The sequence below is a fragment of the Pseudonocardia sp. Ae331_Ps2 genome (assembly GCF_001932405.1).
In the GTDB taxonomy this organism is placed as follows: Bacteria; Actinomycetota; Actinomycetes; order Mycobacteriales; family Pseudonocardiaceae; genus Pseudonocardia.
This window is the reverse complement of sequence record NZ_MCIM01000001.1, coordinates 3,502,935-3,554,473: the sequence shown is the minus strand read 5'-3', so window position 1 is coordinate 3,554,473 and position 51,539 is coordinate 3,502,935. Positions and strand designations below refer to the sequence as shown.

The following is a 51,539-nucleotide window of genomic DNA, read 5'->3' as shown; positions in this document are numbered from 1 at the left end:
GCGCCGTTAGCTCAATTGGCAGAGCAGCTGGCTCTTAACCAGCGGGTTCGGGGTTCAAGTCCCTGACGGCGCACCACCGATTCTGTGGGGGTAGGACGTCATCGTCCTACCCCCACAGCTCGTCCTGTCCCCTGCAGCTCATGGTGCCGACGGTTCCCGGCCGTGCTCATCCCGGCAGCCCCAGCAGCCGTTCGGCGTTGAGGTGGGCGATCTTCTCCATCGCGAGCGGGGGCAGGTCCGCCTCGCGGAGGAACGCCCGGGCGCCGTCGTTGCCCAGCATCGGGTAGTCGACGCTGAACATGATCCGGTCCACCCCGACCGTCTCGACGCAGAACCGGAGCTGGGCCTGGTTGAACATCCCGCTCGGGGTGATGTGGACGTTCTCCCGGAAGTAGTCCCCGACCGGACGGTCCAGGTGGGTGATCCGCTGCGGGAGGGCCTCCTCGATCCGTTCGAGGTAGAAGGGGACCATCTCGCCCCAGTGGCCGAGGACGAGCTGCAGGTCCGGGTACCGGTCGAACACCCCGGCGAGGACCAGATGGAGGAAGTGAGGTGTTCTCAGTAGCGGGGTGGCAGGTCGTGGCGACACGCCGAGGGTGGTGAGATGAGCGGGAACGGGGCAGGACCCCGGTAGATCGGTTCGGTCCAGCACAGATCGACACCGTCACCGAGGTCCTGCATGTCTGATCCTGTCACCTACACCGCTGTCCTCCCGATCGGGGAGCGCACCGTGGCCTATCTGGCGCGGCTCCTGGTCCTTCAACGCCGTCGACGTGGCACCCGGCGGCGGGCGTTGACCCCGTTCGCCCAGGCAGTGCTGGTGATCCGCTGGTTCTGTGATGCTACCCGGGTCCGATGTTTGGCCGGTGACAACGCGATCAGCACTGCAACGGCCTACCGTTACCTGCACGAAGGCATCGACGTCCTCGCCGCGGCCGCACCCGGCCTGCACGGAGCCCTGCTCGCCGCCCGCACAGCCGGGCACACCCACGTGAATCTCGACGGCACCCTGATCGCCACCGACCGGTGCCGCGCGCTCGGCCTCACCCCCGGGGTCGACCTGTGGTGGTCGGGCAAGCACCGCCGCCACGGCGGGAACATCCAGGTCCTCACCGCACCTGATGGATGGCCGCTATGGACCAGCGACGTGCGGCCGGGCCGCGAGCACGACACCCGCTGCGCCCGTACCCACCCCGGGCTGCTCGAGGGCCTGGCCGCGTTCACCGACGACACCCACGCCGCGCTGGGCGACCTCGGCTACGAAGGCGAAGCCGACCGGCTCACCGTGCCCATCAAACTCGCCCCCGGCCGCGGGCAGACGGTCAACCAGCGCACCGTCAACACCCTGCACTCAGCCCTTCGTGCTCTGGCCGAACGCGGAAACGCCCTGCTCAAGACCACCTTCGCCGCGTTGCGGCGAGTCACGCTATGTCCCTGGCGCACCGGCGCGATCACCGCAGCTGCGCTCGTACTACTCCACACCGAGTACGACCGCACGACATGATCAACCCGCTACTGAGAACACCTCAGTGGGTCCCCGTCTCGACGTGCCAGCCCCAGGCGCTCGTCTGCAGCCGGGCCGTGACGATCGGGTCGAGCCCGCCCTCGTAGTTCGACCGGGAGGTCTCGACCGGCGGGACGCCCGGGTGCAGATAGATGGGCACCCTCAGCTCCGCCGACCGCCGCAGGACGGGGTCGAACCGGGGCTCGTCGAGGAACCCGCCCCCGGTCCGGCCGTTGATCATGGATCCGACGAACCCGAGCTCACCGACGGCGCGGGCGAGCTCGTCGGCGGCGGCCTCCGGCACGGCCGTCGGCAGCGCGGCGAAGGCGGCGAAGCGGTCCGGGTGCGCCGCGACGGCCGCCGCCGTGCGGTCGTTGACCTTCCGGACGAGCTCCACGGCGACGTCGGCGGGCAGCTGCTGGGTGGAGAGGGTGGACAGGACCTGCACGGAGATGCCGTGAGCGTCCATGTCGGCGATCCGCCCCTCGCCCAGATCGAGGAGAACCTCGGGCGCCGGGGTGTAGGGGTACCCCGTCCCGGGGGCGTACGCCGCGGTGGAGCCGGGGCTGAGCCGCTCGGCCTCGGGCCTGCTCGCCCGCGCGACGTCGAGATCCAGGAAGTGCTCCTCGAGCGCGATGATCCGCATCGCGGCCTCCGTCCCGGACGGGTCGATCGTGCCTGGCACGTCGAGGCTAGCGGGCCACGGGGCTGCCGGCCCACGACGAGAGATCCTGCGAGGTCCCGGCCCGGCGGTCTACCCCACCGGCCCGAGCAGGGCGAGCAGGATCCGCGCCAGCTCGGCCCGGTCCTGCGGCGGGATCCGCGCGAGCCTGCGGTCGAACTCCCGCGCCAGCGCGGCGAGGGCCCGGTCGCGGGCGGCCTCCCCCTCGGCGGTCAGGACGAGCCGGTGGCGGCGCAGGTCGGCGTCGTCGATCTCCCGGCGCAGGTAACCGAGGCCGACCAGGGTGCGCACGTACGCCGTCACGCTCGCCTTCGGGATGACCAGCGTCGCGGCGAGCTGGGCCGGGTAGGGGGACGTGGCGACCTCGGCGAGGACGAAGAACTCCTTCGTCTCCAGGCCCAGCTCCGCCAGGTCGGCGACGCACTCCTCCAGCACGACGGTCAGCAGCCGATGGTTCAGCGACCACAGCTGCGCGGCGTCGACCGACACGAGCACCTCCCATTCCGTACGATGTCGAACAGAGTCGAAGTCGAACTACCTGCATGTCGAACTTCGACCGCTGTCGACCCTAGACGGAGGGGCTCCCGTGCCACTGCAGCACATCACGATCCCGCGCGGGCCCATCCGGCTCGCCGCCGATCTCCACCTGCCCCCCGGCACCGACGGGTCGACTCCCCGGCCTGCCGTGGTGCTGTCGACCCCGGGCAGCAGCGTCAAGGAGCAGATCGGCGCCGAGTACGCCCGCCGCCTCGCCGACCGCGGCATCGCCGCGCTCGTCCTCGACCCGGCCCACCAGGGGCGCAGTGGTGGCGAGCCGCGCGACCTCGAGGACCCGTACCGGCGGGGCGAGGACATCAGCTACGCGCTCGACGCACTGGACACCACGGCCGGGATCGACCCCCGGCGCATCGGCGTGCTCGGCATCTGCGCCGGTGGCGGGTACGCCGTCCACACCGCCCGCACCGACCACCGCATCAGGGCCGTGGGCGTGGTCGTCCCCGTGGACATCGGCACCGCGTTCCGCCGCGGCGCGTCCGACGGCCCCGTCGCCGCACTCGACGCCATGGCGGACGCCCGTTCGGCCGAGAACCGCGCAGGACACCTCACCCGCGAGAAGTGGCTCCCCGACAACGCCGAGGAGGCCGCCGCGCTCGGAGTGGACGACATCGACACGACACAGGCGATCCGGTACTACCGCACCGGACGGGGCGGGAGCGAGTACTCGACGAACCGTCGCCTCGCGCGGGGGGACTCCCTGCTGCTCGGGTACGACGCGTTCCACCTGGTCGACCCGCTCATGACCCAACCCCTGCAGGTCGTCCTGGCCGGCCGCGTCGGCACCACCGGCTCCTCCGAGGCCGGCATGCGGCTCTGGGAGACGGCCCCGAACCCCGTGGACCTCATGGTGGTCGACGGGGCGGGCCACTACGAGATGTACGACGAGCCCACCTACGTCGACGCCGCGGTCGACCGGCTCGCCGGCTTCTACTCCACCCACCTGTAGGCATCGGGCCCGACCGCCGCACCCGGCACCGCGGGGCAGGCTATCGTCGCTCCCAGTTCGTTAGCTCCGGACAAGGAGATGCCGTGGGGAACGACGTCGTCGTGCCGGCCGGTCCCGCCGGACGCCGGCACCGGCTGCTGATCCTGACCGTGCTCTGCACCAGCATCCTGATCGTCTCGATGGACGTCACGATCGTCAACGTGGCACTGCCCGCGCTCGTCGCGGACCTGCACGCCTCGATCACCGAGCTGCAGTGGACCGTCGACGCCTACACCGTCGTCCTGGCCTGCTTCCTGATGCTGGCCGGCGCGACGGCGGACCGGGTCGGGCGCCGCCGCGTCTTCCGGACCGGGCTCGTCGTGTTCGGCATCGGGTCGCTGCTGTGCAGCCTGGCTCCGACGGTCGGCTGGCTGATCGGGGCGCGGGTGGTGCAGGCGCTCGGCGGCGCGATGCTCAACCCGGTCGCCATGTCGATCATCACCAACGTCTTCACCGACGTCCGGGAGCGGGCCCGCGCGATCGGGGTGTGGGGCGCGATGGTCGGCATCTCGCTGGGCCTCGGCCCGGTGCTCGGCGGGCTCCTCGTGGACACCGTCGGCTGGCGGGCGATCTTCTGGGTGAACATCCCCGTGGTGCTGGCGGCGTGGGTCCTGACGGCGCGGCTCGTCCCGGAGTCGCGGGCCGCCCGTCCGCGGCGGGCCGACCCGGTGGGGCAGCTCCTGGTGGTGGCGCTGCTCGGGTCGACGGTGGCGGCGGTGATCGAGGGGCCGCGGCTGGGCTGGTCGTCGGCGGGGGTGCTCGGGCTGGCGGCGCTGGCCGTCGGCGCGCTGGTCCTGCTGGTCGTCTGGGAGCGGCGGCACCCCGAGCCCCTGGTGGAGCTGCGGTTCTTCCGGAGCGCCCCGTTCACCTCGGCGACGGTGATCGCGGTCTGCGCGTTCGCGGCGTTCGGCTCGCTGCTGTTCCTGTCCGCGCTCTACCTGCAGGACGTGCGGGGGCTCAGCGCCCTGCAGGCCGGGCTGACGCTGCTGCCGGCCGCCGTCGCGACGACGGTGGTCGCGCCGCTGGCCGGGCGGATGGTCGCCGCGCGCGGGGCCCGGCTGCCGCTCGTCCTCGGCGGGACGGCGATGGTGGCGGTCGCGCTGACCTTCTCCCAGCTCTCCCCCGCCACCCCGCTGTGGCTCGTGCTCGTCGCGCACGGGGTGTTCGGCTGCGGGTTCGCACTGCTCAACCCGCCGATCACGAACACGGCGGTGAACGGGATGCCGCCCGAGCGGGCCGGCGTCGCCGCGGCGGTGGCCTCGACCAGCAGGCAGGCCGGGCAGTCGTTCGGCGTCGCGATCAGCGGGACCGTGGTCGCCACCGCGGCGAGCACCGCCGCCGGGGTGGCGACGGCGTGGGCGGTCGTGGTGCCGCTGACCGTCGTGGTCGTGGTGCTCGGTGTGCTGGGGACCACGGCGCGGGCGCAGGCGTCCGCGGCCCGGGTCGCGGCACTGTTCCCCGCGGCACCGTCGTCCCCCGCCCGCGCGGCCTGAGCGGGGGACGGCGGCGTCATCCGTGCGGAGCGGCGCCCGCGGCGGCGTCGACGGAGTGGTCCAGCACGACCATGTGCCCGGCCGCGTGGGTGAACACGTACTCGGCACCGCAGCCGGGCAGGGCCAGCTGCGGGGTGACCCCGCAGGCCCAGAAGACCGGCACGTCACCCTCCTCGACCACCGGCTCCGGCCCGAAGTCCGGCCGGGCCAGGTCGGCGATCCCGATCGCGGCGGGGTCCCCGACGTGCACCGGCGCGCCGTGCCCGGTCGGGTAGCGCGCCGTCACCTCGACGGCCCGGTCGACGAGCGCGGCGGGCACCGCGCGCATGCTCACCACCAGCGATCCGTGCACCCGGCCCGCCGGCACGGTCGGGCAGGTCGTGACGTACACCGCGGGCGCGGACGAGCGCGGGTTGCGCCGCACCGGGACCCCGGCCCGTTCCAGGGGCTCCTCGAAGGTGTGGCTGCACCCGAGCAGGAACGCCACCGAGTCCGCGCGCCACCGGTCGCGCAGGTCGGTCGGCTCGCCGTCCTCGACGCCGTGGAGCCAGGTCCGGTAGCGCGGGAAGTCGGTGCGGACGTCGACCCAGGTGTCCCCGACGGTGACGACCGGGTCGCCGGTGTCGCCGACACCGAGCAGCGGGCACGGCGTCGGGTTCCGCACGCAGAAGAGCAGGAAGTCGTACGCCGTCGCCTGCGGGACCACCACCAGGTTGGCCTGCTGGTACCCGCCGAACAGGCCCGCGGTGGGCCCGGTCCAGCCCCCGGCGGCGGCCAGTGCCCGCAGCTCGGCCGGGGTGGCGGGCGCCGTCGTCGCGGCGGTCATCGGGCCAGCTCCCGGCGGGCGGTCTCGCGGACGGTGAGCAGGGTCAGCAGTGCGACGACCGTCGCGACCATCAGCAGGTAGCCGGGTGCGAGCGGGTCGCCGGTGACCGAGGTCAGCCAGGTCGCGAGGAACGGGGTGAGACCGCCGCCGATGATCGTCCCGCCGTTGAAGGCCAGGGACAGGCCGGTGTAGCGGACCCGGGTCGGGAACTGCTCGGCGTAGGTCGGGTAGGTGACGGCCTGCACGACCGGCATCGGCAGGGCCAGCAGGAACATGCCGAGGACGGCCAGGGTGAAGTCGCCGGTGCCCATCAACGCCATCGTCGGGAGGATCAGCACGGAGTAGCCGAGGAACCCGGCGACGATGAGCTTCTTGCAGCCGTAGCGGTCCGACAGCGCTCCGGCGAGCGGCATCAGGCACGCCACGAACAGCCCGATCGCGGCCATCAGCCAGAACGTGCTCGACTTCGGGTAGCCCAGCTCCGAGGTCAGGTAGATGTTCATGAAGATCAGGCCGATCCAGTAGCCCGCGTTCGACCCGGTGGCCAGCAGCAGCACGGTCACCAGCGCGCGCCGGTGGTGGGTGAGCACCTCCTGCACCGGGGCCTTGGGCAGCTCGCCCGCCGCGCGGCTGTGCTCGAACTCCTCGGAGTCCTCCAGCCGGTGCCGGGCGATCAGGGTGAGCACCACCAGCGGCAGCGCGAGCAGGAACGGGATCCGCCAGCCGAACGCGCTCAGCTGCTCGGCGGTCAGCAGGGTCGAGGTGACCCCCGCGACCAACGCCGCGGTGCCGCCACCGAGGGCGACCCCGACCGGCGTGAAGGACCCGAAGAAGCCGCGTCGGCCCGCCGGGGAGGACTCGGCGAGGTAGGTGGCCGACCCGGTCACCTCACCGCCGGCTAAGAAGCCCTGGGCGAGCCGGGCCAGGACCAGCAGGGCGGGGGCGAGCAGGCCGGCGGTGGCCGCGGTCGGCAGCAGCCCGACCAGGGCGGTCGCGGTGCCCATCCCGGTGATCGTGAACACCAGGACCGGCTTGCGGCCCAGGCGGTCGCCGAGCCGGCCGAGGACGATGCCGCCGAGCGGGCGCATGAGGAACGCGCTGCCGAACACCGCGAGCGTCGACAGCAGTGAGGCGACCGGGTCGGCGCTGGGGAAGAACAGCGGCCCGATGACGACGGCGAGGTAGCCGTAGACGCCGAACTCGTAGTACTCGACGGCGGTCCCGGACGCGGCGGCGAGCGCCGCGCGGCGGGACCGGGCCGAGCTCGGCGACGGGGTGGAGGGGGTCTCGGCGGCCCGCCCGGTGGGGGCGTCGCTTGATAGGGTCATGGGTGTCTCCCGGTGGGGGTCCCGCTGCTGCGGGCAGGCGTGATCGCGGTGTGGTGGGTGGAGCAGACCCGGCGCGCGCGAGACGGCGACACCGGTGGCACAGCGGGTCATCGGCGGGCGGCATCCCGCCGATGACCCCGGCCGCGGGCCCGTCCGGGGACGGGCCGCGACCGTGTGGGGATCAGACGGCGAACAGCTGCTCGGGGTCGGCGAAGGCCTTGAACTCGAGCGCGTTGCCCGCGGGGTCGAGGAAGAACATCGTCCACTGCTCCCCCGGCTCCCCCTCGAACCGCACGTACGGCTCGATGACGAACCGCGTGCCGGCGGCGGTCAGCCGCTCGGCCAGTGCGCGGAACTCCGGGACGCTCAGCACGAGCCCGAAGTGCGGGACCGGCACGTCGTGGCCGTCGACGGGGTTGGTGCCGGCGACGCCCGCGCGCGGGGTGTCCGACGGCTCGCCGACCTGGTGGGTGACGACCTGGTGGCCGGCGACGTTCCAGTCGGTCCAGCGCTCGGCGGAGCGGCCGCGGGGGAAGCCGAGCAGGGTGCCGTAGAACTCGCGGGCCGCCTCGATGTCGTCCACCGGGATCGCCAGGTGGAACGGCGGGCGCACGGAGGTGACGATCGCGGCGGATTCCGTGGTCGGTGCGGACACAGGGGTACCTCTCATCCTTCGGTGTCGCGCCCGGACGGGATGGCGTCCAGACGCAGGGGGTCCCCGGGCCGGAGCTGGCCGAGGAGGTCGATGTCGGCGTCGGCGACGACGCCGACCACCGGGTAGCCGCCGGTCACGGGGTGATCGGCGAGGAACAGGATGGGCTCGCCCGACGGCGGGACCTGGACGGCGCCGAGCGGCACGCCCTCGCTGGGCAGCGACCGGTCGCCGACGGCGAGGGTGGCGCCGGTGAGCCGGATGCCGACCCGGTCGCAGTGCCCGGAGACGCGCCACGGCGCGCGCCGGAGCAGGGCGCGGTCGGCAGGGCCGAGGACGCCGTCGCGGGGGCCCCAGTGGAACCGGACCCGGGTCGCGGGACCGGGCAGCCGGGGCGCGGCGAGCTCGACCGGCACGGCGGGCGGCTCGCCCGGCACGGGGCCGAGCGGCAGGTCGACGCCCGGGGCGACGGCGGGCGGGCCGAGCCCGGTCAGCGAGTCCCGGGCGCGGGACCCGAGCACGGGGGCGGGTCGGATCCCGCCGCCGACGGCGAGGTAGCTGCGCAGCCCGCGCGGCGGGGTGCCGAGCCGCAGCCGCGCTCCGGCCGGTACCCGCACGCAGCGGGGGTCGGCGACCGGGCGGCCGTCGAGGGTGACCGGGACCGGGGCGCCGGTGACCGCCACCCAGCGCGGCACGTCGAGGACGACCGCGAGACCGCCCAGGGTGACCTCGACGGCGGCCTCTCCGGGCCGGTTGCCGACCAGCCGGTTCGCCGTCGCGAAGGCGGCCCGGTCGACCGGCCCGGACGCGGTGACGCCGAGATGCGCGAGCCCGGGGCGGCCCGGGTCCTGCACGCTGGCGCCCGGCCGGGCGTCGAGCACCCGCAGCCGCGGGCCGGGTCCGGGTCCCGCGGCGGGCGGGACGGTGGCGGCGCGGGCGGGCGGGTCGAGCAGCGCGGTCATGCGGGCACCTCCACGAAGCGGACGCGGTCGCCGAGCCCGAGCCGGTTGGGCGGGGTGGCGTCGACGTCCCAGAGGACCGCCGTGGTCGTGCCGATCTGGTGCCAGCCACCGGGCGTCCCGCCCGGGTAGACCACGGTCTGGTTCCCGGCGATCGCGACGACGCCGGCCTCCACCCGGGGCCGCGGGGTGGACAGCCGCGGCAGCCGCAGCGCGTCGGGGAGCCCGTCGAGGTAGGCGAAACCGGGGGCGAAGCCGAAGAAGCCGACCTGGTGGGTCGCGGCGGCGTGCGCCCGGGCGACCTCGGCCGGGGTGGTCCCGAGCCGGTCGGCGACGGCGGGCAGGTCGGCGCCGTCGTAGCGGACGCCGACCTCGACCGTCCGGGCCGGGGGGACGGGGGCGCCCGCATCGGTGACGGTGGTGGCGGCGGCGCCGACGGCAAGGGTCCGCAGGTGGCGGCGCAGCGCGGCCATCCGGGTGCCGGGGCGCGCGACGACGAGCACGGTGGCCGCGGCCGGGACGACGTCGGTCACCCAGGCGTCCCAGCCGTCGGTCACGGCGCCGTCGGCGACCGCGCGCACGGTCCCGGGGAGGCAGTCCACGATCCAGGACCGGTCGCCGGCGCGGTGCACGGCGGGCGCGGTCACCGGGCCGCCCCTGCGAGCGGGGCCGCACCGCAGCCGATCCCTGCGGCGGACAGGGCGTCGCGGGCGGCGCGGGCCAGTGCGTCGGCGCCGGGGGTGTCGCCGTGCACGCACAGCGCGGCGACCGCGCCGCCGGGCGGGCGGACGCTGACGACGGTCCCGTCGACGGCGGTGACCGTCCCGTCGCGGGCGACCGAGACGGCGCGGGCGGCGGCCTCGGCGGGATCGCGGACCAGGTCACCGGGCCGTCCGCGCGGGACGAGACTCCCGGCCGCGGTGTAGCCGCGGTCCAGGAACGCCTCGGCGCGCGGGCCGAGACCGGCCGCGAGCGCGCGATCCCACACCTCGGTGCCGGGCAGACACAGCAACGGCAGGCCCGGGTCGACGAGCCGGACCGCCTCGACGAGGGCGTCGGCGTGGTCGGGGTGGGTGCCGGTGGCGTGGTAGAGCGCGCCGTGCGCCTTGACGTACCCGACCCGGGTGCCGGCCGCCGCGGCGAACACCGAGAGCGCGCCGATCTGGTAGACGACGTCGTTGACCAGCGTGTCGCGGGCGACGTCGACGAAGCGGCGGCCGAACCCGGCGAGGTCGCGGTAGGAGACGTGGGCCCCGACCGCCACGCCGCGCGCCGCGCAGTCGTCGCAGGTGCGGCGCATGACGTCCGGGTCGCCGGCGTGGAAGCCGCAGGCGACGTTGGCGGCGTCGACGACGTCGAGCAGCGGCCGGTCGTCCGGCACCCAGGCGCCGAAGCCCTCCCCGACGTCGGTGTTCAGCGCGATCACCGCGCGTCCCGTCCGGCCCAGAACGCCGACAGCTCGCCGCGGTCGGCCGACCAGGCCGCGTGCAGGCCGTCCTGGCCGCCGTCGATGTGGGCGAGCACGAGACGGCGGAGCTCGTCGGCGTCGCCGTCGGCCAGTGCCTGGACCATCCCGCGGTGCTCGTCCTGCACACGGTCGTAGGCGCCGGTGCCGTGCACGTAGAACCGGGAGTAGGGCTCCAGGCGGTGGTAGAGCCGGGAGATCAGCTCGTAGCGCAGCGGCAACCCGGCGAGCCGGTACATGTCCAGGTGGAACGCGAGGTTGGTGCGCGACCAGGCGGCGGCACCGGTGTCGGTGACCCGGTCCATCTCACCGGCCATGCCGTCGAAGCGGGCGACGTCGCGCCGCGACACCCGTTCCGCGACGTGCGGGGCGAAGCTGGGCTCGACCATCCGGCGCAGGTCGTAGATCTCGTCGATCTCGGCCAGGTCCAGCTCGGTGACGAAGGTGCCGCGGCCGGGCTCGCTGCGCAGCAGCCCCTCCCCCACCAGGGTGCGCAGCGCCTCCCGCAGCGGGATGCGGCTCACGCCGTAGCGGTCTGCGAGCTCCTCCTGCACCAGCCGGTGACCGGGCGGGTACACGCCCTCCACGATCGCGCGACGCAGGGCGTCGACCAGCGCGTCATCCGATGCCATGCGTTCTGTATACGGTGGATCCAGCGTGTACGAAAGCCCCTGCCGTCGCGCTTAACAGGACCGACACCGCAGAACACACAGCAGGAACACACGGCAGGAGACACGGCAGGAGACACGGCAGGAGACACGGTCGCCGCGGCCGCGGCGGAGTGACCCGGGTCGCCCCGACATGACCGCGGAGCCCGCGGCCGCCACGATGGTGCGCATGGCCCGACCCGACCACGCCGTCTTCTTCAAGCGCTCGTTCTCGAAGATGGACCAGCTCGCGACCCCGTTCCTGACCGGGCGGCGGCTGTGCCGCCAGCTCGCCGGGGTGGTGCCGCGCGGCACGAACGGCGTCGTCGTCGAGCTGGGGGCGGGGCCGGGCGTGCTCGCCGAGCCGATCCGCGAGCGCCTCGGCCCGCACGCGCGCTACCTCGCGATCGAGATCGACGAGGAGCTGGTCGCCCACCTGCGCCGGCACAAGCCGTGGCTGGAGGTCGTGCAGGGCGACGTCGCCGACCTGGACCGGATCCTCGACGAGGCCGGCATCACCGAGGTCGACGCGTTCGTCTCGACCCTGCCGTGGGCGGTGTTCCCGCAGACCCTGCGCCTGCAGGTCATGGGGACGATCGCGCGCCAGCTGACCCCGGGCGGGGTGATGAGCATGATCATCACCTGGATGGCGCTGCCGAACCGCGTGCGGGTGCTGCGCGACCTGCTCGACACCCACTTCGACGAGGTCGTGGAGACCGCGACCGAGTGGCGCAACCCGCCGCCCGCCCGCACCTTCCTGTGCCGGCGACCGCTCCCCCAGTTCAACTCCCTCGGCGGGCAGGACACTCGCTCGGCGAGCTGACATGGTCGTCCCGCCCGGGGTCGCCGCCGCCGTCCCGCTGGCCGTCGTCGAGCGGCAGGGCACCGTCGAGTCGGTGCACCTGGGCACCGTGGCGGTGCACCACCCCGACGGCACCGTGACCGGCCACGGCGACCCGGACGTGGTGTTCCTGCCGCGCTCGGCGCTCAAGCCAGTGCAGGCGGTCGCGATGCTGCGGGCCGGGCTGGACCTCGACGGAGAGCTGCTCGCGCTGGCCTGCGCCTCGCACTCCGGCGAGCCCGACCACGTCGACGGTGTGCGGCGCATCCTCGCCGGCGCCGGACTCGACGAGACCGACCTGGACAACACCCCGGACCTGCCGCTGGGGACGGCGGCCGCCGCGGACGCCCGCGCGGCGGGGACGTCGCCGTCGCCGGTGCTGCAGAACTGCTCGGGCAAGCACGCCGGGATGCTCGCCGCCTGTGTGGCCGCGGGCTGGCCGACGGCCGGCTACCGCGATCCCGCGCACCCGCTGCAGCGGCTGGTCCGGGACACCGTCGCCGAGCTGACCGGGGTGCCGGTCGGGGTCACCACCGTCGACGGCTGCGGCGCGCCGCTGTTCGGCAGCACCCCGGCCGGGCTGGCCCGGGCCTTCGCGACGCTCGCGACGGCCGCCCCGGACACCGTCGAGGGGCGGGTCGGGGCCGCGGTCCGCGCGCACCCGTGGTGGGTCGGCGGCACGGACCGGCCGGTGACCCGGCTCGCCGGCGCGGTGCCGGGCCTGGTCGCCAAGGACGGCGCCGAGGGCGTGCTGGCCGCGGCGCTGCCCGACGGGCGGGCGTTCGCCGTCACCGTGCTGGACGGGTCGCCGCGGCCGCTGCCGGTCGTCGCCCGCGCGGTGCTGGAGTCCCTCGGCGCCGGGTCGGCCGCGCTCACCGGGGCGACCCGGACCGACGTGCTCGGCCACGGCACGCCCGTGGGCGCGGTCCGCGCGCTGCTCTGAGCCGCCCGCCCCGCTCCGGGGACACCCCGGCCCCCCGCTCCTGCGCGGGCACCGGGTCAGCCCGCGCCGCCCGTACGCGCGTGGTCCGCGGCCCGGCCGAGGCGGGCGGCGACCGCGTCGAGGTGCTCGACCAGCTCGACCGGTTCGACCACCTCGAAGTCGACGCCGAAGAAGCACAGCCACACCGCCAGCGACTCCAGCGTCCAGGCCCCGGCCGCGAGCTCGCAGCGGTCCCCGCCCAGGTCGGTCACGATCCCCGACGCCGGGGTGACGTGCTCGGCGATCCGCTCCGCCGGGGCGTGGAACACGATTCGCGCCCGGTGCGGGTAGGCGCCGGAGGAGATGCCGCGCTGGGCGAACGCGGCGATCCCGCCCTCCGGTTCCGGGCGCGGGGTGAAGCGCGGCCCGGCCGGCAGCTTCGGGCGCATCCGGTCCACCCGGAAGGTGCGGCGGTCGTCGCGGCCGGTGTCCCAGGCGACGAGGTACCAGCGGCGCCCGGTGTGCACGAGCCCTTCCGGCTCGGCGACGCGACGGGTCTCGGTCCCGTCCCCCGCGACGTAGTCGAACCGGAGGACCTCGTGGTCGCGGCAGGCGGCGGCCAGCGCGGACAGCACGTCCGCGTCGACGGTCGGGCCGCGCGCGGCGAGTGTCGAGGTCGCGGTGCCCAGCGCGGCGACGCGCCGGCGCAGCCGGTTCGGCAGGACCTGCTCCAGCTTGGCCAGGGCCCGGACCGAGGTCTCCTCGATGCCCGAGACCGACCCGCCCGCGGCGGTCCGCAGCCCGACCGCGACGGCGACGGCCTCGTCGTCGTCGAGCAGCAGGGGTGGCAGCGCGGCCCCGGCGCCGAGCCGGTAGCCGCCGGTCACCCCGGGTGTGGAGTGCACCGGGTAGCCGAGGGTGCGGAGCTTGTCGACGTCGCGGCGGACGGTGCGCACGTCGACCTCCAGGCGCTCGGCCAGGGCGGGCCCCGTCCAGTCGCGCGGCACCTGCAGCAGCCCGAGCAGGCGCAGCAGCCGCGCCGATGTCCCCATCACGACGACCAGTGTGCCCCCGATCGCGGTCGGTTCCTGTCCTGGATGCGGGTCGGCGAGCCCGCCCCGACCCCGGGGTGCCCGGACCGGCCGTCTACGGTCGCCGCCGTGGACACGAGCGAGCGGGTCGGCCGGTACGTGCGGATGGTGGCCCTGGAGGGACAGGGGACCGAGCTGGCGGGCGCGCTGTTGCGGGTCGCCGACGACATGGCCGCCCAGCCCGGCTGCCTCGCCTACGTCGTGAACGCCACCCCCGACGAGCCCGACGTCGTCTGGGTCACCGAGATGTGGTCCGACGCCGCGTCGTCGGAGGCGGCGCTGAGCCGCGACATCGGCGAGAGCGGGCTCGGCGACGTGCTGGCGCTGCTCACCGCGCCGCCGGACTACATCGAGGTCACCCCGCTCGGCGGGCCCGGCCTGGCCGGCCTGCCCGGCTGAGCGCCGGGCCGGCCGGACCGGCTCAGTCGTGCTGCTCGGGGCGCTCCTTGCGGGCCCGCAGCGACCCGGCGTGCGCGGTCGCCGTCGGGTCGCCCTTGGTCTTGATCAGGCTGGCGACGGTGACGATCGCGAGGATCCCCAGGATCACGACGAGGCTGACCATGGTCGGGATCTCGGGCACGGCCGGTGAGATGTCGACGTGCAGCCAGTGCAGGATCAGCTTCACGCCGATGAACGCGAGGATGACCGCGAGCCCGGCCGACAGATAGACCAGCCGGTCCAGCAGGCCCTTGACCAGGAAGAACAACGCCCGCAGACCGAGCAGCGCGAAGGCGTTGGCGGTGAAGACGATGAACGCCTCCTGCGTCACCCCGAACACCGCGGGGATCGAGTCCAGCGCGAACAGCAGGTCGATGCCGCCGATCGAGACCAGCACGATGAACATCGGGGTCGCGACCCGGCGGCCGTTGTCCCGGGTGAACAGCTTCCCGCCGTGGTACTCCTCGGTGACCGGGAAGAGCTTGCGCGCGCCCTTCACGACCATGTTGTCCTCGATGTCGGGGTCCTCGTCCTTGTGCCGGTAGAGCTGCACCGCGGTCCACAGGAGCAGCAGACCGAAGACCAGGAACATGAACGAGAACAGGTTGAGCAGCGTCGCCCCGACCGCGATGAAGATCGCACGCATGATCAGGGCGAGCACGATGCCGAAGGTCAGCACCTTGTGCTGGTGCTCCTCCGGGACCGCGAACGTCGTCATGATCACGACGAAGACGAACAGGTTGTCGACCGACAGGCTCTTCTCGACGATGTAGCCGGTGAAGTACTGGGTGCCGAAGTCCCAGCCGTGCATCGTCGCGAACACCAGCCCGAACACGATCGCGATCGCGATGTAGAACACCGACCACGCGGTGGCCTCGGTGAATCCCACCCGGTGCGGCCGCAGCCAGCCCAGGACGAGGTCCAACGCGAGCAGCGCGACGATCACGCCGATCGTGACGGCCCATTCGAGGCCGCTGATCTCGAGCACCGGAGGTCCTCCTGCAGGTCACCGCGCCGGCCACGGTGGCCGGTCGCGGAGCGCACCATATCGGGCAGTCAGGACACCGCGCCCGTCGTGAGGCCGGGCGCGGACGACGATCAGCCCTTCGGACGCGCCGCGAAGACCCCCTCGGCGGGGAACGCGCCGTTCGCCAGAGCAGTCCGGACGAACGCCCCGCCGAGCTCACCGAGCCGCGCGGCCCCGTCGGCGCCGAGTGCCGTCCACGGCGCGGCGCCGAGGTGGTGGGTGTCGTTCTCGATCCGCTTGCGCAGCGCCGTGCCCTCCTCGGTCAGGACCGGTTCGACGGCGTCGTCCCCGGCCGTGTCGGCCGGCTGCAGCAGGCCGCGGTCGGCGAGTCCGGCGACGGCGGCGTTCCACTCGGCGGCCGACCAGCCGCGGCTGCCGCGGGCGAAGGCCACGGTGAACCCGGTGCCCGTCGCGGTCGCGGTGACCAGGGCCTCCAGCCCGGACAGCCCGGCCTCGACCAGCAGCGCGATGTGCCCGTCGCCGCGGTGCTCGCGCAGGATCGACAACGCGTGCCAGAGGACCAGGTGCGGCGCGGTCGGCCAGGGCACGTCGAGGTGCCCGGCGGCGAGCGGACGCCCGTCGGGGGTGACGGCCTCGGCCGCGGTCCGGGCCAGCCCGGCGGCCTCGGCCATCTCCGGCGAGGCGACGGTGTCGTCGCCCAGGGTGCGGCGCAGCGAGGCGTCGGCGACGGCGAACCGGACGTCGAGCAGATCCGAGGGGGACGCCAGCTCCCAGGCCCGCGGGACCGACTTCGCGACCAGCCTCGGGGAGAAGTTGTAGAACGTCGCGGTGACCACCGACGGTCCGACCGCGCCCATGGGCGCGGCGCGCGGGGCGAAGTAGCTCATCCGGCCCGGTTCCAGCCCCGCGGCGGTGTAGGCCGGCTCGGCCTCGACGGCGAAGTAGACCTGGGAGTGCAGTGGCTCCAGCCCTCGGGCGAGACGCCCGGCGGCGACGGCGGTGTCGTTCATGACCGCGACGCTAGTCGGGAGGATCGGAGGATGCCGAGCAGTGCCGGCTCACCCACACGGACACACTCTGCGTGACATGATCATCACGCAAAGTGTCTCCCGGCTAGCGTGGCCGGGCCATGCCCCCGCCCCTCGACGACCGGCCCGCGGACCCGCCGCTCCCCGCGTCCGGCCCCGCCGCACCGGCTGCTCCGCCGGCCCCGCCGGTCCCGCCGGTCCCGTCCGACGGCGGCCGGCGCCCGGCGCACCGGCCGGCGCCCGTGGCCCGCCGACGGCTGCGCGACCTGCTCCGCACCCCGGTCCAGATCCTCGCGACGACCGCGGCCGGGGTCGGTCTCCCGCTGCTGGTACTGGACGCGGCCTGGCGGCTCGGGACCGACCTGACCAGGCCGGCGTACCTGGTCGTCGTCGCGGCACTGGTCATGACGGCGACGACGGTGTGGCTGGAGGGCCTGCGCGCACTGCGCCCGTACCGTCCCCCGGCAGCACCCGCCGCGCCGTGGCCGCCCGCGGTGCTGGTCGTCCCGGCGTACCTGCCGAACGAGGCCGGGACCATCCTCGACACCGTCTCGCACGCCCTGGCCCAGGACTATCCCGGTCCGCTGACCGTCGTCGTCGCCTACAACACCCCCGGGCCGCAGCCGGTGGAGGCGCAGCTGCGGACCCTCGCCGCGGCCGACCCGCGGCTGGTCGTCGTCGAGGTGGCGGACTCCACCACGAAGGCACAGAACGTCAACGCGGCGCTGCGGGCCGCCGACGGCGAGGTCACCGGCATCCTCGACGCCGACCACCACCCGGCACCCGACGCGCTGCGCCGGGCCTGGCGGGCGCTGTCGCACGGTGCCGACGTCGTGCAGGGGCACTGCAGCGTCCGCAACGGCACGGCGTCCTGGGTCGCCCGGACGGTCTCGGTGGAGTTCACCTGCATCTACGGCGTGAGCCACCCCGGGCGGGCCGGGCTGTTCGGGTTCGGCCTGTTCTGCGGCTCCAACGGGTACTGGCGGACCGAGGCGTTGCGCGCGACCCGGATGCAGGCACAGATGCTGACCGAGGACATCGACGCATCGGTCCGCGCGCTGCTGGCCGGGCGGCGCTGCGTCGTCGACCCGGGCCTGCTCTCGCGCGAGCTCGCCCCGCTGACCGTGCGCGCCTGGTGGCACCAGCGGCTGCGCTGGGCACAGGGCTGGTTCCAGGTCTCGCGCCGGCACCTGCGCACCGCGCTGCGCACCCGCGGGCTGCCCGCGCGCGCCCGGCTCGGACTGCTGTTCCTGCTCGGCTGGCGGGAGCTGTGCCCGTGGGTGACCCTGGCGATGGTGCCGGTGCTGGCGTTCGGCCTGCACCACCACGGCCCCGGCGATGTCGTGCCGCTGCTGCTCGCGACGACGGTCTACACCCTCGCCGTCGGCCCGGGCCAGACGCTGCTCGCCTGGCGGGCGGCGCCGCCGGAGCTGCGCCGGCCCGGCTGGTTCCTGGGGTACCTGCTGCTCTCCCCGCTCTACGTCGAGCTGCGCAACGTCGTCGCCCGGGTCGCGCAGCTGCGCGAGCTCACGGGCGACCGGACCTGGGTCATCACCCCGCGGCAGGGGCGCTGAGGGCACGTCACGCCGTCCGGGCCTACACCTAGGCGTTCACCCGCCGAGCGGCGCCACGATCGCGAACCGCTCACGCGGAATCCGCCGCGGCGGTCCGACCGGGCTGCTACCGCTTCGCCCGTGCAGCGCGACACGGACCATTCCACCGCCACGAACCATTCCACCGGCACGGACCACTCCACGGCAGGCGACGGACCCGGCCGGGATCTGAGGGACACCCCTGTTCCGCGAACTCGCTTACCGGGTAAGCGAATTCCGAGAACCGGGTCCCCGGGGCCGTCGCACGGCGGGGCACCGCCGGATCCGGGCGCCACACTCGGCCACGGCAGCCACGGCGGCCACGGCGATCACAGCGGCCAGGGCGATCACGGCGGTCACGGGGCCGGGTCCGAACGGCCAGGCGCGGAGCCCCCGCCGACCCCGCCTCCCGGTGAGGAGGCCGACCGAATTCGCTTACCCGGTAAGCGAGTTCGGCGGGAGACCCCTCCGGGGAGCCCCGGCCCCACCACCGGGCCGGAGGAGGACCGGCGGACGCGAGCCGAGACCGCGGAGGCGCTCGGACCGCTCCTCGCCCGAGCGGAGCTGCTCGGCTTCTACCGGATCCGCTCCGTCGCCGAGCGCTTCGGGCTGACGGTGCACGAGTACACGGTGCTCGCCGAGCTGCTGCTCGCCCGCCGTGCCATGACCGGCGCCGAGGTCGCGGAGACCGTGGGACTCGCCACCGGGGGGACAACCCGGCTGCTCGCGCGGCTGGAGGAGCGCGACCTGATCGAGCGCGAGCCGGACCCCGACGACGGTCGCCGGCTGCTCGTCCTGGTGACCACCCGGGCCCACGAGATCCTCTGGGGCGACGTCACCGACACCGGTGCCCGGCGGATGGTGACCGGCGTCCCGGCGGAGTGGGTCGACTGGTTCCGGCCGGTGGCCGGGCGGATCCTCGACGTCGCCGTGCGCCGGACCCAGGAGATGCGCGACCGTGAGCACCGGGACCAGGTCCGACGACGGCGGCATCAGCAGCGGGCCGCGGAGCACTGAGGCGCGCGGCACGGGGGACACGGCACCGGGGGTGCGGCCCGTCGCGGCTCAGTCCGACCGCGCCCACCCCGTGCTCCGCTGCACCGCGCGGCGCCAGTTGTCGTGCTCGCGGCGGCGCAGGCCGGGGTCCATCGTCGGCTCCCAGGCGGCCGCCCGATGCCAGTTGCGGCGCAGCACCTCCGGGTCCGGCCAGTAGCCGACGGCCAGGCCGGCGGCGTAGGCCGCGCCGAGCGACACAGCCTCCGAGCCCAGGGGACGTTCCACCGTGAGGTCCAGGACGTCGGCGACGCACTGCATGAGCAGGTGGTTCGCGGTCATGCCGCCGTCGACCTTCAGGCGGGTGACGGGCAGGCCGGAGTCGGCGTTCATCGCGTCGAGCACCTCGCGGGTCTGCCACGCGGTCGCCTCCAGCACCGCGCGGGCGAGGTGTCCGCGGTGGATGTAGGAGGTCAGGCCGACGATCACGCCACGGGCGTCGGGGTACCAGTGCGGGGCGTAGAGACCGGAGAAGGCGGGGACGACGTAGCAGCCGCCGTTGTCCGGGACGGTCAGTGCGAGCGTCTCGATCCGGGCCGCCGTGGAGATCATGCCCAGCGCGTCGCGGAACCACTGCACCAGCGAGCCGGTCATCGCGATGGAGCCCTCGAGCGCGTAGACCGGGTGGCCACCGAACAGGTACCCGACGGTCGGGATCAGCCCCGCCTCCGAACCCGGGATCCGCGAGCCGGTGTTCTTCAGCAGGAACGCGCCCGTCCCGTAGGTGCACTTCGCCTCGCCGGGCGCGAAGCAGGTCTGGCCCACCAGCGCCGCCTGCTGGTCGCCGAGCGCACCGGCCACCGGCACCCCGTCCAGCAGGCCCGCGCACCGGCCGTAGACGCGGGCGTTCGGGACGATGGTCGGCAGCATGCCCCGCGGCACCCGCAGCGCCGAGCACAGCGCGTCGGACCACTCCAGCGTGCGCAGGTCCATCAGCATCGTGCGGCTGGCGTTGGTGACGTCGGTGACGTGCACGCCGCCGTCGGGGCCGCCGGTGAGGTTCCAGATCAGCCAGGACTCCATCGTCCCGAACAGGACCTCACCGCGTTCCGCGCCCTCGCGCGCGCCCGGCACATGGTCGAGCAGCCACTGCAGCCGCGGTCCGGCGAAGTACGTCGCCGGGCCGAGCCCGCTGATCCGGGCCCAGCGGGCGGCGTCGGTGTCGGCGGCGAGCCCGGCGACGATGTCGGTGGTCCGGGTGTCCTGCCAGGTGATCGCCCGCGCCAGCGGGACCCCGGTGCGCCGGTTCCAGATCACCGTCGTCTCGCGCTGGTTGGCGATACCGAGCGCGACGACGTTCTCCGGGCCCAGCCCGGCCCGGCGCAGCGCCGCGGGCACCACCCGGGTCACCGCCCGCCAGATCTCCGACGCGTCGTGCTCGGCGCGGCCCGGGCTCGGGAAGTGCTGCCGGTGCTCGCGCTGGGCGACCGCGACCATCCGGCCCGAGCGGGTGAACAGCAGGCAGCGCGTCGACGTCGTCCCCTGGTCGATCGCGGCCACCACCCGCTCCCCCGCCGACAGGCCGCTCACGTCAGCCCCTCCAGCCCGTCGGCGATCTCGGCGGCCGCGGCGACCAGCTCGACGACGACCTCCGGCCGGGCGCGGCCGTCGGCGGCGAACAGCTCCTCGACCGGGGCGCCGACCCCCAGCGCCGCGACGGTCAGCCCGCCCCCGCTGCGCACCGGCACCGCGAGCCCGCCGACGCCCGGCTCCCAGCCGCCGGCGTCGGCCGCCCAGCCGCGCCGCCGCGTCGCGGTCATCTCGCGGGCCAGCGCCGCCGGGTCGGTCACGGTCGCCCGGGTCCAGGCCGCCAGCGGCTCGACCGCCCGCACCGATGCCGGCGCGAACGCCAGCAAGCACCGCCCCCACGCCGTCGCGTGCAACGGCTGGGTGGTGTTGGTCCGCAACCGCTGCGGCGTGTCGTCGGGCCGGAACACGTGGTGCACCACGTCGACCCCGGCGCCGTCGGCGGACGGCACGCCCAGGTAGACCGCGCAGCCGGTGCCAGCCGCCAGCGCGTCGGCCCAGTTCATCGCCCGCGCGCGCAGGTCGTGCCGGTCCCACGGGGTGCCCAGCCGCCCCAGCCCCTCGCCCAGCAGGTAGCGGCCCGACGACTCCTGCGCCACCAGGCCCTCCTCCCGCAGGGTGCGGAGCAGCCCGTGCGCCGTCGGGCGCGGCAGGTCCAGCGCCGCCGCCAGCTCGGCCAGCGCCAGCGGACGCCCCGCGCCGCCGAGCAGCCGCAGCAGCGCCGCCGCCCGCTCCACCGACTGGATCGCCCGTGCCACGCAGCGATCGTAGGCCGTCCGGGGGCCCGGCGGACTCGATCATGGGCCGATCGACCCGCAACGTTCGGCATCGTCGAACGGATCGCGTTGCCCGCCGGCGCGCACGCTCCTAGCGTCGCGCAGCACATGGCGGGGCCGCCCGGTCCCGCGAGGGGGACTCACCAGGAGGGGGTTCGATGACGAGCTCCGAGACCAGCGCGGGCGATCCCGCACCCGCGGCAACGACCACACGGGAGACCACACGGGCGACCCCGGCGACCGCCGAGAAGGCGCCGTCGCTGCTCGGCGAGCTGAGTGCCGAGTTCGCCGGGACGATGATCCTGATCCTGTTCGGCGTCGGCGTCGTCGCACAGGTCGTGACCACGCCCGACGGCAGCAACGGCGGGCACGACTCGATCGCCTGGGCCTGGGGATTCGGCGTCATGCTCGGCGTCTACGTCGCCGGCCGGATCTCCGGTGCACACCTCAACCCGGCCGTCACGCTGGCCTTCGCCGTGTACGAGGGCTTCCCGTGGCGCAAGGTCGCCCCGTTCGTCCTGGCCCAGACCCTCGGCGCGTTCGTCGCGGCGCTGATCGTCCGGTTCGTCTACGCGGACTTCATCCGCTCGGTCGACCCGAACCTGACCGAGACCCAGGGCATCTTCTCGACCTCGCCGGGCACCCCGACGACGATCACGACGGCGTTCTTCGACCAGGTCGTCGGCACCGCGATCCTGGTGTTCGTGATCTTCGCGCTGGTCCACCCGCGCAACAAGGGCCCGCTGGCCAACATGGCCCCGTTCATGATCGGCATCCTGGTGGTGGGCATCGGCATGGCCTGGGGTGCGAACGCCGGCTACGCCATCAACCCGGCCCGCGACTTCGGGCCGCGGCTGGCCTCCTGGATCACCGGCTACGACACCGCCTGGGTGACGAGCGACGGCACGCCCTACTGGTGGCTGCCGATCGTCGCGCCGGTGATCGGTGCTCTCGTCGGCGGCGGCCTGTTCAAGCTGCTGATCGACCGGTACATCCCCGTCGAGGACGCTCCGCAGGAGGTCGGCGACATGCGCTGAGCGCACCCACCGCTCCCATCCCCGATCCACCCGCTCGAGACACACAGGAGAACTCATGGCCGAGTTCGTCGGCGCCGTCGACCAGGGCACCACCTCCAGCCGTTTCATGATCTTCGATCACGGCGGCAACGAGGTGGGACGCCACCAGCTGGAGCACGAGCAGATCCTGCCGCAGGCCGGCTGGGTCGAGCACGACCCGATCGAGATCATCGAGCGCACCAACACCTGTCTCCAGCAGGCGCTCACCAAGACCGGGCTGACCGCGTCCGACCTGGTCGCGCTGGGCGTCACCAACCAGCGCGAGACCACCGTCGTGTGGAACCGGCGCACCGGGCGCCCGTACTACAACGCGATCGTCTGGCAGGACACCCGCACCGACCGGATCGCGACCGCGCTCGACCGCGACGGCCGCGGCGACGTCATCCGTCGCAAGGCAGGCCTCCCGCCCGCCACCTACTTCTCCGGCGGCAAGATCCAGTGGATCCTGGAGAACGTCGACGGCGTCCGCGAGGCCGCGGAGAACGGCGACGCGGTCTTCGGCAACACCGACACCTGGGTCATCTGGAACCTCACCGGTGGCGCGAACGGCGGACTGCACGTCACCGACGTGACCAACGCCAGCCGGACCATGCTGATGGACCTCGAGACCCTCGACTGGGACGACGAGCTGCTCGGCTTCTTCGGCATCCCGCGGCAGATGCTGCCGGAGATCAAGCCGTCGTCGTCGGCGACCGCGTTCGGCAAGACCCTCGCGAACGGTCCGCTCGGCGGCGAGGTCCCCATCACCGGTGACCTCGGCGACCAGCAGGCGGCGACCGTCGGCCAGGTCTGCTTCGCCCCCGGCGAGGCCAAGAACACCTACGGCACCGGCAACTTCATGCTGCTCAACACCGGCACCGAGCTGGTCCGCTCGGAGTCCGGCCTGCTCACCACGATGTGCTACCAGTTCGAGGGCGAGCGCCCGGTCTACGCGCTGGAGGGATCCATCGCGGTCACCGGCTCGGCCGTGCAGTGGCTGCGCGACCAGCTCGGCATCATCTCCGGGGCCTCGCAGTCGGAGTCGCTGGCCCGCCAGGTCTCCGACAACGGGGGCGTGTACTTCGTGCCCGCGTTCTCCGGCCTGTTCGCGCCGTACTGGCGTTCCGACGCCCGCGGCGCGATCGTCGGCCTGTCCCGGTTCAACACCAACGCGCACCTGGCCCGGGCCACGCTGGAGGCGATCTGCTACCAGTCCCGCGACGTCAGCGACGCCATGACCAAGGACTCCGGGGTGACCCTGGAGACGCTCAAGGTCGACGGCGGCGTCACCCAGAACGAGCTGTGCATGCAGATCCAGGCCGACGTGCTGGGCGTGCCGGTCTCGCGGCCGGTCGTCGCCGAGACCACCGCGCTCGGTGCGGCGTATGCGGCCGGGCTGGCCGTCGGGTTCTGGAAGAACACCGACGAGCTGCGGGAGAACTGGAACGAGGCCCGGCGCTGGGAGCCCACCTGGTCGCAGGAGCAGCGCGACGAGGGCTACGGCCGCTGGAAGAAGGCCGTCGAGCGGACCCTGGACTGGGTCGACGTCGAGTAGGACCCCCGTCCGGTGTCGCCCTCACCACACGTGGGGGCGACACCGGGCACACCCGCGATCGGACGGGTGTTCACCGGGTACTCCCCGGCGGGACACCCGCGAGCAGGAACCACTCAGGAAGGTCTGATCATGAAATCGGTGGCGCTCTCCCCGGAGGCCCGTACCACGGCGCTGCAGGCGATGGGCGACCGCGAGCTGGACGTGCTCGTCGTCGGCGGTGGCGTCGTCGGCACCGGCGCAGCCCTCGACGCGGCCACCCGCGGTCTGACGACCGGACTGGTCGAGGCCCGCGACTTCGCGTCCGGCACGTCGAGCCGTTCCTCCAAGCTCATCCACGGCGGCCTGCGCTACCTGGAGATGCTCGACTTCCGCCTGGTGGCCGAGGCCCTGCAGGAACGGGGCCTGCTGATCCAGACCCTCGCGCCGCACCTCGTGCGTCCGGTGCCGTTCGTCTACCCGCTCAAGCACCACGTGTGGGAGCGCTTCTACGCCGGCGCCGGCGTCGCGCTCTACGACTCGCTCGGGCTGCTGTCGGGTCGGGCCCGCGGCCTGCCGCACCACCGGCACCTGACCCGTCGCGGCGCCCGCAAGGTCGTGCCGTCGCTGCGCAAGGACGCACTGGTCGGGGCCCTGGAGTACTACGACGCCCAGGTCGACGACGCCCGCCACACCATGGAGATCGCCCGCACCGCGGCCGCCTACGGTGCGCACGTGGCGACCCGGGCCCGCGTCGTCGGGCTGCTGAAGGACTCCGGCCGCGTGATCGGCGCGACCGTGCAGGACCTGGAGTCCGGCGACCGGTTCGACGTCCGCGCCAAGGAGGTCATCAACGCCACCGGGGTGTGGACCGACGACACCCAGGGCCTCGCCGGCGAGCGCGGCCAGTTCAAGGTGCGCGCATCCAAGGGCATCCACCTGGTCGTCCCGCGGGACCGGATCCGTGGTGACGCCGGGCTGATCCTGCGCACCGAGAAGTCGGTGCTGTTCGTCATCCCGTGGGGCCGGCACTGGATCATCGGCACCACCGACACCGACTGGGACCTGGACAAGGCGCACCCGGCGGCGAGCGCGGCCGACATCGAGTACCTGCTCGCGCACGTCAACGAGGTGCTGGAGCAGCCGCTGACCCACGAGGACGTCGAGGGCGTCTACGCCGGTCTGCGCCCGCTGCTGCACGGCGAGTCCGAGGCGACCTCGAAGCTGTCCCGCGAGCACGCCGTCGCCACCCCGGTACCCGGGCTGGTCGTCGTGGCCGGGGGCAAGTACACGACCTACCGCGTGATGGCGCGCGACGCGGTCGCTGCCGCCGTGCACTCGCTCGACGCGAAGGTGCCCGCCTCCTGCACCGAGAAGATCCCGCTGCTCGGCGCCGAGGGCTTCACCGCGCTGCGCAACTCCACCCACCAGCTGGCCGCGCGCAGCGGTCTGCACCCGGTGCGGATCGAGCACCTGCTCGGCCGGTACGGCTCGCTGATCGACGAGGTTCTCGACCTCCTCATCGCCGACCCGACCCTCGCCGAGCCGCTCACCGGCGCGGAGGACTACCTGCGCGCCGAGGTCGTCTACGGTGCCTCGCACGAGGGCGCGCGGCACCTGGAGGACATCCTGGCCCGCCGCACCCGGATCTCGATCGAGACGTTCGACCGGGGCGTGGGTGCCGCGGAGGAGACCGCGAAGCTGGTCGCCCCGGTCCTGGGCTGGAACGACGAGCAGATCGCCCGCGAGGTCGACCACTACGTCAAGCGGGTCGAGGCCGAGCGGGAGAGCCAGAAGATGCCCGACGACGCCACCGCCGACGCCGCCCGCCTCGGCGCGCCGGACGTGGTCCCGGTCGTCGGCTGAGCACCGCCGTCCTCGCGTGAGCGGACCCGAGCGGACCCCGGACGGGCGCTACGTCGTCGTCCGGGGCCGCCGGTGGCGCGCGACCGACCCGGCGATCCCCGACGACGTCCGGTCCGCGCTGCAGCAGCACCTCGGGAAGGCCCGCGCCGAGATCGGAGCGGGGCGGCGGACGGGCGACGACGACCGCGTCGCCGCCGCCAGGACGCGGGTGTCCGCCGCCAAGCACGGACTCGGCGAGCGCGGCACCCCCTGGTGGGACCTCGACGACGACGCCCGCCGCGAACGCTGGGAGACCGCGCTGCGCGACCTGGCGGACTGATCGCCACGGACGGCCCCTCGTCGAGGACCGGACCTGTCCGCGATCGGTCCTATCGTCGTTCCCGTCGGACCGGGATCGCCCGGTCCGCGGACCCGAGAGGCGGCCCCGGATGAACGCCACCGACGAGAAGCAGGCCCTGACCGGCGAACGTGCCGAGCTGATCAGCACCCTGGAGCGCCACCGCGGCTTCCTGCTGCAGACCGCCGACGGCCTGACCGAGCAGCAGGCGCGCACCCGCAGCACGGTCAGCGCGCTGACGATCGCCTCGCTGCTCAAGCACGTCGCGGACACCGAGGAGCAGTGGTTCCGCTTCGCCGTCGAGGGCGCCGCCGCGTTCGGCGAGGTCGACGTCTACAACGACTCCGTCGACTGGGACGCCGTCGACGCCGAGGCCGACGCCAACGGCGGCGACTGGTCCGCCTCCGGCGAACAGTGGGTGGACACCCGGTTCGTCCTGGCCGACCACGAGACCCTGGAGCACCTGCGGGCCCGGGTCGAGCAGGTCGCCGCACGCACCGAGGAGGTCCTGCGCACCGCGGACCTGGACAGCGCACACGCCCTGCCGGTCGCCCCCTGGTTCGAGCCGAACACCTCCTGGTCGGTGCGCCGGGTCGCGATCCACGTGCTCGCCGAGATCAGCCAGCACGCGGGCCACGCCGACATCATCCGCGAGGCGATCGACGGCGCCCGGACGATGGGCTGAGCCCCGGGCACGACGGCCCGTGGGCACCGGCGCGGCGGCGGCCGGGACGACCCGGGCGAACGTCGCCGAACGGATCCCGGGCGGGTTCGACGCATGCGTGCCGACCCGCCCACCGTCCCTTCCGCCGGCAGCCGGGTCGGCGCAGGATGGCGCCGTGACCCGCTCCCCCGCGATCCCACGGTGACGGCCGCGGCGCTGCTGCCGCCGCTGACGGCGCTCCGGCTGTTCACGACGTGGCGGTTCGCGCCCCTGCTGCTCGGGACGACCGCCGCGGCGGCGGTGGGCTACGGGGTCGCCGCCCGGTCCCGCCCGGGGTGGTCCCGGAGCCGTGCCGTCGCGTTCGGCGCCGGGCTGGTCGTCACCGTGCTGGCCGGGTCGTCGTTCGTCGGGGTGTACGACGACACGCTGTTCTGGGTGCGCGCCGTGCAGAACCTGCTGCTGCTCATGGTGGTACCGATGCTGCTCGCGCTCGGCGCGCCGCTGACGCTGCTGGCGGCGAGCGTGCCCCGGGATCGGCGGCCGGCCTGGCGCCGGGTGCTGCGCTCCCGGGCCGCGCGGCTGCTGACCGGCCCGTTCGCGGCGACCGTACTGCTCGTCGCGCCCCTGATGGTCCTGTATCTCACCCCGCTCTACGTCGCGACCCTGCGCGACGGCGTCGTGTCCGGTGCCGTCGGAGCGGGTCTCGTGGTGTGCGGGTTCGTCTACTTCTGGACCCGGCTGCGGATCGACCCGACGCCAGCGTCGACGCCGTACCCGGTGACCCTGGTGCTCACGATCGCCGAGATGGTCGGCGACGCCGTGCTCGGGATCGTGCTGTGGCTGGGCCCGACCCTCGCGGCGGCGTACTACCTGGGGCTGCACCGCGGCTGGGGGCCGGACCCGCACATCGACCAGGTGCTCGGCGCCGGGGTGCTGTGGATCGGCGGCGACGTGGTCGGGCTGCCGTTCCTCGGGGTCGTGCTGTGGCTGTTCTCCCGGGAGGACGCACGCCGGGCCCGCGCGACCGACGCCGAGCTCGACGCGGCCGAGGCCCGCGCCGCCGAGCTCGGCGCCGCACGGACCCGCGCCGCCGAGGCCACCGGGTCCGACCCCGCCGCGGAGCCCGCCCCGTCCCGGCTGTGGTGGCAGGACGACCCGCAGCTCGCCGACCGCTTCCGCCCCCGCACCTGACCGGGCCGAGGGGCCGGGGTTACGTTGCGGCGGTGGCGGACCAGGTGAGCATCGCAGACATCGAGACGGCGGCGGAGCGGATCGCCGGGGGCGTGGTGCGCACCCCGACCGTCCCTTCCCCCGGGCTGTCCGCGGCCCTCGGCGCCCCGGTGCTGCTCAAGCTGGAGCACCTGCAGCGGGCCGGGTCGTTCAAGCCGCGCGGGGTGCTGGCCAAGCTCGCGTCGCTGACCGGCGACGAACGCGCCGCCGGGATCGTCGCCGTCTCCGGCGGGAACCACGGGCTCGCCGTCGCCGAGGTCGCGGGTGCGGCCGGGGTCGACGCCGTCGTCGTGATGCCGGAGAACGCGCCGGCCCGCTCGGTGACCGCGGCCCGCGCGGCCGGGGCCGACGTGCGGCTCACCCCGGACATCGCGGCCGCGTTCGCGCTGGCCGGGGAGCTGCAGCGGGCCGGACGGACGCTGGTGCACCCGTTCGACGACCCGGTGATCGTCGCCGCTCAGGGCACCGTGGGGCTGGAGCTGGCCCACGACGCGGTCGCCCTGGGGCAGCCGCCGACCGACGTGCTCGTCTCCGTCGGCGGTGGGGCGCTGGTCTCCGGGATCGCGGTCGCGGTCCGCGCGTTGCTGCCCCGCGCCCGGGTCTGGGGGGTGGAGACCGTCGGCGCGGAGTCGATGTCGACGGCGCTGGCCGCCGGCGGCCCGACCCCGGTGACGATCACCTCCGCGATCACCACGCTCTCGGCGCCGTCGGTGTCGCAGCTGACCTACGACCACGCCCGCGCGCTGGTGCACGAGGTCCTCGTCGTCGACGACGCCGAGGCCGTCCGTGGCACCCTCGCCCTCGCCGAGCACGCCGGGATCTGGGCCGAGCCGGCCGCGGGCTGTCTGGTCCCGGCCGCCCGCCGGATCGTCGAACGGCACCCGGACGCCCGGCTCGCCCTGGTGGTCTGCGGCGCCAACGCCGACGTCGCCGACGTGGTCCGCGCCGCCGCGCAGCCGTGACGACCGGTGGTGGAGGCCAGCATCCGCGAGGCGGGCGTGACACTCCACCACCGGCGATCACCGCGGGATGACCGCGTGCGTCCGGGGCGTTGACGCGGGCGTGGAGCGGACCGGGGTCGTGGTGATCGGCGCGGGCCAGGCGGGCCTGTCGACGGCGGCCGGGCTGCGGCGCGGCGGGCTGGAACCGGGCCCCGGGTTCGTCGTGCTCGACGGCGAGGACGGCCCCGGCGGCGCGTGGCGGCACCGCTGGCCGACGCTGCGGATGCGCACGGTGAACGGCGTCCACGACGTCGCCGGGATCCGCTCCGGCTTCGACGACCCCGGCGCCGACCCCGACCTGCCCGCGCGGGACGCCGTGCCGGCCTACTTCGCGCGCATCGAACGCGAGCTCGACCTGCGGGTCGTGCGCCCGGTGCACGTCCACCGGGTGTCCGACACCGGCGGGCCGCCGGCCATCAGCACCGGCGGGCCGCCGACCAACGACACCGCCGGGCCGCTGACCGTCGAGACCGACCGTGGCACCTGGGTCACCGACCACCTGGTCAACGCCACCGGCACCTGGACCCGCCCGTTCGTCCCCGCCTACCCGGGCCTGGCGACGTTCCGCGGCACGAGCCTGCACGCCCGCACCTACCCGGGCCCGGAGACGATGACCGGGAAGCGGGTCGTCGTGGTCGGCGGCGGGATCACCGCGGTGCAGCTGCTGCTGGAGATCGCCCCGTACGCGGCCGCGACGACCTGGGTCACCCGCCGGGAGCCCGAGTGGATCGACACGCCGTTCGGGCCCGAGCAGGGTCGCGCCGCGGTCGCCCGGGTCGAGGAGCGGGTCCGGGCCGGGCTGCCCCCGCGCAGTGTCGTCGGGGTTACCGGGCTGCCGCGCACGCCGGAGGTGCGGGCCGGGATCGCGAGCGGTGTACTGGTCCGCAGGCCGATGTTCGCCCGGGTCGTGCCGGACGGCGTGGAGTGGCCCGACGGCGCTCGCGAGCCCGCGGACGTGCTGGTGTGGGCGACCGGCTGGCGACCCGCGCTGGGTCACCTCGCGCCGCTGCGGCGGCGCGGGCCGGGCGGCGGGATCGTCATGGGCGAGCCGCTCGACACCGGCGTCGTCGCCGACCCCCGGCTGCACCTGGTCGGCTACGGCCCCTCGGCGAGCACGATCGGCGCGGACCGGGCGGGTCGCGCGGCGGCCCGCGACGTCCTGGCGCGGCTACCCGTCGCGACCGGCGCCTGACCCGTCGGCCTCCCGGCCGAGCAGCCGGTACTCCCGGACGACCATCACGATGATCGCGATGTCGAGCGCGGCGAGGAACGGCAGCACGATGGAGTGCGTGTGCCAGGCGTGGACCAGCTCGTAGACGACGAACACCGCCAGGATCGCCACCGCGGGCGGGTAGGCGGGGCGCCAGCGGGTCAGCAGCGCCGCGACCAGGCCGAGCTTGAGCACCCCGTGCAACCCGAGGTAGACGACGACGAAGGTGCGGTCCCCACCGGCGAAGCGGTCGACGCCCTCGGTCAGGTGCCGGGCCAGGGTGCCGTCGGGCGGGCCGATCAGGTCGCGGGCGAGGATCTGCGCGACGACCCGGTGCAGCCAGTCACCCGATACCAGCACCAGCGCGACGGCGCCCAGCAGCTCCGCGGCCCCGTCGATGCCCTTCACGACCAGGGCGACGCGGAACAGCTGCTCGGTACGGCGGGCCGCGGGCGTCGTGGCCGTCGGACCGTCGGACCGTCGGACCGGACGTTAGCCATGCGGGGACTGTAGACCCCGCCCGACCTGGGAGTTCCTTTACCCGAGGGAGGATCGGGACGGACCGGACGAGCCGGGCGAGACCGTAGCGCGAACCCGCGCCGGAGAGTACTTTGATTAGCGATGCTCAACAACACGGGGCCGGTCGACCGGTACAAGTGGGTGGCGCTGTCGAACACCACGATGGGCGTGCTGATCGTGACGATCAACATGTCGATCCTGCTGATCGCACTGCCGGACATCTTCCGCGGCATCGGGATCGATCCGCTGGCGCCGGACAACATCGACTACCTGCTGTGGCTGATCATGGGGTATCTGGTCGTCACGGCGGTGCTGGTGGTCAGCTTCGGCCGGCTCGGCGACATGTACGGCCGTACCCGCATGTACAACCTGGGCTTCGCCGTCTTCACGGTGTTCTCGGTGCTGCTGGCCGCCACCTGGCTCCACGGCGACGCCGGCGCGGTCTGGCTGATCACGATGCGGGTGCTGCAGGGCGTCGGCGGTGCGCTGCTGCTCGCCAACTCGACCGCGATCCTCACCGACGCCTTCCCGGTCCACCAGCGCGGGCTCGCGCTCGGGATCAACTCGGTCGCGGCCATCGCCGGCTCGTTCCTCGGGCTCGTCGTCGGCGGGGTGCTCGCCCCGGTGAACTGGCACCTGGTGTTCCTGGTGTCGGTGCCGGTCGGGGTGTTCGGCACGGTCTGGGCCTACGCCCGGCTCCGTGACACCGGCGCCCGTCGCGCGGCGCGGATCGACTGGTGGGGCAACCTGACGTTCGCGGTCGGGCTCGTCGCCGTCCTGATGGGCATCACCTACGGCATCCAGCCCTACGGCGGCGACGTCATGGGCTGGACCAGCCCGCTCGTCCTCGGCCTGATCGGCGGCGGGATCGCGGTGCTGGCGCTGTTCGCCTGGATCGAGCGTCGCGTGGCCGAGCCGATGTTCCACGTCTCGCTGTTCTCGATCCGCGCGTTCACCGCGGGCAACGTCGCGAGTCTGCTGGCCGCGCTCGGCCGCGGTGGGCTGCAGTTCATCCTGATCATCTGGCTCCAGGGCATCTGGCTGCCCGAGCACGGCTTCCCGTTCGAGACGACGCCGCTGTGGGCGGGCATCTACATGGTCCCGCTGACGATCGGGTTCCTCGTCGCCGGACCGGTGTCGGGCGTCCTGTCCGACCGCTACGGCGCCCGTGCCTTCGCCACCGTCGGGATGGTGGGCGCGGCAGCGACGTTCCTCGCGCTGCTGGCGCTGCCGGTGGACTTCGACTACCGCGCGTTCGCGGTGCTGCTGGCGCTCAACGGCCTGGCGATGGGCCTGTTCAGCTCCCCGAACCGGGCGGCGATCATGAACTCGCTGCCGGCACACCAGCGCGGCGCCGGGGCCGGGATGACCTCGACGTTCCAGAACGCGGCGACGGTGCTGTCTATCGGGGTGTTCTTCTCCCTGCTGATCGCGGGCCTGTCGACGACGCTGCCCGCGTCCCTGCACGACGGGCTCATGGCCCAGGGCGTGCCGGAGCTCGCGGCGGACCGGGTCGCGGCGCTGCCGCCGGTCGGGATCCTGTTCGCGGCGTTGCTGGGCTACAACCCGATCGCGACGCTGCTCGGTCCGCAGGTCCTCGGGGCGCTGACGCCCACGCAGTCGGCGTACCTGACCGGACGGCAGTTCTTCCCGCAGCTGATCTCCGGCCCGTTCGCCGACGGGCTGACCCTCGCCCTCGGGTTCGCCGCCGTCGCCTGCCTGGTCGCCGCGGTGGCGAGCGCGCTGCGCGGCGGGAAGTACCACCACGTCGACGACGAGGCCGACGTGGCGGTCCCGGTCCCCGCCCGGAGCTGAGCCCGGGCGGGGACCGCGGGGTCAGCCCGTGGCGACCTCGCTGCCGTCCTGGCTCCAGCGGGTGTGGAACGTGCTGTCGGCGTCGGTGCGCGCGTAGGTGTGGGCACCGAAGTAGTCGCGCAGCCCCTGGATCAGGTTGGCCGGACCGCGCTCGCGCCGGTAGCCGTCGTAGTAGGACAGGCTGGAGGAGAACGCGGGGATCGCCACGCCCTGCTCGGTCGCGGTCACCACGACCCGCCGCCACGCGTCCTGCGCGTTCGCCACGGCCTCGGTGAAGTACGGGACCATCAGCAGGTTGTCCAGGTCCGGGTGCGACTCGTAGGCCTCGGTGATCCGGTTCAGGAACTGGGCCCGGATGATGCAGCCGCCGCGCCAGATCCGGGCCATCGCACCGAGGTCGAGGTCCCAGTCGTTGGCCCGGGAGGCGGCACGCATCTGCGCGAAGCCCTGGGCGTAGGCGACGACCTTGGACGCGTAGAGCGCCTGGCGGATGTCCTCGACGAGCTCCTCGCGGTTCGCGCCCGAGCCCGGGGTCGGGCCGCCGAGCGTGGTCGACGCCTCCTTGCGCTCGTCGCGCAGGTTGGACAGCGTCCGCGCGAACACCGCCTCGGTGATGCCGGTCAGCGGCACGCCGAGGTCGAGGGCGTCGATGGCCGTCCAGCGACCGGTGCCCTTCTGCTCGGCCTGGTCGACGATGACGTCGACGAGCGGCTTCCCGGTCTTCTCCTCGGTCTTGGCGAGCACGATGCCGGTGATCTCGATCAGGAACGACTCGAGATCACCGGTGTTCCACTCCTCGAAGATCTTCCCGATCTCCGGCGCGGACAGCCCGGCGACGTGCGTGAGCAGGTCGTAGGCCTCGGCGATGAGCTGGATGTCGGCGTACTCGATGCCGTTGTGCACCATCTTGACGTAGTGCCCGGCGCCGCCGGGGCCGACGTGGGTGCAGCACGGGGTGCCGTCGACGTTCGCGGCGATCGCGGTGAGGATCTCCTCGACCTCGGAGTAGGCCTCCTGCGGGCCGCCGGGCATGATGCTCGGCCCGTTGAGGGCGCCCTCCTCGCCGCCGGACACACCGATGCCCATGAAGCGCAGCCCGCGCTCGGCGCAGTACGCGGCGCGGCGGTCGGTGTCGGGGAAGTGCGAGTTGCCGGCGTCGATGATGATGTCGCCCTGGTCGAGCAGCGGGGCGAGCTCGTCGATGACGGCGTCGACCGGCTTGCCGGCCTTCACCATGACGACGATCTTGCGGGGGGTCTCCAGCGCGTCGACGAACTCCTTCAGCGACTCGGCACCGGTGAAGGCGCCCTCGTCGCCGTAGTCCTTCATGAACTCGGTCATCTTCGAGGTGGTGCGGTTGTGCACCGCCACCGGGAAGCCGCGGCGGGCCATGTTGCGGGCGAGGTTGGCTCCCATCACCGCCAGCCCGGTGACCCCGATCCGGCTCTTCTCCGCCATCAGTGCTTCCTCCGTGTCGTTGCGACGCCGCTGTACCCGACCCATCCTGGCCCGCGACCCCCGGCCGCGCAGCGAGGGACGGCTGTCCCCTCGGTCACCCTTCCCGGCCGCCGGCGAGGAAGTCCAGGAGCAGCGCGCTCGCGGCCTCCGGCGCCTCCTCCGGGATCCAGTGCCCGCAGCCCTCGACCCGCTCGAAGCGGAAGTCGTCGACGTAGGCCGAGGACCCCCGCATCTGCCCCTCGGTGAGCGCGAGATCGCCGTCGCTCCACACCCCCATCGTCGGCACCGTGATCCGCGGGGGCTCCGGCATCGTGGTGGGCACGAACCTCGCCGGGTCGACGTTGGCGCGGTACCAGTTCAGCGACGCGGTGAGCGCACCCGGCCGGGACAGGTCGGCGACGTGCCGCGCGGCCATCGGGTGCCCGTCGGGCAGCGTCGCGTGCAGCCAGCCGCGCAGGAACTGCCAGTCCTCGGCCGGCATCACCTGCTCGGCGACGCCGGGGAACTGGAACCAGAGCATGTACCAGGACATCGCCTTCTGCCGGAACCCCGCGGTGGCGAACGCGGCGGGATGCCCGACGGAGAACGCGGCGTAGCGGGTCACCCGCGGCGAGGCGAGGGGGACGGCCCAGCCGAGCGAGGCGCCCCAGTCGTGCCCGGCGAGGGCGAACCGGTCGATCCCGAGCGCGTCGGCGACGCCGAGGACGTCGGCGACCAGTGCCCGCATCGGGTAGTGCTCGACCTCGGCGGGCCGGTCGGAGTCGCCGAAGCCGCGCAGGTCCGGGACGACGACGCGGTACCCGGCCCCGGCGAGCGCCGCGGCCTGGTGGGCCCACAGGGCGGCCCGGTCCGGCCAGCCGTGCAGCAGCAGGACGGGGCTGCCGACGCCGCCGGTGTCGTGCACGGACAGCGTGATCTCGGGCAGCGTCGTGCCGGGGACGGTGATCCGCCGGGGCTCGGGCAGCGTCATGGCCGTGACCGTAACCCGCCCCGCCGATGGGGTCGGGCTCCCCCGACCGCGCCCGCCGGGGCGGCGCTGACGGCAACCGCAGCGCTGGTACACGACCATCGCGCGAGAAAGGTGCACAGGAGGGCGGAGACGCGCTAACCTATGGGGTGCGCTTCGAATCCGAGAACACATCCGTGCACGTTCATCATAACACGAGGGGCAAGGACACACCAGCCCCCCGCCCGTCAAGTCCGCGCTCCCCGTACGAGGCCGAACTCGCCGCCGAGACCGACCGGCTCCGCCGGCTGCACGCCCTGCTCGACGACGAGCTCACCGCGGCCACCGAACGCTCCCGCGGCGCCCAGGCCACCCGGGCCGGCGAGGAGCTCAGCGCCCGTTGGGAACGCGACGTCTCGGTGCACCGCTGGCAGGAGCGGGTGCGTGCGCTCACCGCCGCCCGCTCCGGCCTGTGCTTCGGGCGGCTCGACCACGCCGACGGCGCCGACCCGATCCGGGTCGGCCGGATCGGGCTGACCGACCCCGCCGACGGCGAGAGCGCCCTGGTCGACTGGCGGGCACCCGCCGCGCGGCCGTTCTACTGCGCCACCCCGGTCTCGCCCCTGGGGGTGACCCGGCGCCGGCACTACGAGGTCGCGGGCACCGCACCGCACGAGCGGGTCACCGCGTACCACGACGACCTGCTCACCGGTGCGGTCCCGGTCGACGCCGACCCCGCGTCGGCGTCGGACCCGGCACTGCTCGCCGCGCTCACCGCGCCGCGCGGGGACCGGATGCGCGACATCGTCACCACGATCCAGTCCGAACAGGACGAGATCATCCGGCTGCCGCTGTCGGGCACCGTCGTGATCGAGGGCGGCCCCGGGACGGGCAAGACGGCCGTCGCGCTCCACCGGATCGCGTACCTGCTCTACACCCACCGCGACCGGCTCGCCCGCAGCGGCGTGCTCGTCGTCGGGCCGAGTGCGGGGTTCGTGCACTACGTCGGCGGCGTGCTCCCCGCACTCGGCGAGTCCGCGGTCGTGTTCACCACCCCGGGACGCCTCGCGCACGGCGTCGTCGCGGAGGCGACCGACCCGCCGGAGACGGCCCGGCTCAAGGGCGACCTGGCGATGATCGACGTGCTGCGCCGGGCCGTCGACGACCGCCAGGAGCTGCCCGGGCGGCCGATCACGATCGAGATGGACGACGTCACCGTCGAGATCGACACGGCCCTGGCCGCCGAGGCGCGCCGCCGCGCCCGCGCCACCGGCCGTCCGCACAACGAGGCCCGCACGACCTTCCGCGACACCCTGGGGCGGCTGCTCGTCGACCAGGGTCTGGAGCGGCTGGAGGTCGGGCTGGAGGACCCGCCGGAGCTCGCGGAGCTGCTGGCGGGGCTGAACATCCCGGAGATCGAGCCCGCCGGGGCGGCCGAGGTGTCGGCCGAGATGCGCGACGGCGTGCGGACCGACCCGCGGTTCCACGCCGCCGTCGAGTCACTGTGGCCGGTGCTGACCCCGCAGCGGGCGCTGGCCGAGCTCTACGCCGACCCGGACCGGCTGGCCACCGCGGGCGACGGACGGGACCTGTCCGCGCTGCGCCGCCCGCCGGGGACACCGTGGACGGTGGCCGACGCCCCGCTGCTCGACGAGCTCGCCGAGCTGCTCGGCCCGGTACCCGAGGACTCCCCCGCCACAGCCCCCGGGCCGGACGCCGCCTACGCCGCCGAGGTCCTGACCGTGCTGGACTCCGCGGACCGGACCCTCGCCGGGGAGGACCCCGACGAGCTGCGGCCCACCGACTTCGTGACCGCGGACATGCTGGCGAGCCGGCACGTCGCCGGGGTGCCGATGACGGTGGCCGAGCGCGCGGCGGGCGACCGGGACTGGCGCTACGGGCACCTCGTCGTCGACGAGGCGCAGGAGCTGTCCCCGATGGACTGGCACGTGCTGCTGCGCCGCTGCCCGTCGCGGTCGATCACCGCGGTCGGCGACCTCGCCCAGCGCAGTGCCCCGGCCGGCGCCCGGGCCTGGGACGACGTGCTCGCCCCGCACCTGGCCGGGCGCTGGACGCACCGCACGCTGACGGTGAACTACCGGACGCCGTCGGAGATCATGGACGCCGCCGCGGAGGTGCTGGCGACCTACGCCCCGGACCGTCGCCCGCCGGAGTCGGTGCGCAGCACCGGCGAGCCGCCGTGGACCCGCACCGTCACCGCCGCCGGGCTGGCCGACGCGGTGCACGCCGCCGTCGCCGACGAGCGGGCCCGTGCCGGGCGCGGCACGGTCGCGGTGATCGCCCCGGCCGGGACCGACCTCGGTGCGCGGGACGTGCCGGTGCTCACCCCGGCGGCGTCGAAGGGCCTGGAGTTCGACGCCGTGGTGATCGTCGACCCGGAGCGGATCCGGGCGGCCGACCCGGCGGACCTCTACGTCGCGATGACCCGCGCGACGCAGCGCCTCGGCATCCTGGAGGTGGCGGGCTAGAAGGCGGGCCAGGGGATGGCCGGGCCGTAGCCGTCCGGCCCGGGGAAGCACGGTTCGGCGAGCAGGTGGTCGATCCGGGAGCGCAGCGCCGCGACCTCGCGGCGGGTGACGTGCTCGCCGAGGACGTCGGCGAACGAGTCCGCCAGCCGGGCGCGCAGCTCCTTGAGGGCGGCCAGGTGCTCCTCGCCGAGCTCGTCGCCGACCCAGCCCCACAGGACGGTGCGCAGCTTCGGCTCGCTGTGCAGGGTGAGGCCGTGGTCCACGCCGTAGACCCCGCCGTCACCGGCGAGGATCACGTGCCCGCCCTTGCGGTCGGCGTTGTTGACGACGACGTCGAACAGCGCCATCGCCCGCAGCTGCGGGTGGTCGGCGTGGACGAGCACGACCGGGTCCCCGGCGCCGTCACGGGCACGGAGCACGGGCAGCCAGCCGCTCGGGATCTCGTGCGGTTCGCACAGCTCGACCAGCGACTCGGTGGCGAGCTGGATGGTCTCCTCGGTGATGTCGCCGGCCTGCTCGCCGTCCGTGCCGTCGTCCGTGTCGCCGTCCGTGCCGTCGCCGGGGGGCTCGGACAGAGCGCTCTCGTCGCCGGAGCAGACCCAGGCCTGCACCATGCCGGTACCGAACGGGGCCTGCTCGCGCAGCACCGTCGGCGGCACGACGTCGAGCCCGGAGACCTGCGAGACGAGGTACGCGCCGACCTCGCGACCGGCGAGCGTGCCGTCGGGGAAGTCCCACAGCGGACGCTCGCCGCGCACCGGCTTGTACACGCAGCGCAGGTCGACCCCGTCGAGCGAGACGGTGCCGAACAGGGTGGCGTTGGAGGCGTCGACCATCCGGCCGGTGATCTCCATGCGGCCGCGCAGGAGGATCTCCGGGACGGCCGGATCGCGCAGGTCGAGCGTCACTCCGTCCCGGCCACGGGGTTGCGGTCGTGGTAGCCGTTGAGGCGCACGCAGACGTGGCCCTCCGGGTCGAGCGGCTCGGCGCACAGCGGGCACGGCGCTCGGCCGGCGTCGACGACCTTCTCGGCGCGCTCGGCGAAGGACTTCGCCGCGGTCGGGGACAGGAACACGCGCAGCGCGTCCGGGCCCTCCTCGGTGTCGTCGAGGACGACCGACTCGTCGATCTCCTCCTCGGTCACCGCGAGCAGCTCGACGACGATCGAGCTCGAGTCCGCGTCCCAGCCCAGACCCATGGTCCCGACCCGGAACTCCTCCTCCAGCGGGACCGCGAGCGGGTCGTTGTCCCACGAGCCGGTGGCCACCGTCGCGCCGAGGAGGTTGTCCTCGCCGAAGCGCTTGGACACCTCGCCGAGCAGCGCCGTGATGCGTTCGGCCAGCACCGAGACCTGCTGTTTCTCCAGCAGGACGCTGATCGTGCGGCTGCTCTCGATCGCCTGCAGGTAGAAGGCGCGATCGCCGGGCTCGCCGACGGTCCCGGCCACGAAGCGGTCGGGTCGGCGGAAGACGTGGATGACGCGTGCCATGACCCTTCCCAGGGTAGGCGTATCCGGCTCCGGGGGCATCCCCGCGGTCACCCGCGGGTGCCGTCATCGCGGCGATGCGAGGTGGATCACTCCGCCTCAGGCGTTGGTGGATCCCCCGACCACGGCGTCGGAGGCGCTCACCGGCTGCTCCTCGCCGTCGGCGGGCTTCGGCTTCGGCTTGGGGATCAGGCTCGCGACGTCGCCGGACTGCTCGTTCATCCGCGCGACGAACGGCCGCAGCTCGGTGTAGGTGACGACACTCACCGAGCAGGTGTCGACGACGATCCGCTGGAAGTTGTCGAGGTGGGTGGCCAGCGCGTCGGCGAGGACGGCCTTGATCACGTCGCCGTGGCTGCAGGCCAGCAGGATCGCGTCCTCCCCGTGCTCGGCGCGGACCCGGGCGACGTGCCGGCGGATCGCTGCGACCGAGCGGGCCTGCATCCCGGCCAGGGACTCGCCGCCGGGGAAGGTCGCGGCCGACGGGTGCGCCTGGACGACCTTCCAGAGATCCTCCTTCAGCAGGTCGGTGATCTTCTGCCCGGTCCACGTGCCGTAGTCGACCTCGGCCAGGTCGTCCTCGACGACCGGTTCCAGCCCGCGGGCCGCCGCGAGCGGCGCGACGGTCTGGCGGCACCGCTCCATCGGGGAGGTCACGACCGAGGCGATCGGGAGGGCCGCGAGGCGGTCGACGACGGCCGCGGCCTGCTCCCATCCGCGGTCGTCGAGCTCCACGCCCGGGGTGCGCCCGGCCAGCACGCCCGCGGTGTTCGCGGTGGACCGGCCGTGCCGCAGGAGGATCAAGGTCGTCACGCCGACCGAGGCTACGCGGCGCGGCGCCGGTCAGTACGCGCTGACCGCGCCGAGCGACAGGGCGGCGAGCAGGGCGACACCGAGCGCGATCCGGTAGGCGACGAACACGTAGACGGTGTTGTTCTGCACGAACCGGAGCAGCCAGGCGATCACCGCGTAGCCGACGACGAACGCGACCACCACCGCCACCAGCATCTGCGGTCCGGACGGGCCGTCGCCGGCGAACACGTCGGGCAGGGTGAACAGGCCGGCCCCGAACACCGACGGGATCGCCAGCAGGAACGAGTACCGCGCGATCGCGGGCCGGGTCAGGCCCAGGAACAGGCCGGCGGTGATCGTGCCGCCGGACCGCGAGACACCCGGGATCAGCGCCATGGCCTGGGCGAGACCGAGCAGGACACCGTCCCGCCAGGTGATCTTCTCCATCGGCTTGACCTGCGAGCCGAAGCGCTCGGCCAGCCCGAGCAGGGCACCGAACACGATCAGCATGACCGCGACCAGCCACAGGTTCCGGGCGACGCCCTCGATCTGGTCCTTGAACAGCACCCCCAGCACCGCGATCGGGACCGAGCCGATGATGACCAGCCAGGCCAGCCGGTAGTCGTCGGTGGCGCGGACCTCCGCGTTGCCGAACCCGCGCACCCAGGTGATGAACAGGTGCCAGATGTCCTTGGCGAAGTAGACGATCACCGCCGCCTCGGTGCCGATCTGGGTGACGGCGGTGAACGCCGCGCCCGGGTCCCGGCCGAATCCGACCGCCGAGACGATCCGCAGGTGGGCCGAGGAGGACACCGGGAGGAACTCGGTGAGCCCCTGGACGATCCCGAGGACGACGACCTCGATCCAGCTCACGACCGGCTCCCGTCGCGGCCACGGGCGGTGGTGTCCCGGTCGGGGGTCGTCCGGCCCTGGTGGCTCGACTCCTGGGTGATCACGGGCCGTCACCGTACTCGCCGAGACGGGCGTCACTCTGCGCGCCCTCACCGGTCCGGCGGGCCCGCGCGCCTAGGCTCGGCGACCGTGCAACGCAGACCGGTGGGCAGCAGCGGCCTCGAGGTGTCGCGGGTCGGCCTGGGCACGATGACCTGGGGAGAGGACACCTGCCCCGCCGACGCGGCGGACCAGCTGCGGGCGTTCGTCGACGCCGGCGGGACATTCGTCGAGACCGCCGAGGACTACGGCGGCGGCGCCGCCCAGCAGGTCCTCGGCGGGCTGCTGCGGGGCACCGTGCGTCGCGACGACATCGTCCTCGCCGGGCGCGGCACGGCGACCCCCGACACCGGTGAGCGGGCCTCGCGGACCGCGCTGCTGCGCTCACTGGACCGCACGCTGCGCCGGCTGGGCACCGAGCACCTGGACCTGTGGCAGTTCCCCGGCTGGGATCCCCGGGTGCCGCTGGACGAGACGCTGTCCGCCGTGCAGGTCGCCGTCTACTCCGGACGGGTCCGCTACGCCGGGCTGGTCGCCCCGGCGGGCTGGCAGCTGGCCACGGTCGCGGGCAGCGCCACGGCCGGGCCCGACCCGGCCGTCTGCCGCCCGGTGTCGGCGCAGGTGGAGTACTCGCTGCTCGCCCGGGAGCCGGAGGCCGAGCTCCTGCCCGCCGCCCGGCACCACGGCCTCGGGCTGCTGGCCTGGGCCCCGCTCGGCCGGGGCGTGCTGACGGGCAAGTACACCGACGGCACACCGGCGGACTCGCGGGGCGCGAGTGCGCTGCTGGCGTCGTACGTGGAGGCGCGCCGCACCGAGCACTCGGCGCGGATCGTGCAGTCGGTCCTCACCGCCGCCGACGGGCTCGGGACCTCGCCGCTGTCGGTGGCGCTGACCTGGGTGCGGGACCGTCCGGGGGTGGCCTCGGCCGTCGTCGGGGCGCGGGACGCGGCCCAGCTGCGGGCCTCGCTCGCGGCCGAGGACCTGGTGCTGCCCGCCGAGATCCGCACCGCGCTGGACGACGTGAGCGATCCCGTCTGAGCCTCCCCGCCGGCCCTGGTGCCCCTTACAGTGGGAATGCCCGACGCGACACCCACCGTTCACCCGGTGGGCACCGACGAGCACGGCACGACCGGGAGGCACGCATGACCGAGGGCGCTGGGAACGGGTCGGAGGACTCCGCCGCCGGGAATCGGGTGGCCGGGACTCGGGACGGCGACGGCTGGACCGACGACCGGTACGAGTACCGCCCGGTGCGCATCGAGGGGGACGTCTCCCGGCTCACGGCGTCGGTCCGGCTGGCGATCCAGGCCGAGTTCTCCGGCTGGGAGCTGTCCCGGCTGCGTCTCTACCCCGGCGGCGTGCGCAAGATCGTGCTGCGACGACGGCTGGGCGCCCAGCAGGGCCTGCTGCCCGAGCCCACCTTCTGACGGCCCGGCGTTCGCCCGCCGTAAGGATCAGGCGTCCTGCCAGCCGACCTCCGGCGGTGTGCCGGCCCCGCGCGGGCTGGGCACCCCGCGGAACCCGTAGGGCGCGGGCTCGCGACCGGGCTGGACGTACCAGCACTCCCCCGGCTCACCGCGCTCGATCATCTGCTCGATCGCCGCGGCGACGTCGTCGGCCCTCAGCAGCGGGAAGTCGCCGAACTGGGCGCGGACGTTGCCGATCAGCGGGGTGTCGGCGAACCCGGGACACACCGCGGTGACCCGGATGCCCTCCCCCGCCAGCGCCGGGCCCGCCGCCCGGACGTAGCCGACGACGGCGTGCTTGGTCGCGGTGTAGAGCGCGTCGCCGGGCAGGCCGATCAGCCCGGCCAGCGACGCGGTCGCCACCACGTGCCCGCCCCCGGCGCGCCGCAGTGCCGGGACGGCCGCGGTGAGCCCGAACACCACGTGGTCGAGGTTCACCCCGAGGATGCGCCGGTAGCCGTCCAGGTCGAGATCGGTGACGCCGGACTGGCCCGCGGTGACGCCGGCGTTGAGCAGCACGACGTCGAGCCGCCCGAACCGCTCCTCCGCCGCGGCCACCGCGGCGGGCAGCGCCGTCGGGTCGGTGACGTCGGCCGGGAACGCCAGCCCGCCCGCCTTCTCCGCGACGGCCGCGGCGCCATCGGCGTCCCGGTCGACGACGACCACCTGCGCACCCGCCGCCACCAGCCGGTCCACCGCGGCCGCGCCGATGCCCGACGCGCCCCCGGTGACCAGGGCGACCTTGCCCGAGAGATCCATGCCGCCACCCTGCCACCCGCGGGCCGGGTACGTCACGGCGCCGGGCGGAGGTCAGACGGTCCGCAGGAAGCGGTCGAGCACCCGGGTGCCGAACGTCAGCGCGTCCACCGGCACCCGCTCGTCGATGCCGTGGAACAGCGACGCGAAGTCCAGCTCCGGGGGCAGCCGCAGCGGCGCGAAGCCGTAGCACTTCATGCCCAGCGTCGAGAACGCCTTCGCGTCGGTTCCCCCGGACAGCATGTAGGGGACGATCTCGGCGGTCGGGTCCTCGGTGCGCAGCGCGGCCTGCATCGCGTCGGGCAGCGCGCCCTCGAAGGGCGTCTCGACGGCGGGCAGGTCGGTGACCCACTCGCGCTCGACGTCCGGGCCGAGCAGCTCGTCGACCTCGCGCAGGAACGCCTCCTCGCGGCCCGGCAGCACCCGGCAGTCGACGACCGCCTCCGCCGTCGACGGGATGACGTTGGCCTTGTACCCGGCGCTGAGCATCGTCGGGTTCGCGGTGTCCCGGACGGTCGCGCCGATGATCCGCGAGATCGGCCCGAGCTTGGCCAGGGCGCCCTCGAGGTCGTCCTCCGGGTACTCGACGCCGGTCAGCTCGGTCATCCGGTCCAGGAACGCCCGCACCGTGTCGGTGATCGTGAGTGGGAACGTGTGGTTCCCCAGCCGGGCGACGGCCTCGGCGAGGATGGTGACGGCGTTGTCGTCGTGCAGGAACGAGCCGTGGCCGGGCTTGCCCTTGGCCCGCAGCCGCATCCAGGCGATGCCCTTCTCCGCGGCCTCGATCAGGTACGCCCGCTGGTCCTCACCGAGGGTCAGGGAGAACCCGCCGACCTCACCGACGGCCTCGGTGCAGCCTTCGAACAGCTCCGGCCGGTTCTCCACCAGCCACTGCGCGCCCCACTTCCCGCCGGCCTCCTCGTCGGCGACGAAGGCCCACACGATGTCCCGCGGCGGGACGACGCCCTCACGCTTGAAGCGGCGGGCGACCGCCAGCATCATCGCGTCCATGTCCTTCATGTCGACGGCGCCGCGGCCCCAGACGTAGCCGTCCTGGACCGCGCCGGAGAACGGGTGCACCGACCACTCGCTGGCGTCCGCGGGGACGACGTCGAGGTGGCCGTGCATCAGCAGCGCGCCGCGGGTGCGGTCGGAGCCCTCCAGCCGGGCGATCACGTTCATCCGCTTCGACATGCCGGACTCGACGAGCTCGACGTCGTAGCCGACCTCGCGCAGCTTGTCCGCCACGTAGTCGGCGGCCTCGGCCTCACCGGCCAGGGTCTCGGGGTCGCCGGTGTTGGTCGTGTCGATCCGGATCAGCTCGGAACACAGCTGCACGACCTCGTCCTCGGCGCTGGTCGGGTGGTCGTTCGCTGGAGCGGTCATGGGCGTCGTTCTACCACCGGGTGCCCGTACCGACCCCGCCGCAACCCGGTCGCCGGCCTCGGCTATGCTTCCCCCACGACGCGATCGAGAGATCGCGACGTCCGAGTGGCGGAATGGCAGACGCGCTAGCTTGAGGTGCTAGTCCCCGTATAAGGGGGTGGGGGTTCAAGTCCCCCCTCGGACACAGTTTCACGGCTTTCGCGCCACACCTGGCGCACCGGTGGTGGACGGCACTCCGACCCCATTGCGGGGGCCGGGCCGCCAGGTGCCGCCGGATCCAGTGGGCGCCGGGCCCGTCACGCCGCTGCTGGCCCCGGCAGCCGTTGCGGTCGCATCGCGTCACGGCACCTCACTGCGCGTGCCACTCCCCCTCACCACGCGGCCGACCGGGGCAGCGGCCACGACCATTGCCCTCCCGTCGTCCGCGGCATGTGACTTTCGGGGTAGCGACGTGTGCCGATCGGGGCTTCTACTGCGGTCGCCGCACATTTACATTTCAGCCATGGGCGCACACGGTGACCGGGTCGCTGGAATGTTCGCGGCCATCGACACCCGGAATTGGGACGAGCTGTCGGAGTTCTTCCATCCCGAGATGGTCTACGAGCGGCCCAGATACGATCCGTTCGTCGGCCGCGATCGCATCATGCGTTTCTACCGCGAAGAACGGGTCATCGCGAAGGGGCGCCACACCCTCGACGGCGCGATCGTCGAGGAGGAACGAGCGGCCGCGTGGGGCCGGATCGAGGCCGTGCGCAACGACGGCGAACCCGTCACCCTCGGGTTCGCCGACATCTACCTGCTCGAGGACGGTGCGATCAAGGTGCGCCGCAGCCACTTCTTCGTGCCTGCGGTCTGACAGCACCGCCCCGTCAGGCCTGGGAGACCAGCGGCGGGCCGACGTGGCGCAGCGCCTCGATGCGCCGCTTCGCGAGCTGCTCGGCCGCCGTCGCCGTGTCGATGCCGTCGGCGCGGGCCGCGGCCAGGATCTCGCCGGTGGTACGACCGATCCGCAGCACCGTCGCACGGGTCTGCTCGGGGTCGTTCCCCAGCCAGTTGCCCACGTAGAGCAGCAGGCCACCGGCGTTGGCCACGTAGTCGGGCACGTACAGGATGCCGGCATCGGCCAGGGCCACCGCGTGCCGCGGCTCGGCGAGCACGTTGTTGGCCCCACCTGCGACGATGCGGCAGCGTAGTGCCGGGATCGAGGCGTCGTCGACGACCGCACCGAGCGCGCAGGGGGCGAACACGTCGCAGTCGACGCCCAGGATCTCGTCCGGATCGACGACCTCGACGGGCAGATCGACGGCCAGTCGTTCGACCTTCGTGCGGTCGACGTCGGAGATGACGAGCTTCGCGCCCTCCTGAGTGAGGTGCCTGATCAGCGGCTCGCCGACGTGGCCCGCGCCCTGCACGGCGATGCGGCGTCCCTCCAGCACCGGGGACCCGTCGACGAACTCGACGGCGGCGCGGATCGACTCCAGCACCCCCAGCGCCGTCAGCGGCGACGGGTCCTGAGTGCCGGAGAAGACGCGCTTGGCCTCGACGGCGAGCACGTCCATGTCCGCTTGGCTGGTGCCGACGTCGACGCCGGGGATGTAGCGGCCGGCGAGGCTCTGCACGAAACGCCCGTGCGCGCGCAGGAGCGCCTCGGTCTTGTGCCGTGCCGGATCACCGATGATGACGCTCTTCGCGCCGCCGAAGTTCACACCGGCGATCGCCGCCTTGTACGTCATTCCCTGGGAAAGACGCAGGACGTCGTCGAGCGCCGTCTGCTCGTCGGGATACGGCCACATCCGCACTCCGCCGATGCCGGGTCCCAGGGCCGTATTGTGCACCACGATGATGGAACGGAGGCCACTGTTCGGGTCCGAGCAGAAGACCACCTGCTCGTGTTCCATCGCTGCCATCGTGTCGAACAGGTTCATGGAGCAACTCTGGCCGCGTCGACCAGGTTCGGAAATGGCCACCCGCAGCCGAAGTGGACCCTTTCAGCCGGCCGCCACCTCCGCCTCGATCGACGTGGCCGCAAGCAGCTTGCCCGTCGTCGAGTCGTGCAGGCTCAGGTCGGCGATCTCGACCTCCGGCCGTGTCTCGCTGGTCCATCGGCGGACGTTCACGGTGAACACCGCACCCAGGTCGGCGTTGCCGAAGTAGCCCATCTTCTGGTCGACCACGCGGCGCTCCAGGAACCGCGCGTCGTCGCGGCCGAGCTCGCGCCACAGGCGCAGCAGGGCGGTGTCGAAGATGGCGAAGTAGGACGCGAAGTAGACCAGCCCGGCGCCGTTGACGTCGCGCACCGTGTCGAGCGGGTAGGTGTGGCTGGTGGTGGGACCGGCGACGAAGCCCGGTGGTGGGTCGGTGCAGAACGTGCCCGCCTCCCGCGCCCGTCCGACGACGCCGCGCGGGGAGAACCGGTTCGGGATGCGCGGCAGGTCGGCGAACTCGAAGTCGGGCGGCGCCGTGGTGGCCAGATCGGCGTTGGTCCCCGGCCGGGTGCGCGCGATCCAGCGGTTCCAGTTCTCCACGTACATGCAGTCCGGGTGCGGGTTCTCGTAGAACTCCTCCGGTTCCAGCGGCACGTCGGCCCGGTCGAGGCCCGCGGGCGCCAGCACGTGCAGCGTCAACGTCGACTGGCTGCCGAACTGGAACACCCGCGAGGTCAGGTCGAGCTCGTCGCCGAACGCGAGCCCGTGCGGGTGGACGACCTTCCCGCCGCGGACCCGGTAGTAGTAGAACGACAGGTAGGCCGGGTCGCCGGTCGCGGTACGGGCGGCATGCACGTTGGTGCGGCACGCCGCGGCCACGGCCTCCCACGTCCAGTCCCCCACCTCGCCGAACACGAGCGAGCCGCCGCTGCACATCCCCGGCGAGACGATCACCCGGCGGGCCAGCGTGTTGACCGTCTGCACGGCCTCAGCCCTGCCGCTGGTCGGCCGGCAGGCGCGTCTCCACCAGCGCGGCGACGTCGCCGAGCGTGGGCAGCTCCAGCCGCTCGTAGTCCTGGACCTCGACGCCCAGGCGGCTGCGCAGCAGTCCTGCGAGCTCGGCGGCGGTCAAGGAGTCCAGCCCCACCTCGCCGCACCGCGCATCCGCGCTCAGGTCCTCGGCACAGAGCTGGAACTCGTCCACCAGGATCTCGGTGAGGACCGAGTAGGTCGAGATCATCACGCACTCACTTTCTCTGCGGCGGCACGGGCCATCGTCTGGGCGACGTCGACGATCAGGTCCTCCTGACCGGCGACCGCCTGGAGCCGGCCCAGGGCGAAGAACACATCGCGCGGATCGACGCCCTCACGGGCCGACACCTCGATCACGCGGGTCTTGAACCCGGAGAACACTCCGGCGAGCCCGCTCACGATCGCGACCGAGTCGACGGCCGGCGGCGCGGTCATGAGTTCGCGTTCGGCGAGGTCGGCGGCGTCGAGGAGCTTGTAGAGATCGATGCCGGTGTCGAACCCGATCCGGTCCAGGACGGGCACGAGCACCTCGAGCTGGGTGTTGCCGGCGCCGGCGCCGAAACCGCGGGCGCACGCGTCCAGGATCGACGCGCCGGCCTCGGCCGCGGCCACCGAGTTCGCCACGGCCATGCCGAGGTTGTTGTGCCCGTGGAACATCACCGGAACGTCGACCGCGGCGCACATGGCCGTGATCCGCTCCGTGACGTCGCCGGGCAGGTAGTGCCCCGACGAGTCCATGATCCCGACTCCGGTGGCGCCGAACCCGACCAGCCGGGCGCACTCCTCGGCGAGGCCCTCCGGGGTGGCCATGTGGCTCATCAGGAGCACGGCGTGTGCCTCCACGCCGCGCTCGCGCAGGTGCTCGAGGTGGCGTTCGGCGAGATCGCCCTCGGTGCAGTGGGTGCCGATGCGCACGAGATCGACACCGTGCGCGACGGCGTCGTCGAGATCGCGCACGGTGCCCCAGCCCGGCAGCATGAACACCGCCATCTTGCTGGTGGTGAGCGCCTCCCGGACGGTCGCGAGCATCTCGTCGTCGCTCAGCAGGGCCCGTCCGACCTGCAGCGACGACGCGCCCAGGCCGTTGCCGTGCCCGACCTCGACGACGGGCACCCCGGCTGCGTTCGCCGCCTCGGCATACCCCCGGAGCTGCTGCGCGTCGAGCTGGTGGCGAACCGCGTGGTGGCCGTCGCGCAACGTCGGGTCGTGGATCTGGATCGTTCGTGCCGGTGCCGCACTCATGACGCCTCCGCCTCGGCGATCGACCGCCGGTCGTCCGCACATCGCTCGGCGATGCTGAGCGCGGCGGAGTTGATGATGTCGAGATTGCCCGCGTAGCGCGGGAGCCGTTCGCCGGAGGCCGTGACCTCGACGGCGACGAACGCCCGCTCGTCCTGCACCGAGCACGCCGACACGACGAACCCGCCGACGAACCCGCGCAGTTCCTTGGCCACGCCCTCGGCGAGGTCTCGGACCGAGTCCTCGCGGAAGCCCGAGCCCAGCATGGACATGGCCACCCGGAAGGTCGCCGGGGGCCGGGCCGGGCTGATGTTGAGGATCGCCTTCACGTCGCCGACGCCGGTGAAGGTGCGGACGGCGTCCTGGGTGGTGTCGACGTACTCGTCGAGGTTGATGCGCGTGCCGTGACCGACGCTGAGCGTCGCGGCCGTGGTGACCACTTCGACGTAGTCGACGCGGTGTTCCGCGGTGATCGCGTGCAGCACCGGGATCGCGGCCTGCCCGCCGCAGGTGACCATGCTGATGTCGCGCAGGCCCGCCGCGCTCGCCCCGTTCACGGTCGGGACGACCATCCGCCCGGCTCGGCTCGGGGTCAGGTCGACCAGCATCGTGTCGAAGGGCGCGAGCCGTTCGGCGTGCTCGGTGTGCGCGACGGCGTTGGTGGCGTCGAAGACGACGTCGAAGGGCTCGTCCACCTCGATGATCGAGGAGATGCCGCGGTCCGCGATCGGCATGCCGAGCCGGGCGGCCTGGCGGAGGCCGGCGTTGGCTCCGTCGCGGCCCACGACCAGGGCCAGGTCCAGCACATCCGAGTGCATGATCTTGTCGGCCAGGTCGACACCGATGAGCCCGGCGCCGAGCACTGCTGTGGAGAGCCCGCCTGTTCGCTCCATCGGGGAATCCCCCTCTTCTCATCCGGTGGGACGGCCCGTCCCGCGTGGACGGTGATCGCGCCGAGCTGGTCGAACTCGGCGGTGCAGGTGTCGCCGTGCTCCAGCGGGACCGCGGCGTGCAGCGCGCCGGTCATGACCAGGTGCCCGGCTTCGAGGGTGATCCCGTGCTCGCCGAACACGTTGGCGAGCCACGCGACGACCGCGACCGGGTCGCCGAGTGCGGCGGCGCCGTTCCCGCTCGCCACCACCTCGCCGTTGCGGCGGAACGTGACACCGAGTCGTCGGTAGTCGGTGCCGGACGTGGCCTCCGCCCAGGAGCCCAGCACGGCCGCCCCGTTGGAGGCGAGATCGGCGATCGTGTCGGCCAGGCGGATGCGCCAGTCCACGATCCGGGAGTCGACGATCTCCAGCCCGGCCGCGACCTCACCGATCGCGCCGCGCGCCTGCTCGACGCCGACGCCGGGCCCGGTCAGCGGCGACGCCAGCCGGAACACGATCTCCGCCTCCACCTTGGGCGCGATGAACCTGCCGCGGTCGAGGACGGCGCCGTCCGCGTGGAGGGTGGAGCCGAACACCGGGGCGAAGTCGGGGGTGTCGACCCCGAACATCTCCTGCATCGGAGCCGAGGTGAGCCCCGCCTTGTAGCCGACGACGCTGTCGCCGTCGGCCAGCAGCAACGCCGTCAGCTCCCGCTGGACGGCGTAGCCCTCGGCCGCGCCCAGGGTCGGGTCGTTGTCGGTGAACGGGGCGACCGGCTGTTGCGTCGCGCGGGCCTCGTACAGGATCTCGGCGCGGCTGCGCGCGTCGGGCGCGATCATCGGCTCGCGATGATCAGGCGGCTGCCCGGCATCGGCAGCGGGGTGAGCGTCACGTCGCCGAACCCGGCACGGGTGAACGCCGCGCGCCACTCGGTCTCGGTCGGGAGGTTCACCTCCATGGATGCGGCGTGCAGGTAGGTGAACAGCGCGCTGAAGGCGCGTTCCCGCGGATCCTGGGCGTACGGGACGCAGTCGGTGACGATGACGCTCCCACCCTCGGCGAGGCCCTCGCGGCAGGTGCGCAGGATCCCCTCGAGCACCTCCGGCTGCGCCGCGGTGTCGTGCATGACGAACCCGGCGTGGACGACGTCGGCGCCCTGCACCGGCTCCGGGTGCTCCAGCAGCGACTCGATGGGCCGGTTGACCATCGTGAGCCGGTCGCTCACCCCGGCCAGCTCCGCGGCCTGCTCGGCCGCTTCGCAGGCGCCCGCGCTCATGTCCAGGGCCAGGCCGGTGCTGGTCGGCAGCGCCGTCAGCAGCTGGATCAGGAGCCCGCCCGCGCCGGACCCGAGATCGACGATGCGCTGCGGCTTGCGGCTGAGGATCTCCGCGACCTGGCCGGGATAGAAGCCGGCCGAGCCGATCCAGCGCGACGAGATCGCCACGCTGCGCCCGTCCCGGCTGTACCTGCCGGCCACAGCGTCGGGTTCGCGCAGGAACTCCGCCGCGTGGTCGAGGTAGGGCCGATTCGCGGTGAGCGACCAGGACAGGTAGCCCGCGGCGTAGCGCCGGTCGGCCATGTCGGCGCACGGGGTGAAGCTGTCCTCGCCCGCGGGATCGAGCAGGCCGGCGGCGACCAGCGCCCCGAGGAAGGACCGTGCCCCGGCCTCGGGGACCGAGGCGAGCGCGGTGACCTCGGCCAGGGAGAACGGGGCCTCCCCGTCGAGCAGCGTGGAGATGCCGACGTTCTCGGCGATCTCCAAGAGCGCGGCGTCGGCCGCGAGATCGGCGGCGATTTCTCGGACTGAATTCGTGGTCATTCGTCGTCTCCCCATGTCGGACAGTGAGGTGTTCTCAGTAGCGGGTTGATCATGTCGTGCGGTCGTACTCGGTGTGGAGTAGTACGAGCGCAGCTGCGGTGATCGCGCCGGTGCGCCAGGGACATAGCGTGACTCGCCGCAACGCGGCGAAGGTGGTCTTGAGCAGGGCGTTTCCGCGTTCGGCCAGAGCACGAAGGGCTGAGTGCAGGGTGTTGACGGTGCGCTGGTTGACCGTCTGCCCGCGGCCGGGGGCGGGTTTGATGGGCACGGTGAGCCGGTCGGCTTCGCCTTCGTAGCCGAGGTCGCCCAGCGCGGCGTGGGTGTCGTCGGTGAACGCGG

52 protein-coding genes, 2 tRNA genes and 1 pseudogene are annotated in these 51,539 nt (G+C 73.7%); 23 read left to right on the top strand and 32 right to left on the bottom strand.

Annotation, left to right across the window (positions count from 1 at the left end; translation table 11 throughout):
• A tRNA-Lys gene (locus Ae331Ps2_RS17095) sits at positions 1-76 on the top strand.
• Positions 77-166: 90 nt separating this feature from the next.
• Here Ae331Ps2_RS17095 and Ae331Ps2_RS17090 read toward each other — a convergent pair.
• Positions 167-589, bottom strand: coding sequence for an amidohydrolase family protein (locus tag Ae331Ps2_RS17090; protein ID WP_249265588.1), 423 nt, complete (start codon positions 587-589; stop codon positions 167-169).
• Between the two features lie 90 nt (positions 590-679).
• Between Ae331Ps2_RS17090 and Ae331Ps2_RS17085 the strand changes: the two genes are divergently transcribed.
• Entirely contained in the window at positions 680-1,504 is an 825-nt protein-coding gene (locus tag Ae331Ps2_RS17085; protein WP_075313133.1) for a transposase family protein, read from the top strand.
• Between the two features lie 22 nt (positions 1,505-1,526).
• Here the strand turns inward: Ae331Ps2_RS17085 and Ae331Ps2_RS17080 are convergent, their stop codons facing one another.
• A complete protein-coding gene (locus Ae331Ps2_RS17080) occupies positions 1,527-2,189 on the bottom strand; it encodes an amidohydrolase family protein (protein WP_249265589.1) in 663 nt (220 codons plus the stop codon).
• Between the two features lie 69 nt (positions 2,190-2,258).
• On the bottom strand, positions 2,259-2,681 hold the full coding sequence (locus tag Ae331Ps2_RS17075; RefSeq protein ID WP_233147456.1) for a MarR family winged helix-turn-helix transcriptional regulator: 423 nt from the start codon (positions 2,679-2,681) through the stop codon (positions 2,259-2,261).
• Between the two features lie 91 nt (positions 2,682-2,772).
• Between Ae331Ps2_RS17075 and Ae331Ps2_RS17070 the strand changes: the two genes are divergently transcribed.
• Together Ae331Ps2_RS17070 and Ae331Ps2_RS17065 are read left to right on the top strand one after the other, a co-directional pair.
• On the top strand, positions 2,773-3,690 hold the full coding sequence (locus Ae331Ps2_RS17070) for an alpha/beta hydrolase (RefSeq protein ID WP_075307774.1): 918 nt from the start codon (positions 2,773-2,775) through the stop codon (positions 3,688-3,690).
• A gap of 83 nt (positions 3,691-3,773) precedes the next feature.
• Complete coding sequence (locus Ae331Ps2_RS17065; protein WP_255407894.1) at positions 3,774-5,222, top strand: MFS transporter; 1,449 nt, start codon at positions 3,774-3,776, stop codon at positions 5,220-5,222.
• Between the two features lie 16 nt (positions 5,223-5,238).
• Here the strand turns inward: Ae331Ps2_RS17065 and Ae331Ps2_RS17060 are convergent, their stop codons facing one another.
• The 7 genes from Ae331Ps2_RS17060 to Ae331Ps2_RS17030 all read right to left on the bottom strand — a co-directional run bounded on the left by Ae331Ps2_RS17060 (position 5,239) and on the right by Ae331Ps2_RS17030 (position 11,084).
• On the bottom strand, positions 5,239-6,048 hold the full coding sequence (locus tag Ae331Ps2_RS17060) for a D-glutamate cyclase family protein (protein WP_075307776.1): 810 nt from the start codon (positions 6,046-6,048) through the stop codon (positions 5,239-5,241).
• Entirely contained in the window at positions 6,045-7,376 is a 1,332-nt protein-coding gene (locus tag Ae331Ps2_RS17055) for an MFS transporter (protein ID WP_075307778.1), read from the bottom strand. Before Ae331Ps2_RS17055 ends, Ae331Ps2_RS17060 begins: the two co-directional genes overlap by 4 nt.
• Positions 7,377-7,557: 181 nt before the next feature.
• On the bottom strand, positions 7,558-8,031 hold the full coding sequence (locus Ae331Ps2_RS17050) for a VOC family protein (RefSeq protein ID WP_020625850.1): 474 nt from the start codon (positions 8,029-8,031) through the stop codon (positions 7,558-7,560).
• 11 nt (positions 8,032-8,042) lie between these two features.
• Positions 8,043-8,990 (bottom strand): biotin-dependent carboxyltransferase family protein, encoded by a 948-nt coding sequence (locus tag Ae331Ps2_RS17045; RefSeq protein ID WP_083695674.1) that lies wholly within the window; start codon positions 8,988-8,990, stop codon positions 8,043-8,045.
• On the bottom strand, positions 8,987-9,634 hold the full coding sequence (locus Ae331Ps2_RS17040) for an allophanate hydrolase subunit 1 (protein WP_158071459.1): 648 nt from the start codon (positions 9,632-9,634) through the stop codon (positions 8,987-8,989). The genes Ae331Ps2_RS17045 and Ae331Ps2_RS17040 overlap by 4 nt, the downstream gene beginning before the upstream one ends.
• Entirely contained in the window at positions 9,631-10,410 is a 780-nt protein-coding gene (locus Ae331Ps2_RS17035) for a LamB/YcsF family protein (RefSeq protein WP_075312188.1), read from the bottom strand. Before Ae331Ps2_RS17035 ends, Ae331Ps2_RS17040 begins: the two co-directional genes overlap by 4 nt.
• Positions 10,410-11,084 carry a GntR family transcriptional regulator gene (locus Ae331Ps2_RS17030; protein ID WP_020626001.1) on the bottom strand — a complete coding sequence of 225 codons (675 nt, stop codon included), beginning with the start codon at positions 11,082-11,084 and terminating at the stop codon, positions 10,410-10,412. The genes Ae331Ps2_RS17035 and Ae331Ps2_RS17030 overlap by 1 nt, the downstream gene beginning before the upstream one ends.
• A gap of 205 nt (positions 11,085-11,289) precedes the next feature.
• On the opposite strand from Ae331Ps2_RS17030, the gene Ae331Ps2_RS17025 reads away from it, so the two are divergent.
• The gene (locus Ae331Ps2_RS17025) at positions 11,290-11,922 is read left to right on the top strand and encodes a class I SAM-dependent methyltransferase (protein WP_170918291.1); all 633 of its coding nucleotides are present in this window, start codon (positions 11,290-11,292) and stop codon (positions 11,920-11,922) included.
• 1 nt (position 11,923) lies between these two features.
• Positions 11,924-12,883: an asparaginase gene (locus Ae331Ps2_RS17020; RefSeq protein ID WP_075307780.1), complete on the top strand. Its 960-nt coding sequence runs from the start codon at positions 11,924-11,926 to the stop codon at positions 12,881-12,883.
• A gap of 56 nt (positions 12,884-12,939) precedes the next feature.
• Here Ae331Ps2_RS17020 and Ae331Ps2_RS17015 read toward each other — a convergent pair whose 3' ends face one another.
• The gene (locus tag Ae331Ps2_RS17015; protein WP_075307782.1) at positions 12,940-13,917 is read right to left on the bottom strand and encodes a YafY family protein; all 978 of its coding nucleotides are present in this window, start codon (positions 13,915-13,917) and stop codon (positions 12,940-12,942) included.
• Positions 13,918-14,022: 105 nt separating this feature from the next.
• On the opposite strand from Ae331Ps2_RS17015, the gene Ae331Ps2_RS17010 reads away from it, so the two are divergent.
• Positions 14,023-14,352, top strand: coding sequence for a putative quinol monooxygenase (locus Ae331Ps2_RS17010; RefSeq protein WP_020623433.1), 330 nt, complete (start codon positions 14,023-14,025; stop codon positions 14,350-14,352).
• 22 nt (positions 14,353-14,374) lie between these two features.
• On the opposite strand, the gene Ae331Ps2_RS17005 is transcribed toward Ae331Ps2_RS17010, so the two are convergent.
• Complete coding sequence (locus Ae331Ps2_RS17005) at positions 14,375-15,379, bottom strand: TerC family protein (protein WP_075307784.1); 1,005 nt, start codon at positions 15,377-15,379, stop codon at positions 14,375-14,377.
• 110 nt (positions 15,380-15,489) lie between these two features.
• Positions 15,490-16,389 (bottom strand): hypothetical protein, encoded by a 900-nt coding sequence (locus tag Ae331Ps2_RS17000; protein ID WP_075307787.1) that lies wholly within the window; start codon positions 16,387-16,389, stop codon positions 15,490-15,492.
• A 119-nt stretch (positions 16,390-16,508) separates the two neighbouring features.
• Here Ae331Ps2_RS17000 and Ae331Ps2_RS16995 point away from each other — a divergent pair, with 119 nt between their 5' ends.
• Both Ae331Ps2_RS16995 and Ae331Ps2_RS16990 read left to right on the top strand, forming a co-directional pair.
• Complete coding sequence (locus Ae331Ps2_RS16995; protein WP_075307789.1) at positions 16,509-17,981, top strand: glycosyltransferase; 1,473 nt, start codon at positions 16,509-16,511, stop codon at positions 17,979-17,981.
• A 633-nt stretch (positions 17,982-18,614) separates the two neighbouring features.
• On the top strand, positions 18,615-19,016 hold the full coding sequence (locus tag Ae331Ps2_RS16990; protein ID WP_075307791.1) for a MarR family winged helix-turn-helix transcriptional regulator: 402 nt from the start codon (positions 18,615-18,617) through the stop codon (positions 19,014-19,016).
• 48 nt (positions 19,017-19,064) lie between these two features.
• Here Ae331Ps2_RS16990 and glpK (Ae331Ps2_RS16985) read toward each other — a convergent pair whose 3' ends face one another.
• Both glpK (Ae331Ps2_RS16985) and Ae331Ps2_RS16980 read right to left on the bottom strand, forming a co-directional pair.
• Complete coding sequence (glpK, locus tag Ae331Ps2_RS16985; RefSeq protein WP_083695670.1) at positions 19,065-20,582, bottom strand: glycerol kinase GlpK; 1,518 nt, start codon at positions 20,580-20,582, stop codon at positions 19,065-19,067.
• Positions 20,579-21,337: an IclR family transcriptional regulator gene (locus Ae331Ps2_RS16980; RefSeq protein WP_060710959.1), complete on the bottom strand. Its 759-nt coding sequence runs from the start codon at positions 21,335-21,337 to the stop codon at positions 20,579-20,581. The genes glpK (Ae331Ps2_RS16985) and Ae331Ps2_RS16980 overlap by 4 nt, the downstream gene beginning before the upstream one ends.
• A gap of 176 nt (positions 21,338-21,513) precedes the next feature.
• On the opposite strand from Ae331Ps2_RS16980, the gene Ae331Ps2_RS16975 reads away from it, so the two are divergent.
• The 8 genes from Ae331Ps2_RS16975 (at position 21,514) to Ae331Ps2_RS16940 (ending at position 30,231) form a co-directional block, all read left to right on the top strand.
• Positions 21,514-22,392 (top strand): MIP/aquaporin family protein, encoded by an 879-nt coding sequence (locus tag Ae331Ps2_RS16975; protein WP_083695668.1) that lies wholly within the window; start codon positions 21,514-21,516, stop codon positions 22,390-22,392.
• A gap of 55 nt (positions 22,393-22,447) precedes the next feature.
• Complete coding sequence (glpK, locus tag Ae331Ps2_RS16970; protein ID WP_075307793.1) at positions 22,448-23,965, top strand: glycerol kinase GlpK; 1,518 nt, start codon at positions 22,448-22,450, stop codon at positions 23,963-23,965.
• Between the two features lie 129 nt (positions 23,966-24,094).
• A complete protein-coding gene (locus tag Ae331Ps2_RS16965) occupies positions 24,095-25,807 on the top strand; it encodes a glycerol-3-phosphate dehydrogenase/oxidase (protein ID WP_075307795.1) in 1,713 nt (570 codons plus the stop codon).
• A gap of 16 nt (positions 25,808-25,823) precedes the next feature.
• Positions 25,824-26,126 (top strand): hypothetical protein, encoded by a 303-nt coding sequence (locus Ae331Ps2_RS16960; protein WP_020624847.1) that lies wholly within the window; start codon positions 25,824-25,826, stop codon positions 26,124-26,126.
• 109 nt (positions 26,127-26,235) lie between these two features.
• On the top strand, positions 26,236-26,829 hold the full coding sequence (locus tag Ae331Ps2_RS16955) for a DinB family protein (RefSeq protein WP_020624846.1): 594 nt from the start codon (positions 26,236-26,238) through the stop codon (positions 26,827-26,829).
• Positions 26,830-26,922: 93 nt separating this feature from the next.
• On the top strand, positions 26,923-27,999 hold the full coding sequence (locus tag Ae331Ps2_RS16950; RefSeq protein WP_083695666.1) for a cytochrome c oxidase assembly protein: 1,077 nt from the start codon (positions 26,923-26,925) through the stop codon (positions 27,997-27,999).
• A 44-nt stretch (positions 28,000-28,043) separates the two neighbouring features.
• Entirely contained in the window at positions 28,044-29,000 is a 957-nt protein-coding gene (locus Ae331Ps2_RS16945; protein WP_075312194.1) for a pyridoxal-phosphate dependent enzyme, read from the top strand.
• 67 nt (positions 29,001-29,067) lie between these two features.
• A complete protein-coding gene (locus tag Ae331Ps2_RS16940; RefSeq protein WP_075307797.1) occupies positions 29,068-30,231 on the top strand; it encodes an NAD(P)-binding domain-containing protein in 1,164 nt (387 codons plus the stop codon).
• Here the strand turns inward: Ae331Ps2_RS16940 and Ae331Ps2_RS16935 are convergent.
• The gene (locus tag Ae331Ps2_RS16935; RefSeq protein ID WP_075307799.1) at positions 30,208-30,678 is read right to left on the bottom strand and encodes a DUF2127 domain-containing protein; all 471 of its coding nucleotides are present in this window, start codon (positions 30,676-30,678) and stop codon (positions 30,208-30,210) included. The genes Ae331Ps2_RS16940 and Ae331Ps2_RS16935 overlap by 24 nt on opposite strands.
• Positions 30,679-30,870: 192 nt before the next feature.
• Between Ae331Ps2_RS16935 and Ae331Ps2_RS16930 the strand changes: the two genes are divergently transcribed.
• Complete coding sequence (locus tag Ae331Ps2_RS16930) at positions 30,871-32,583, top strand: MFS transporter (RefSeq protein ID WP_075307801.1); 1,713 nt, start codon at positions 30,871-30,873, stop codon at positions 32,581-32,583.
• Positions 32,584-32,604: 21 nt separating this feature from the next.
• On the opposite strand, the gene gndA is transcribed toward Ae331Ps2_RS16930, so the two are convergent.
• Positions 32,605-34,041: an NADP-dependent phosphogluconate dehydrogenase gene (gene gndA / locus Ae331Ps2_RS16925; protein ID WP_083695664.1), complete on the bottom strand. Its 1,437-nt coding sequence runs from the start codon at positions 34,039-34,041 to the stop codon at positions 32,605-32,607.
• Between the two features lie 94 nt (positions 34,042-34,135).
• The gene (locus Ae331Ps2_RS16920; protein WP_075307805.1) at positions 34,136-35,011 is read right to left on the bottom strand and encodes an alpha/beta fold hydrolase; all 876 of its coding nucleotides are present in this window, start codon (positions 35,009-35,011) and stop codon (positions 34,136-34,138) included.
• A gap of 173 nt (positions 35,012-35,184) precedes the next feature.
• Here Ae331Ps2_RS16920 and Ae331Ps2_RS16915 point away from each other — a divergent pair, with 173 nt between their 5' ends.
• A complete protein-coding gene (locus tag Ae331Ps2_RS16915; RefSeq protein ID WP_249265592.1) occupies positions 35,185-37,476 on the top strand; it encodes a UvrD-helicase domain-containing protein in 2,292 nt (763 codons plus the stop codon).
• Here the strand turns inward: Ae331Ps2_RS16915 and Ae331Ps2_RS16910 are convergent.
• The 4 genes from Ae331Ps2_RS16910 to Ae331Ps2_RS16895 form a co-directional block, all read right to left on the bottom strand.
• Complete coding sequence (locus Ae331Ps2_RS16910; RefSeq protein ID WP_170918333.1) at positions 37,473-38,330, bottom strand: SCO1664 family protein; 858 nt, start codon at positions 38,328-38,330, stop codon at positions 37,473-37,475. The genes Ae331Ps2_RS16915 and Ae331Ps2_RS16910 overlap by 4 nt on opposite strands.
• Positions 38,331-38,380: 50 nt before the next feature.
• Positions 38,381-38,965, bottom strand: coding sequence for a DUF3090 domain-containing protein (locus tag Ae331Ps2_RS16905; protein WP_075307807.1), 585 nt, complete (start codon positions 38,963-38,965; stop codon positions 38,381-38,383).
• 96 nt (positions 38,966-39,061) lie between these two features.
• On the bottom strand, positions 39,062-39,775 hold the full coding sequence (locus tag Ae331Ps2_RS16900; protein WP_075307809.1) for a histidine phosphatase family protein: 714 nt from the start codon (positions 39,773-39,775) through the stop codon (positions 39,062-39,064).
• Positions 39,776-39,805: 30 nt separating this feature from the next.
• Complete coding sequence (locus tag Ae331Ps2_RS16895) at positions 39,806-40,627, bottom strand: undecaprenyl-diphosphate phosphatase (protein ID WP_060710947.1); 822 nt, start codon at positions 40,625-40,627, stop codon at positions 39,806-39,808.
• A gap of 168 nt (positions 40,628-40,795) precedes the next feature.
• Here Ae331Ps2_RS16895 and Ae331Ps2_RS16890 point away from each other — a divergent pair, with 168 nt between their 5' ends.
• Positions 40,796-41,743 carry an aldo/keto reductase gene (locus Ae331Ps2_RS16890; RefSeq protein WP_075307811.1) on the top strand — a complete coding sequence of 316 codons (948 nt, stop codon included), beginning with the start codon at positions 40,796-40,798 and terminating at the stop codon, positions 41,741-41,743.
• A 104-nt stretch (positions 41,744-41,847) separates the two neighbouring features.
• Complete coding sequence (locus Ae331Ps2_RS16885) at positions 41,848-42,132, top strand: DUF5703 family protein (protein WP_062400830.1); 285 nt, start codon at positions 41,848-41,850, stop codon at positions 42,130-42,132.
• Between the two features lie 27 nt (positions 42,133-42,159).
• Here the strand turns inward: Ae331Ps2_RS16885 and Ae331Ps2_RS16880 are convergent, their stop codons facing one another.
• Together Ae331Ps2_RS16880 and Ae331Ps2_RS16875 are read right to left on the bottom strand one after the other, a co-directional pair.
• Positions 42,160-42,930: an SDR family oxidoreductase gene (locus Ae331Ps2_RS16880; RefSeq protein WP_075312202.1), complete on the bottom strand. Its 771-nt coding sequence runs from the start codon at positions 42,928-42,930 to the stop codon at positions 42,160-42,162.
• Between the two features lie 51 nt (positions 42,931-42,981).
• Positions 42,982-44,313, bottom strand: a complete 1,332-nt coding sequence (locus Ae331Ps2_RS16875; protein ID WP_075307813.1) for a M20/M25/M40 family metallo-hydrolase — start codon at positions 44,311-44,313, stop codon at positions 42,982-42,984.
• Between the two features lie 99 nt (positions 44,314-44,412).
• Between Ae331Ps2_RS16875 and Ae331Ps2_RS16870 the strand changes: the two genes are divergently transcribed.
• A tRNA-Leu gene (locus Ae331Ps2_RS16870) sits at positions 44,413-44,497 on the top strand.
• Between the two features lie 318 nt (positions 44,498-44,815).
• Positions 44,816-45,169, top strand: coding sequence for a nuclear transport factor 2 family protein (locus Ae331Ps2_RS16865; protein ID WP_075307815.1), 354 nt, complete (start codon positions 44,816-44,818; stop codon positions 45,167-45,169).
• A 13-nt stretch (positions 45,170-45,182) separates the two neighbouring features.
• On the opposite strand, the gene Ae331Ps2_RS16860 is transcribed toward Ae331Ps2_RS16865, so the two are convergent.
• The 8 genes and pseudogenes from Ae331Ps2_RS16860 to Ae331Ps2_RS33340 all read right to left on the bottom strand — a co-directional run.
• Positions 45,183-46,238, bottom strand: coding sequence for a Glu/Leu/Phe/Val dehydrogenase dimerization domain-containing protein (locus tag Ae331Ps2_RS16860; protein WP_075307817.1), 1,056 nt, complete (start codon positions 46,236-46,238; stop codon positions 45,183-45,185).
• A gap of 63 nt (positions 46,239-46,301) precedes the next feature.
• A complete protein-coding gene (locus Ae331Ps2_RS16855; RefSeq protein ID WP_075307819.1) occupies positions 46,302-47,222 on the bottom strand; it encodes an LnmK family bifunctional acyltransferase/decarboxylase in 921 nt (306 codons plus the stop codon).
• 4 nt (positions 47,223-47,226) lie between these two features.
• Positions 47,227-47,478, bottom strand: coding sequence for an acyl carrier protein (locus tag Ae331Ps2_RS16850; protein WP_075307821.1), 252 nt, complete (start codon positions 47,476-47,478; stop codon positions 47,227-47,229).
• Positions 47,478-48,512: a 4-hydroxy-2-oxovalerate aldolase gene (gene dmpG, locus Ae331Ps2_RS16845; RefSeq protein WP_020626708.1), complete on the bottom strand. Its 1,035-nt coding sequence runs from the start codon at positions 48,510-48,512 to the stop codon at positions 47,478-47,480. Before dmpG ends, Ae331Ps2_RS16850 begins: the two co-directional genes overlap by 1 nt.
• Positions 48,509-49,327, bottom strand: coding sequence for a hypothetical protein (locus Ae331Ps2_RS16840; RefSeq protein ID WP_249265593.1), 819 nt, complete (start codon positions 49,325-49,327; stop codon positions 48,509-48,511). Before Ae331Ps2_RS16840 ends, dmpG begins: the two co-directional genes overlap by 4 nt.
• A 137-nt stretch (positions 49,328-49,464) precedes the next feature.
• A pseudogene (locus Ae331Ps2_RS33345) lies at positions 49,465-50,010 on the bottom strand (2-keto-4-pentenoate hydratase); the annotation flags it as partial.
• A 206-nt stretch (positions 50,011-50,216) separates the two neighbouring features.
• A complete protein-coding gene (locus Ae331Ps2_RS16830) occupies positions 50,217-51,200 on the bottom strand; it encodes a methyltransferase domain-containing protein (protein WP_139318786.1) in 984 nt (327 codons plus the stop codon).
• Between the two features lie 49 nt (positions 51,201-51,249).
• The coding region (locus Ae331Ps2_RS33340; protein ID WP_305775546.1) for a transposase family protein at positions 51,250-51,539 on the bottom strand (290 nt) is incomplete at its 5' end.

What these genes read in the sequence shown, in the direction of transcription:
- Ae331Ps2_RS17085 (WP_075313133.1), top strand. Translation starts at nt 680, where the DNA reads ATGTCTGATCCTGTCACCTACACCGCTGTCCTCCCGATCGGGGAGCGC.
- Ae331Ps2_RS17060 (WP_075307776.1), bottom strand. Translation starts at nt 6,048, where the DNA reads ATGACCGCCGCGACGACGGCGCCCGCCACCCCGGCCGAGCTGCGGGCA.
- Ae331Ps2_RS17055 (WP_075307778.1), bottom strand. Translation starts at nt 7,376, where the DNA reads ATGACCCTATCAAGCGACGCCCCCACCGGGCGGGCCGCCGAGACCCCC.
- Ae331Ps2_RS17045 (WP_083695674.1), bottom strand. Translation starts at nt 8,990, where the DNA reads ATGACCGCGCTGCTCGACCCGCCCGCCCGCGCCGCCACCGTCCCGCCC.
- Ae331Ps2_RS17030 (WP_020626001.1), bottom strand. Translation starts at nt 11,084, where the DNA reads ATGGCATCGGATGACGCGCTGGTCGACGCCCTGCGTCGCGCGATCGTG.
- Ae331Ps2_RS17025 (WP_170918291.1), top strand. Translation starts at nt 11,290, where the DNA reads ATGGCCCGACCCGACCACGCCGTCTTCTTCAAGCGCTCGTTCTCGAAG.
- Ae331Ps2_RS17020 (WP_075307780.1), top strand. Translation starts at nt 11,924, where the DNA reads ATGGTCGTCCCGCCCGGGGTCGCCGCCGCCGTCCCGCTGGCCGTCGTC.
- Ae331Ps2_RS17000 (WP_075307787.1), bottom strand. Translation starts at nt 16,389, where the DNA reads ATGAACGACACCGCCGTCGCCGCCGGGCGTCTCGCCCGAGGGCTGGAG.
- Ae331Ps2_RS16995 (WP_075307789.1), top strand. Translation starts at nt 16,509, where the DNA reads ATGCCCCCGCCCCTCGACGACCGGCCCGCGGACCCGCCGCTCCCCGCG.
- Ae331Ps2_RS16975 (WP_083695668.1), top strand. Translation starts at nt 21,514, where the DNA reads ATGACGAGCTCCGAGACCAGCGCGGGCGATCCCGCACCCGCGGCAACG.
- glpK (WP_075307793.1), top strand. Translation starts at nt 22,448, where the DNA reads ATGGCCGAGTTCGTCGGCGCCGTCGACCAGGGCACCACCTCCAGCCGT.
- Ae331Ps2_RS16965 (WP_075307795.1), top strand. Translation starts at nt 24,095, where the DNA reads ATGAAATCGGTGGCGCTCTCCCCGGAGGCCCGTACCACGGCGCTGCAG.
- Ae331Ps2_RS16955 (WP_020624846.1), top strand. Translation starts at nt 26,236, where the DNA reads ATGAACGCCACCGACGAGAAGCAGGCCCTGACCGGCGAACGTGCCGAG.
- Ae331Ps2_RS16950 (WP_083695666.1), top strand. Translation starts at nt 26,923, where the DNA reads ATGCGTGCCGACCCGCCCACCGTCCCTTCCGCCGGCAGCCGGGTCGGC.
- Ae331Ps2_RS16940 (WP_075307797.1), top strand. Translation starts at nt 29,068, where the DNA reads ATGACCGCGTGCGTCCGGGGCGTTGACGCGGGCGTGGAGCGGACCGGG.
- Ae331Ps2_RS16930 (WP_075307801.1), top strand. Translation starts at nt 30,871, where the DNA reads ATGCTCAACAACACGGGGCCGGTCGACCGGTACAAGTGGGTGGCGCTG.
- gndA (WP_083695664.1), bottom strand. Translation starts at nt 34,041, where the DNA reads ATGGCGGAGAAGAGCCGGATCGGGGTCACCGGGCTGGCGGTGATGGGA.
- Ae331Ps2_RS16920 (WP_075307805.1), bottom strand. Translation starts at nt 35,011, where the DNA reads ATGACGCTGCCCGAGCCCCGGCGGATCACCGTCCCCGGCACGACGCTG.
- Ae331Ps2_RS16910 (WP_170918333.1), bottom strand. Translation starts at nt 38,330, where the DNA reads ATGGAGATCACCGGCCGGATGGTCGACGCCTCCAACGCCACCCTGTTC.
- Ae331Ps2_RS16905 (WP_075307807.1), bottom strand. Translation starts at nt 38,965, where the DNA reads ATGGCACGCGTCATCCACGTCTTCCGCCGACCCGACCGCTTCGTGGCC.
- Ae331Ps2_RS16885 (WP_062400830.1), top strand. Translation starts at nt 41,848, where the DNA reads ATGACCGAGGGCGCTGGGAACGGGTCGGAGGACTCCGCCGCCGGGAAT.
- Ae331Ps2_RS16880 (WP_075312202.1), bottom strand. Translation starts at nt 42,930, where the DNA reads ATGGATCTCTCGGGCAAGGTCGCCCTGGTCACCGGGGGCGCGTCGGGC.
- Ae331Ps2_RS16875 (WP_075307813.1), bottom strand. Translation starts at nt 44,313, where the DNA reads ATGACCGCTCCAGCGAACGACCACCCGACCAGCGCCGAGGACGAGGTC.
- Ae331Ps2_RS16865 (WP_075307815.1), top strand. Translation starts at nt 44,816, where the DNA reads ATGGGCGCACACGGTGACCGGGTCGCTGGAATGTTCGCGGCCATCGAC.
- Ae331Ps2_RS16860 (WP_075307817.1), bottom strand. Translation starts at nt 46,238, where the DNA reads ATGAACCTGTTCGACACGATGGCAGCGATGGAACACGAGCAGGTGGTC.
- Ae331Ps2_RS16850 (WP_075307821.1), bottom strand. Translation starts at nt 47,478, where the DNA reads ATGATCTCGACCTACTCGGTCCTCACCGAGATCCTGGTGGACGAGTTC.
- dmpG (WP_020626708.1), bottom strand. Translation starts at nt 48,512, where the DNA reads ATGAGTGCGGCACCGGCACGAACGATCCAGATCCACGACCCGACGTTG.
- Ae331Ps2_RS16840 (WP_249265593.1), bottom strand. Translation starts at nt 49,327, where the DNA reads ATGCACTCGGATGTGCTGGACCTGGCCCTGGTCGTGGGCCGCGACGGA.
- Ae331Ps2_RS16830 (WP_139318786.1), bottom strand. Translation starts at nt 51,200, where the DNA reads ATGACCACGAATTCAGTCCGAGAAATCGCCGCCGATCTCGCGGCCGAC.